The 56,352-nt window shown below is 69.3% G+C and carries 54 protein-coding genes (2 of these 54 running past the window's edge); 34 read left to right on the forward strand and 20 right to left on the reverse strand.

Going from position 1 to position 56,352, the window contains the following annotated elements:
* Positions 1–566: the 5' portion of a polysaccharide deacetylase family protein gene (locus tag ACYVIO_RS25960; RefSeq protein WP_460653482.1), read on the reverse strand. The gene continues 298 nt to the left of window position 1, outside the view; 566 of the gene's 864 nt are visible here — the first part of the coding sequence; the start codon lies at positions 564–566; the stop codon falls past the left edge of the window.
* A gap of 55 nt (positions 567–621) precedes the next feature.
* Between ACYVIO_RS25960 and ACYVIO_RS25965 the strand changes: the two genes are divergently transcribed.
* The gene (locus tag ACYVIO_RS25965) at positions 622–984 is read left to right on the forward strand and encodes a MerR family transcriptional regulator (RefSeq protein WP_460653483.1); all 363 of its coding nucleotides are present in this window, start codon (positions 622–624) and stop codon (positions 982–984) included.
* Between the two features lie 22 nt (positions 985–1,006).
* Here the strand turns inward: ACYVIO_RS25965 and ACYVIO_RS25970 are convergent, their stop codons facing one another.
* Positions 1,007–1,852 carry a PAC2 family protein gene (locus ACYVIO_RS25970; protein WP_460653484.1) on the reverse strand — a complete coding sequence of 282 codons (846 nt, stop codon included), beginning with the start codon at positions 1,850–1,852 and terminating at the stop codon, positions 1,007–1,009.
* A 172-nt stretch (positions 1,853–2,024) separates the two neighbouring features.
* On the opposite strand from ACYVIO_RS25970, the gene ACYVIO_RS25975 reads away from it, so the two are divergent.
* The 7 genes from ACYVIO_RS25975 (at position 2,025) to ACYVIO_RS26005 (ending at position 10,622) form a co-directional block, all read left to right on the forward strand.
* Positions 2,025–2,675 carry an HAD family hydrolase gene (locus ACYVIO_RS25975; RefSeq protein WP_460653485.1) on the forward strand — a complete coding sequence of 217 codons (651 nt, stop codon included), beginning with the start codon at positions 2,025–2,027 and terminating at the stop codon, positions 2,673–2,675.
* A 57-nt stretch (positions 2,676–2,732) separates the two neighbouring features.
* A complete protein-coding gene (locus ACYVIO_RS25980) occupies positions 2,733–4,304 on the forward strand; it encodes an ABC transporter substrate-binding protein (protein WP_460653486.1) in 1,572 nt (523 codons plus the stop codon).
* A gap of 214 nt (positions 4,305–4,518) precedes the next feature.
* On the forward strand, positions 4,519–5,511 hold the full coding sequence (locus ACYVIO_RS25985; RefSeq protein WP_460653487.1) for an ABC transporter permease: 993 nt from the start codon (positions 4,519–4,521) through the stop codon (positions 5,509–5,511).
* A 57-nt stretch (positions 5,512–5,568) separates the two neighbouring features.
* On the forward strand, positions 5,569–7,347 hold the full coding sequence (locus tag ACYVIO_RS25990) for an ABC transporter substrate-binding protein (RefSeq protein WP_460653488.1): 1,779 nt from the start codon (positions 5,569–5,571) through the stop codon (positions 7,345–7,347).
* A gap of 73 nt (positions 7,348–7,420) precedes the next feature.
* The gene (locus ACYVIO_RS25995; protein WP_460653489.1) at positions 7,421–8,461 is read left to right on the forward strand and encodes an ABC transporter permease; all 1,041 of its coding nucleotides are present in this window, start codon (positions 7,421–7,423) and stop codon (positions 8,459–8,461) included.
* A complete protein-coding gene (locus tag ACYVIO_RS26000; protein ID WP_460653490.1) occupies positions 8,458–9,516 on the forward strand; it encodes an ABC transporter ATP-binding protein in 1,059 nt (352 codons plus the stop codon). The genes ACYVIO_RS25995 and ACYVIO_RS26000 overlap by 4 nt, the downstream gene beginning before the upstream one ends.
* A 26-nt stretch (positions 9,517–9,542) precedes the next feature.
* Positions 9,543–10,622 (forward strand): ABC transporter ATP-binding protein, encoded by a 1,080-nt coding sequence (locus tag ACYVIO_RS26005; RefSeq protein ID WP_460653491.1) that lies wholly within the window; start codon positions 9,543–9,545, stop codon positions 10,620–10,622.
* Between the two features lie 84 nt (positions 10,623–10,706).
* On the opposite strand, the gene ACYVIO_RS26010 is transcribed toward ACYVIO_RS26005, so the two are convergent.
* The 3 genes from ACYVIO_RS26010 to ACYVIO_RS26020 form a co-directional block, all read right to left on the reverse strand.
* Positions 10,707–10,967, reverse strand: coding sequence for an RNA polymerase sigma factor (locus tag ACYVIO_RS26010; protein WP_460653492.1), 261 nt, complete (start codon positions 10,965–10,967; stop codon positions 10,707–10,709).
* 100 nt (positions 10,968–11,067) lie between these two features.
* Positions 11,068–12,186 carry a hypothetical protein gene (locus tag ACYVIO_RS26015; RefSeq protein ID WP_460653493.1) on the reverse strand — a complete coding sequence of 373 codons (1,119 nt, stop codon included), beginning with the start codon at positions 12,184–12,186 and terminating at the stop codon, positions 11,068–11,070.
* Positions 12,183–12,710, reverse strand: a complete 528-nt coding sequence (locus tag ACYVIO_RS26020) for a SigE family RNA polymerase sigma factor (RefSeq protein ID WP_460653494.1) — start codon at positions 12,708–12,710, stop codon at positions 12,183–12,185. The genes ACYVIO_RS26015 and ACYVIO_RS26020 overlap by 4 nt, the downstream gene beginning before the upstream one ends.
* Positions 12,711–12,918: 208 nt before the next feature.
* On the opposite strand from ACYVIO_RS26020, the gene ACYVIO_RS26025 reads away from it, so the two are divergent.
* The 3 genes from ACYVIO_RS26025 to ACYVIO_RS26035 are packed head-to-tail and all read left to right on the forward strand — an operon-like array spanning position 12,919 to position 17,074.
* Positions 12,919–13,755, forward strand: a complete 837-nt coding sequence (locus ACYVIO_RS26025) for an MIP/aquaporin family protein (protein ID WP_460653495.1) — start codon at positions 12,919–12,921, stop codon at positions 13,753–13,755.
* A gap of 33 nt (positions 13,756–13,788) precedes the next feature.
* Positions 13,789–15,306 (forward strand): glycerol kinase GlpK, encoded by a 1,518-nt coding sequence (gene glpK / locus ACYVIO_RS26030; RefSeq protein WP_460653496.1) that lies wholly within the window; start codon positions 13,789–13,791, stop codon positions 15,304–15,306.
* A 55-nt stretch (positions 15,307–15,361) separates the two neighbouring features.
* Complete coding sequence (locus tag ACYVIO_RS26035) at positions 15,362–17,074, forward strand: glycerol-3-phosphate dehydrogenase/oxidase (RefSeq protein WP_460653497.1); 1,713 nt, start codon at positions 15,362–15,364, stop codon at positions 17,072–17,074.
* Between the two features lie 50 nt (positions 17,075–17,124).
* Here the strand turns inward: ACYVIO_RS26035 and ACYVIO_RS26040 are convergent, their stop codons facing one another.
* Entirely contained in the window at positions 17,125–18,105 is a 981-nt protein-coding gene (locus ACYVIO_RS26040) for a Rossmann-fold NAD(P)-binding domain-containing protein (protein ID WP_460653498.1), read from the reverse strand.
* Between the two features lie 48 nt (positions 18,106–18,153).
* Here ACYVIO_RS26040 and ACYVIO_RS26045 point away from each other — a divergent pair, with 48 nt between their 5' ends.
* From ACYVIO_RS26045 to ACYVIO_RS26060, 4 genes are all read left to right on the forward strand, one after another.
* Complete coding sequence (locus tag ACYVIO_RS26045) at positions 18,154–18,696, forward strand: TetR/AcrR family transcriptional regulator (RefSeq protein ID WP_460653499.1); 543 nt, start codon at positions 18,154–18,156, stop codon at positions 18,694–18,696.
* Between the two features lie 57 nt (positions 18,697–18,753).
* Positions 18,754–19,224 carry a nuclear transport factor 2 family protein gene (locus tag ACYVIO_RS26050; RefSeq protein WP_460653500.1) on the forward strand — a complete coding sequence of 157 codons (471 nt, stop codon included), beginning with the start codon at positions 18,754–18,756 and terminating at the stop codon, positions 19,222–19,224.
* Positions 19,225–19,307: 83 nt separating this feature from the next.
* Positions 19,308–19,655 carry a GNAT family N-acetyltransferase gene (locus ACYVIO_RS26055; protein WP_460653501.1) on the forward strand — a complete coding sequence of 116 codons (348 nt, stop codon included), beginning with the start codon at positions 19,308–19,310 and terminating at the stop codon, positions 19,653–19,655.
* Between the two features lie 72 nt (positions 19,656–19,727).
* Positions 19,728–20,543: a GNAT family N-acetyltransferase gene (locus ACYVIO_RS26060; protein ID WP_460653502.1), complete on the forward strand. Its 816-nt coding sequence runs from the start codon at positions 19,728–19,730 to the stop codon at positions 20,541–20,543.
* Here the strand turns inward: ACYVIO_RS26060 and glpK (ACYVIO_RS26065) are convergent.
* The 5 genes from glpK (ACYVIO_RS26065) to ACYVIO_RS26085 all read right to left on the reverse strand — a co-directional run bounded on the left by glpK (ACYVIO_RS26065) (position 20,540) and on the right by ACYVIO_RS26085 (position 28,131).
* On the reverse strand, positions 20,540–22,063 hold the full coding sequence (gene glpK / locus ACYVIO_RS26065; RefSeq protein WP_460653503.1) for a glycerol kinase GlpK: 1,524 nt from the start codon (positions 22,061–22,063) through the stop codon (positions 20,540–20,542). The genes ACYVIO_RS26060 and glpK (ACYVIO_RS26065) overlap by 4 nt on opposite strands.
* Positions 22,064–22,196: 133 nt before the next feature.
* Positions 22,197–22,955 (reverse strand): IclR family transcriptional regulator, encoded by a 759-nt coding sequence (locus tag ACYVIO_RS26070; protein ID WP_344171275.1) that lies wholly within the window; start codon positions 22,953–22,955, stop codon positions 22,197–22,199.
* 46 nt (positions 22,956–23,001) lie between these two features.
* The gene (locus ACYVIO_RS26075; RefSeq protein WP_460653504.1) at positions 23,002–25,506 is read right to left on the reverse strand and encodes an ABC transporter permease; all 2,505 of its coding nucleotides are present in this window, start codon (positions 25,504–25,506) and stop codon (positions 23,002–23,004) included.
* Entirely contained in the window at positions 25,506–26,339 is an 834-nt protein-coding gene (locus ACYVIO_RS26080; RefSeq protein ID WP_460653505.1) for an ABC transporter ATP-binding protein, read from the reverse strand. The genes ACYVIO_RS26075 and ACYVIO_RS26080 overlap by 1 nt, the downstream gene beginning before the upstream one ends.
* A gap of 106 nt (positions 26,340–26,445) precedes the next feature.
* Entirely contained in the window at positions 26,446–28,131 is a 1,686-nt protein-coding gene (locus ACYVIO_RS26085; protein ID WP_460653506.1) for a ribonuclease J, read from the reverse strand.
* Positions 28,132–28,956: 825 nt separating this feature from the next.
* On the opposite strand from ACYVIO_RS26085, the gene ACYVIO_RS26090 reads away from it, so the two are divergent.
* The gene (locus ACYVIO_RS26090; RefSeq protein WP_460653507.1) at positions 28,957–30,132 is read left to right on the forward strand and encodes a VOC family protein; all 1,176 of its coding nucleotides are present in this window, start codon (positions 28,957–28,959) and stop codon (positions 30,130–30,132) included.
* 21 nt (positions 30,133–30,153) lie between these two features.
* Here ACYVIO_RS26090 and ACYVIO_RS26095 read toward each other — a convergent pair whose 3' ends face one another.
* The 3 genes from ACYVIO_RS26095 to ACYVIO_RS26105 form a co-directional block, all read right to left on the reverse strand.
* Positions 30,154–30,849, reverse strand: coding sequence for a vitamin K epoxide reductase family protein (locus tag ACYVIO_RS26095; RefSeq protein ID WP_460653508.1), 696 nt, complete (start codon positions 30,847–30,849; stop codon positions 30,154–30,156).
* Positions 30,833–31,495, reverse strand: coding sequence for a DsbA family protein (locus ACYVIO_RS26100; RefSeq protein ID WP_460653509.1), 663 nt, complete (start codon positions 31,493–31,495; stop codon positions 30,833–30,835). The genes ACYVIO_RS26095 and ACYVIO_RS26100 overlap by 17 nt, the downstream gene beginning before the upstream one ends.
* 289 nt (positions 31,496–31,784) lie before the next feature.
* Positions 31,785–32,183 carry a hypothetical protein gene (locus ACYVIO_RS26105; protein WP_460653510.1) on the reverse strand — a complete coding sequence of 133 codons (399 nt, stop codon included), beginning with the start codon at positions 32,181–32,183 and terminating at the stop codon, positions 31,785–31,787.
* Positions 32,184–32,262: 79 nt separating this feature from the next.
* Here ACYVIO_RS26105 and ACYVIO_RS26110 point away from each other — a divergent pair, with 79 nt between their 5' ends.
* The 3 genes from ACYVIO_RS26110 to ACYVIO_RS26120 are packed head-to-tail and all read left to right on the forward strand — an operon-like array spanning position 32,263 to position 34,162.
* Positions 32,263–32,661: an ArsR/SmtB family transcription factor gene (locus tag ACYVIO_RS26110; RefSeq protein ID WP_460653570.1), complete on the forward strand. Its 399-nt coding sequence runs from the start codon at positions 32,263–32,265 to the stop codon at positions 32,659–32,661.
* Positions 32,658–33,542, forward strand: coding sequence for a cation diffusion facilitator family transporter (locus ACYVIO_RS26115; RefSeq protein ID WP_460653511.1), 885 nt, complete (start codon positions 32,658–32,660; stop codon positions 33,540–33,542). Before ACYVIO_RS26110 ends, ACYVIO_RS26115 begins: the two co-directional genes overlap by 4 nt.
* Positions 33,543–33,556: 14 nt before the next feature.
* On the forward strand, positions 33,557–34,162 hold the full coding sequence (locus ACYVIO_RS26120) for a methyltransferase family protein (RefSeq protein ID WP_460653512.1): 606 nt from the start codon (positions 33,557–33,559) through the stop codon (positions 34,160–34,162).
* Between the two features lie 1,278 nt (positions 34,163–35,440).
* Here ACYVIO_RS26120 and ACYVIO_RS26125 read toward each other — a convergent pair.
* On the reverse strand, positions 35,441–36,331 hold the full coding sequence (locus ACYVIO_RS26125; RefSeq protein ID WP_460653513.1) for a RecB family exonuclease: 891 nt from the start codon (positions 36,329–36,331) through the stop codon (positions 35,441–35,443).
* Positions 36,332–36,557: 226 nt separating this feature from the next.
* On the opposite strand from ACYVIO_RS26125, the gene ACYVIO_RS26130 reads away from it, so the two are divergent.
* Both ACYVIO_RS26130 and ACYVIO_RS26135 read left to right on the forward strand, forming a co-directional pair.
* On the forward strand, positions 36,558–37,394 hold the full coding sequence (locus tag ACYVIO_RS26130; RefSeq protein ID WP_460653514.1) for an intradiol ring-cleavage dioxygenase: 837 nt from the start codon (positions 36,558–36,560) through the stop codon (positions 37,392–37,394).
* A 35-nt stretch (positions 37,395–37,429) separates the two neighbouring features.
* Entirely contained in the window at positions 37,430–38,587 is a 1,158-nt protein-coding gene (locus ACYVIO_RS26135) for a site-2 protease family protein (protein WP_460653515.1), read from the forward strand.
* A 41-nt stretch (positions 38,588–38,628) separates the two neighbouring features.
* Here the strand turns inward: ACYVIO_RS26135 and ACYVIO_RS26140 are convergent, their stop codons facing one another.
* Complete coding sequence (locus ACYVIO_RS26140) at positions 38,629–39,015, reverse strand: hypothetical protein (RefSeq protein ID WP_460653516.1); 387 nt, start codon at positions 39,013–39,015, stop codon at positions 38,629–38,631.
* A 171-nt stretch (positions 39,016–39,186) separates the two neighbouring features.
* Between ACYVIO_RS26140 and ACYVIO_RS26145 the strand changes: the two genes are divergently transcribed.
* The 3 genes from ACYVIO_RS26145 to ACYVIO_RS26155 all read left to right on the forward strand — a co-directional run bounded on the left by ACYVIO_RS26145 (position 39,187) and on the right by ACYVIO_RS26155 (position 42,548).
* Positions 39,187–40,113, forward strand: a complete 927-nt coding sequence (locus ACYVIO_RS26145; RefSeq protein ID WP_460653517.1) for a tRNA (adenine-N1)-methyltransferase — start codon at positions 39,187–39,189, stop codon at positions 40,111–40,113.
* A gap of 154 nt (positions 40,114–40,267) precedes the next feature.
* Positions 40,268–42,010, forward strand: a complete 1,743-nt coding sequence (arc, locus tag ACYVIO_RS26150) for a proteasome ATPase (protein WP_184794688.1) — start codon at positions 40,268–40,270, stop codon at positions 42,008–42,010.
* 184 nt (positions 42,011–42,194) lie between these two features.
* A complete protein-coding gene (locus tag ACYVIO_RS26155) occupies positions 42,195–42,548 on the forward strand; it encodes a hypothetical protein (protein WP_460653518.1) in 354 nt (117 codons plus the stop codon).
* A gap of 86 nt (positions 42,549–42,634) precedes the next feature.
* On the opposite strand, the gene ACYVIO_RS26160 is transcribed toward ACYVIO_RS26155, so the two are convergent.
* Genes ACYVIO_RS26160 through ACYVIO_RS26175 form a run of 4 tightly spaced genes read right to left on the reverse strand, consistent with a single transcriptional unit; the run spans position 42,635 to position 45,288 of the window.
* Positions 42,635–43,501 (reverse strand): hypothetical protein, encoded by an 867-nt coding sequence (locus ACYVIO_RS26160; RefSeq protein WP_460653519.1) that lies wholly within the window; start codon positions 43,499–43,501, stop codon positions 42,635–42,637.
* Entirely contained in the window at positions 43,498–44,121 is a 624-nt protein-coding gene (locus ACYVIO_RS26165; RefSeq protein WP_460653520.1) for an RNA polymerase sigma factor, read from the reverse strand. The genes ACYVIO_RS26160 and ACYVIO_RS26165 overlap by 4 nt, the downstream gene beginning before the upstream one ends.
* A 35-nt stretch (positions 44,122–44,156) precedes the next feature.
* Positions 44,157–44,654, reverse strand: coding sequence for an NUDIX hydrolase (locus ACYVIO_RS26170; protein ID WP_460653521.1), 498 nt, complete (start codon positions 44,652–44,654; stop codon positions 44,157–44,159).
* Between the two features lie 10 nt (positions 44,655–44,664).
* Positions 44,665–45,288 (reverse strand): SDR family NAD(P)-dependent oxidoreductase, encoded by a 624-nt coding sequence (locus tag ACYVIO_RS26175; protein ID WP_460653522.1) that lies wholly within the window; start codon positions 45,286–45,288, stop codon positions 44,665–44,667.
* 85 nt (positions 45,289–45,373) lie between these two features.
* Here ACYVIO_RS26175 and ACYVIO_RS26180 point away from each other — a divergent pair, with 85 nt between their 5' ends.
* From ACYVIO_RS26180 to ACYVIO_RS26225, 10 genes are all read left to right on the forward strand, one after another.
* Complete coding sequence (locus tag ACYVIO_RS26180; RefSeq protein ID WP_460653523.1) at positions 45,374–45,739, forward strand: MerR family transcriptional regulator; 366 nt, start codon at positions 45,374–45,376, stop codon at positions 45,737–45,739.
* Positions 45,740–45,796: 57 nt separating this feature from the next.
* A complete protein-coding gene (gene dop, locus ACYVIO_RS26185; RefSeq protein ID WP_460653524.1) occupies positions 45,797–47,317 on the forward strand; it encodes a depupylase/deamidase Dop in 1,521 nt (506 codons plus the stop codon).
* Between the two features lie 57 nt (positions 47,318–47,374).
* Positions 47,375–47,587: a ubiquitin-like protein Pup gene (locus tag ACYVIO_RS26190; protein WP_184794695.1), complete on the forward strand. Its 213-nt coding sequence runs from the start codon at positions 47,375–47,377 to the stop codon at positions 47,585–47,587.
* A gap of 8 nt (positions 47,588–47,595) precedes the next feature.
* A complete protein-coding gene (gene prcB, locus ACYVIO_RS26195; protein ID WP_460653525.1) occupies positions 47,596–48,435 on the forward strand; it encodes a proteasome subunit beta in 840 nt (279 codons plus the stop codon).
* Between the two features lie 26 nt (positions 48,436–48,461).
* On the forward strand, positions 48,462–49,310 hold the full coding sequence (gene prcA, locus ACYVIO_RS26200) for a proteasome subunit alpha (protein WP_460653526.1): 849 nt from the start codon (positions 48,462–48,464) through the stop codon (positions 49,308–49,310).
* Positions 49,307–49,984, forward strand: coding sequence for an NUDIX hydrolase (locus ACYVIO_RS26205; RefSeq protein ID WP_460653527.1), 678 nt, complete (start codon positions 49,307–49,309; stop codon positions 49,982–49,984). Before prcA ends, ACYVIO_RS26205 begins: the two co-directional genes overlap by 4 nt.
* A 60-nt stretch (positions 49,985–50,044) precedes the next feature.
* On the forward strand, positions 50,045–50,689 hold the full coding sequence (locus ACYVIO_RS26210; RefSeq protein WP_460653528.1) for a GNAT family N-acetyltransferase: 645 nt from the start codon (positions 50,045–50,047) through the stop codon (positions 50,687–50,689).
* 134 nt (positions 50,690–50,823) lie between these two features.
* The gene (locus tag ACYVIO_RS26215; protein WP_460653529.1) at positions 50,824–51,618 is read left to right on the forward strand and encodes an ABC transporter ATP-binding protein; all 795 of its coding nucleotides are present in this window, start codon (positions 50,824–50,826) and stop codon (positions 51,616–51,618) included.
* Positions 51,615–54,191, forward strand: coding sequence for an ABC transporter permease (locus ACYVIO_RS26220; RefSeq protein WP_460653530.1), 2,577 nt, complete (start codon positions 51,615–51,617; stop codon positions 54,189–54,191). The genes ACYVIO_RS26215 and ACYVIO_RS26220 overlap by 4 nt, the downstream gene beginning before the upstream one ends.
* A gap of 115 nt (positions 54,192–54,306) precedes the next feature.
* Positions 54,307–56,352: the 5' portion of a beta-N-acetylglucosaminidase domain-containing protein gene (locus ACYVIO_RS26225; RefSeq protein ID WP_460653531.1), read on the forward strand. 750 nt of this gene lie beyond the right edge of the window; 2,046 of the gene's 2,796 nt are visible here — the first part of the coding sequence; it begins with the start codon at positions 54,307–54,309; its stop codon lies beyond the right edge, outside the window.

Genomic DNA, 56,352 nt, shown 5'->3' on the forward strand with positions numbered 1-56,352 from the left:
ATGCCGGGGACGTTCAGCGCGTAGGGCTGGTCGTCGTTGGTCCAGTCGAGCACGTAGTCGTAGCCGAGCTCGGCGAGCAGCTTCGGGGTGTTCCAGGTCTCGGTGAGTGCGGGACCCATCCAGCCCTTCGGGCGTCTGCCGGTGGCCGCCTCGATCGTGTCGGTGATGCCGGTGAGGATCTCGCGCTCCTCGTCAGGCTCGTACGCCGTGTGCAGGATCGAGTTGGTCGAGCCGTGCGCCAGCCAGGCCCAGTCGCGTTCGACGCCGGCCTGGATGATCTGCGGGTTGTGCTCGACGACTGCCGAGTTGAGCAGCGTGCTCGCGCGCACCCCGTACCGGTCGAGGATGTCGATCGTGCGCCAGACACCGACCCGGGCGCCGTAGTCGCGCCAGCCGTAGTTGAGCGCGTCGGGCACGAGGTCGAGCGGCCAGATGCTGGTCGACGGGCGGTCGGGGAGGAAGTGCTCGACGTTCAGGCCGACGTAGAAGGCGACCTTCTTGCCGTCCGGCCAGTTGATCGCCGGGCGCTGCGTGATCGGGCTGTAGTCGAAGAGTTCGAGTGTCATACCGGCACGGTAAAATCTGACATCAGTGTCAGGTTCAAGTCCTTGCGGAGGTCAGATGCGGATCGGTGAACTCTCCCGGCGCACCGGCGTCAGCGAACGCTCCCTGCGGTACTACGAGACCCAGGGCCTGCTCGTCTCGGACCGCACGTCCGGCGGCCAGCGCACCTACCCCGAACGCGCGGTGGACCGCGTCATCCTCATCCAGGAGTTGTACGCCGCCGGCCTGCACAGCCCGAAGATCGCCGAGCTGCTTCCCTGCATGCGCGACCCCGACGGAGCCCCGAACGACCGCGCGACCCCCGCGCTCGTCACGTCGCTGACCGCCGAACGAGCCCGCATCAACAAACTCATCGCCGACCTCACCAGGTCGCGAGCAGTCCTCGACGACGTCATCGAAACCGCCGCGCGCGAGTTGTAGCCCGCGGCAACCGACCGCAGGCTCAGTCCGGGTGGTTCTTGTTGCGCCTTCTGAGGTAGCGCTCGAACTCGGCGGCGATCGCGTCGCCGGAAGCCTCGGGGAGGTCGGTGGTGTCGCGCTGCTCCTCGAGGGTCGCGACGTACTCGGCGACCTCGGGGTCTTCCTCGGAGAGCTCGTCGGCGCCGCGTTGCCAGGCGCGGGCCAACTCCGGGAGCTCGCCCTCGGGGATGGCGAGGTCGAGGAGGGCTTCGACCTTGCCGAGCAGCGCCAGCGACGCCTTCGGGCACGGCGTACCGGCGATGTAGTGGGGGATCGCGGACCAGATGGAGACCGCGGGGACGCCGAGCGCGCCGCAGAGGTCGGCGAAGACTCCGGAGATGCCGGTCGGACCCTCGTACGTCGACGGCTCGAGGCTCCACGACGCGGTCAGCTCCGGGTCGGAGGACGACGCGCTGACCGGGATCGGACGGGTGTGCGGGGAGTCGGCCAGCAGAGCACCCAGTACGACGACCAGCTGCGCGTTCGACTCGTCGACGAGGGCGAGCAGCTCGCGGCAGAAGGTGCGCCAGCGCATGTTCGGCTCGATGCCGCGGATCAGCAGCACGTCGCGGTCGGTGTCTTCCGGGCGGGCCAGGAAGACCCGCGTGGTCGGCCACGTCAGACGGCGTACGCCGTCGTCGTCGAAGCCGACGGTGGGACGGTTGACCTGGAAGTCGTAGTAGTCCTCGGGGTCGATCGCGGTGACCAGTTCGGCGTCCCACTCGTCGATCAGGTGGTCCACCGCCCCGGTGGCGGCGTCGGCGGCGTCGTTCCAGCCCTCGAACGCGGCGATCACGACCGGGTCCCTCAGATTCGCGAGGTCGACCACTCGCCACCCCCTGTCCTGCTCGTCTCCGGTACGGCGTTCGTACCGGACTGCCAGCCTACGTCTCCGGCCATCGCCGTGCGTCCGGTTTCACGCCCAGCGGAACGTGTCGGACCGGGCCTAGTAAAATTCCTACCGAACCGACCCCGCACGACGAAATCTGAGGAGCTTTCCCTTGACGCTGCGCGCGGTGCTGTGGGACATGGACGGCACGCTGGTCGACTCCGAGCCGGTCTGGGCCCGGGTGCAGATGGCCCTGCTCGCCGAGCTCGGGGCCGAGTGGTCGGAGGAGGACTGCGTCAGCCTGGTCGGCTCCGACCTGCGCGACGCGGTCGTCGCGTGGATGGCGCGGATCCCCGAAGGCGCGATCACGGCCGAGGAGCTGGCCGAGCGGATGTTCAGCCAGGTCGTGGAGACGCTCCGGCAGGAGGTCGAGTTCCGGCCGGGCGCGCTGGAGCTGCTGCAGGCCTGCGTGAAGGAAGAGATCCCGTGCGCGCTCGTCTCCGCGTCGTACCGGACGATGATCGACGCGGTGCTCGGGCACTTCCCGGACGGCCTGTTCGCGACGGTCGTCGCCGGTGACGAGGTCGTGAACGGCAAGCCGCACCCCGAGCCGTACCTGACCGCCGCCAAGGCACTCGGCGTCGACCCGGCCGACTGCGTCGTGATCGAGGACTCCCCGGGCGGCACCGAAGCCGGTACGGCGGCCGGCGCGTTCGTGGTCGCCGTTCCGCAGTGGGTGCCGATCGCGGACGCACCGCGCAGGCTGGTGCTGAAGTCGCTCGAGCCGCTGACCCCGGAGTCGCTGCGCGAGCTGCTCCGCTGAGGCAGTACCGTCTTTGGGGTGCCCGCGGGGGCGACTGGGGACGAGAGGGTGGATGTGGTGAAGGTGTACACGCGCCGGGTGGTGGCGGTGGCCGCCGCCGGCGTACTGGCGGGGTCGTTGGCGTCGTGCGGGGACAAGACCGGCAACTCGGCGCCGCAGCAGACCGGCGAGCCGCCGCGGCAGCTCACCTTCAAGGTCGCCACCACCGACACCGTCACCTCGCTCGACCCGGCCGGCCCGTACGAGGTGGGATCGCGCACCCTGCAGGCGAATCTCTTCCAGACCCTGCTCACGATCACCGGCGACCGGCCGACCCCGGTGCCGGACGCGGCAGACTGCCAGTTCGACGCACCGACGACGTACACGTGCAGCCTGAAGAAGGATCTGACCTTCCCGAACGGGCACGCGCTGACCTCGTCCGACGTGAAGTTCAGCTTCGACCGGATGCTCAAGCTCAAGACGCCCGGCGGGATCTCCGGCCTGTTCGGCTCGATCGCCACGATCAGTACGCCGGACGACCTGACGGCGGTGTTCACGCTGAAGAAGCCGGACGCCCGCATCCCGTACCTCTTGACCACGACGGCCGCCTCGATCGTCGACGAAGAGGTCTACCCGGCCAACAAGTTGATGCCGACGAAGGCGATCGGCAGCGGCCCGTACGAACTGACGGCGTACAAGCAAGGCGCGAGTGCTTCGCTGACGAAGTTCAAGGCCTACAAGGGCCCGCGGGCCGCGCAGAACGACGGCATCGACCTGACGCTGCTGCCGGACTCGGCCGCGTTGAGCAACGCGGTCACGACCGGCAAGGCCGATCTCGCCTTCCACGGCTTCGGCGCGACCGACCTCGACAAGCTTCGCTCCGGCGACCAGGTCCAGGTCGTCGAGGCGCCGTCGGCGGAGATCCGCTACTTCTCGTTCCACTTCAAGTCGGCGGTGTCGCGACGTCCCGCCGTACGGCGTGCGGTGGCGCAGCTGATCGACCGGAGCGCGATCGCGAAGAAGGCGTACGGCGACCAGGTGACGCCGTTGTACTCGGTCGTCCCGCCGGGAGCCGGTGGTCACGTCGAGGCGTTCCGTACGGAGTACAAGGAACCGAACAAGACGGCCGCGGCCGCGATCCTGCGCGAAGGCGGAATCACCACTCCGGTCCCGTTGACGCTCGGCTGGACGCCCACCCGGTACGGCGCCGGCGCGAAGGCCGAGGTCACCGAGCTGAAGCGCCAGCTCGACGCGTCCGGGCTGTTCCGGGTGACGTTGCGCAGCGTCGAGTGGCCGAGGTACCAGCAGCTCGCCCGCAGCGGCGCGTTCGACCTGTACCACTCGGGCTGGCTGCCGGACTACCCGGACCCGGACGACTACCTGGTGCCGTTCGTCCGTGATGGCGGGATCTACCAGAACGGCTACAAGTCCCAGACGGCCAACAAGTTGCTGGATCAGGAAGTCGCCGAGCAGAACCAGTTGAAGCGCGAGCAGGTGCTCGAGCAGGCGCAGGCCGTGATCGCGCACGACGCGCCGCTGGTGCCGAGCTGGCAGGGCCGGCTGACGGTGGTGGCCGGCAAGAACGTCGAGAACGTCTCCGGCACCCTCAACGCGCTCTCGTTCGTCACGTTCTCGGCCCTGAAGAAGTAACAGAACAGGTCACTGTCAGCGAGGCCTTCACAACGCCTGGTACGACGCCGTGGTACACAAAGAACTGTCCACGATACGGGACGATCTCCTCGGCATCACGATCGGGCAACGCCCTCTTTCCGCGTTTGACTCCGGCCGGTTCTGGCGGCAGGTTAAGGCGGCAGCCATGTCCGGTTTCGGTCGGTCACCACTACGAGGTAGGGGAACACAACGCGTGAGCACGCCACTCGAGGTCGAACCCGGATCGTCGTCGGCGCAGCCCGAAGCCGTCCTGGCCGGCATGAAGAAGATCGAGGGTCGCTCGCTGTGGCAGATCTCCTGGATGCGCCTCAAGCGTGACAAGGTCGCGATCGCCGGTGGCGTCATCGTGCTCATCCTGATCCTCGTCGCGATCTTCGCGCCGCTGATCTGCAAGATCGTCGGTGTCACCCCGGACGACTTCCACCAGGACCTGGTCGACCCCTCGCTGCAGACCCCGATCGGCAAGCTCGGCGGCATGAGCGCCGACCATCCGTTCGGGATCGAGCCGGTCAACGGCCGCGACATCTTCGCCCGGATCGTGTACGGCGCCCGGATCTCGCTGCTGATCGCCTTCCTGGCGACTCTGCTGTCGGTGGTGATCGGGGTCGCGATGGGCATCATGGCCGGCTACTTCGGTGGCTGGATCGACACCCTGATCAGCCGGCTGATGGACATCTTCCTGGCCTTCCCGCTGGTGCTGTTCGCGCTGGCCCTGGTCGGCGCGGTACCGGACTCGATCCTCGGCCTGCAGGGCGACGCGCTGCGGGTGGCGCTGATCGTGTTCATCATCGGCTTCTTCAGCTGGCCCTACATCGGCCGGATCATCCGCGGCCAGACGCTGTCGCTGCGCGAGCGCGAGTTCGTCGACGCCGCCCGCAGCCTCGGCGCGCGCCGGCCGTACATCCTGTTCACCGAGCTGCTGCCGAACCTGATCGCGCCGATCCTGGTCTACGCGACGCTGCTGATCCCGACCAACGTGCTGTTCGAGGCCGGCCTGTCCTACCTCGGCGTGGGTGTCCGCCCGCCGACCGCCAGCTGGGGCGACATGCTCTCGATCGCCGCGAACTGGTACCAGGTCAACCCGACGTACATGGTCTGGCCCGGCCTGTCGATCTTCGTCACGGTGCTGGCCTTCAACCTGTTCGGTGACGGGCTGCGAGACGCCCTGGACCCGCGCTCGCGCTGAGACTTCTCGCCACAACCAGGGAGCCTGGCTCTCACAAAAAAAGGGGTGCAAGAAAAGATGAGATGGAATCGCATCACGACGGCGACCGCCGTCAGTGCGGCCGTCGCCATGAGCCTGGTGGCTTGCGGTGGGGGACCCAAGGCCACTCCCGGAGGGTCCAACTCGGCGGGCGGAACGACCGCCGCGTTCGACGCGGCAGTCAACAAGGTGTTCAACCCGAGCGACAAAAAGGGTGGCACCTTGAGGATGGCGATCACCGAGAAGTGGGACTCGACCGACCCCGGTGACACCTACTACGGCCTGTCCTGGAACCTGATCCGCAACTACGTCCGGCCGCTGATGACCTTCAAGTCGGCACCGGGCGCCGAGGGTGCGAAGCCGGTTCCGGACCTGGCCGAGGCTCCGGGTGTGCCGAGCGACGACGCCAAGACCTGGACCTACAAGATCCGCAAGGGCGTGAAGTACGAGGACGGCACCGAGGTCACCTCGAAGGACGTCAAGTACGCCGTCGCGCGCTCGCTCGACAAGGCGACGCTGCCCAGCGGCCCGACGTACTTCAACGACTTCCTGCTGGACGTGCCCAAGGGCTACAGCGTCTACAAGGACCCGTCGCTGGCCGGGGTCGCCAAGGCGATCGAGACGCCGGACGCGAACACGATCGTGTTCCACCTGAACAAGTCGTTCGCCGGCTTCGACTACTTCGCGCAGCTGCCCTCGACCGCTCCGGTGCCGCAGGCCAAGGACACCGGCGCGAAGTACCAGGAGCACCCGATCGCGACCGGCCCGTACAAGTTCGAGAGCTTCGACGCGAACAAGGGCATCACCCTGACGCGCAACGACCAGTACGACCCGGCCACGGACCCGGACTCGGGCCGCAAGGCGCTGCCGGACAAGATCAACGTCGCGTTCAACGTGAACGGCACCGACATCGACAACCGGCTGATCGCCGGTGACCTCGACGTCGACATCGCCGGCACCGGTGTGCAGCCGGAGACCCAGGCGAAGATCCTGGCCGACCCGAAGCTCAAGGCGCACGCCGACAACGTCGCGGCGACCCGGCTGAACTTCACCGTGCTGAACACCGAGGTTCCGCCGCTGAACAACCTGGACTGCCGCAAGGCCGTCCTGTACGCCGCCGACCACGAGGGTTACCAGCGCGCGTACGGCGGTCCGATCGGTGGCGACATCGCCACCAACCTGATGCCGCCGCTGGTCGTCGGTGCGGAGAAGTTCGACGACTACGGCTTCGAGGCCGACAAGAACGGCAACGTCGAGAAGGCCAAGGAGTCGCTGAAGGCCTGCGGCCAGCCGAACGGCTTCAGCATCAACATCTCCTACCGGGCCGACCGGGCCAAGGAGAAGGCGGTCGCCGAGACCCTGCAGCAGTCGCTGAAGAAGGCCGGCATCATCCTCACCACCAAGCCGTACCCGACCGGTGACTACACCAAGCTGTACGCCGGCAAGCCGGACTTCGCGAAGGCGAACAAGCTCGGCCTGATCGTCTACAGCTGGGGTGCTGACTGGCCGGACGGCTTCGGCTTCCTGAGCCAGATCGTCGACAGCCGGACCATCCGCGCCACCGGTGGTAACACCAACCTGGGCATCCGGATCCCCGAGGTCGACGCGCTGATCGACAAGGCGCTGGCAACCACCGACGAGGCCGCGCGCAACAAGCTGTGGCTCGACGTCGACAAGAAGGTCATGGAGCAGGCCGGCGTACTGCCGGGCACCTGGGCCAAGGGCCTGCTGTACCGCCCGGACACCCTGGCCAACGTGTTCTCCAACGACGGCCAGAACATGTACGACTACGCCGGCATCGGGCTCGCCCAGAAGTAGCAGTCGGTTGCCCTGAACAACCATCATTCGCCAGCAGAGGTAGGTGAAGGCTGACGGTGGCCGGTGATCAGCGATGATCACCGGCCGCCACGCCGAGCACGTGTTCGCATATCTGGTCCGCCGGGTGATCGGAGCAGTGATCCTGCTCTTCATCGTCACGGCCGTGACATTCTCGATCTTCTTCCTCGTTCCCAAGCTCGGCGGCGCGACCGCTGACGACCTGGCCTCGCGCTACGTCGGCAAGAGCGCGGGTCAGGAGCAGATCCACCAGACGGCGGAGCGACTCGGCTTCACCGACCCGCTCTACGTGCAGTACGGCGGTTTCGTGAAGGGCCTGTTCGTCGGCAAGGAGTACAACTACGGCCCGTCGACCGAGCACTGCCCGGCGCCGTGCTTCGGGTACTCCTTCCTGACCCAGCAGCCGGTGTGGCCGGACCTGGTCGCGCGAATACCGGTCACCGCCTCGCTGGCGGGTGGTGCGGCCTTCATCTGGCTCATCACCGGGGTCGGCACCGGCATCGTGTCGGCGCTGCGACGGGGTTCGGCCCTGGACCGGGGAATGATGTCGGTCGCGCTGGCCGGCGTCTCGCTCCCGATCTTCTTCACCGGCCTGCTGTCACTGTCGATCTTCAGTTACAACCTGGGCTGGACCGCGCAGGGCGGGACGAACCCGCTCGACGAGACCAACCCGATCTGGTGGGCCTACGACCTGATCCTGCCCTGGGTCACGCTGGCCTTCCTGTACGCCGCGGCGTACGCACGACTCACCCGGGCCGGCATGCTCGAGACGATGAACGAGGACTTCGTCCGGACCGCGCGGGCCAAGGGCCTGACCGAGCGGACGGTCGTGGTCAAGCACGGCCTGCGCTCGGCGCTGACGCCGATCCTGACCATCTTCGGCCTTGACCTCGGCCTGCTGATGGGTGGCGCGATCCTCACCGAGACGACCTTCTCGCTGCCCGGCATCGGCCAGTACGCCGTGATCGCGCTGCGCGCCAACGACCTGCCGAAGGTGCTCGGGGTGACGCTGGTCGCCGCGTTCTTCATCGTGCTGGCGAACCTGATCGTCGATCTCCTGTACGCCGTCGTCGACCCGAGGGTGCGAATCTCGTGACCGAACCTCAAGACACCGTCCAGCGGGTCGAGCGCGGCGAGGCCTTTCTCGACGTCCGCGACCTGAAGGTGCACTTCCCGACCGACGACGGCGTGGTCAAGTCCGTCGACGGTCTGTCGTTCAAGCTGGAGCGCGGCAAGACGCTCGGCATCGTCGGCGAGTCCGGCTCCGGCAAGAGCGTCACCAGCCTGTCGATCATGGGCCTGCACAAGGCCGGTACGGCGAAGATCAGCGGCGAGGTGTTCCTGGACGGCCAGGACCTGGTCTCCAGCAGCGCCGAGGAGGTGCGGCTGCTGCGCGGCAAGCGGATGGCGATGATCTTCCAGGACCCGCTGTCGGCGATGCACCCCTTCTACACGGTCGGCAAGCAGATCGTCGAGGCGTACCGGGTGCACAACCACGTGACCAAGGCGGTCGCCCGCAAGCACGCGATCGACATGCTCGACCGGGTCGGCATCCCGCAGCCGGACAAGCGTGTGGACGCCTACCCGCACCAGTTCTCCGGCGGCATGCGGCAGCGCGCGATGATCGCGATGGCGCTGTCCTGCGACCCCGACCTGCTGATCGCCGACGAGCCGACCACCGCGCTGGACGTCACCGTGCAGGCCCAGATCCTGGACCTGATCCGCGACCTGCAGCGCGAGTTCAACTCCGCCGTCATCATCATCACCCACGACCTCGGCGTGGTCGCCGAGCTCGCCGACGACATCCAGGTGATGTACGCCGGCCGCGCGATCGAGTACGGCACCGCGGACGACATCTTCGAGCGGCCGCAGCACCCCTACACCTGGGGCCTGCTCGGCTCGATGCCGCGGATCGACCGGGAGCGGACCGAGCGGCTGATCCCGATCAAGGGCAGCCCGCCCAGCCTGATCAACGTCCCGACCGGCTGCGCCTTCAACCCGCGCTGCAACTACGCGCACCTGAACGGCGGGGCCAGTGAGACCGACCGTCCCGACCTGCTGGACGTCGGGGCCGGCCACCAGGTGGCCTGCCACCTGACCGGCGCGGACCGGGAGCGGATCTGGACCGAAGAGATCAAGCCGAAACTGTGACGGATCCTGGGAACGACGGAGCCATTGTGACCACTGCCGAAACCGAAGCCGTCAAGGCCGATCCCGCCAACGGCGAGCCCTTGCTGTCGACAACGAACCTGACGAAGCACTTCCCGATCCGCAAGGGTCTGCTGCAGCGCCAGACCGGCGCCGTACAGGCCGTGGACGGGCTGACCTTCAGCGTGATGAAGGGCGAGACGCTGTCGCTGGTGGGGGAGTCGGGCTGCGGCAAGACCACCACCGGTCGGCTGCTGACCCGGCTGCTGGAGCCGACCGACGGCCAGATCATCTTCGAGGGCCACGACATCAGCCACGTCGGTGACGGCAAGATGCGGCCGCTGCGGCGCGACATCCAGATGATCTTCCAGGACCCGTACGGCTCGCTGAACCCGCGCCACACGGTCGGCAAGATCGTCGGCGCGCCGTACAGGCTGCAGGGCGTGAAGCCCGAGGGTGGCGTCAAGCGGACCGTCCAGGAGCTGCTCGAGCTGGTCGGGCTGAGCCCGGAGCACTACAACCGGTACCCGCACGAGTTCTCCGGCGGCCAGCGGCAGCGGATCGGGATCGCCCGGACGCTCGCCCTGCGGCCGAAGCTGATCGTGGCCGACGAGCCGGTGTCCGCGCTGGACGTGTCGATCCAGGCCCAGGTGGTGAACCTGCTGGAGGACCTCCAGAAGGAGTTCGACCTCACCTACGTGATGATCGCGCACGACCTGTCGGTCGTCCGGCACGTGTCGGACCGGGTCGCGGTGATGTACCTGGGCAAGATCGTCGAGCTGGCCGACCGGGTCAGCCTGTACGAGAAGCCGATGCACCCGTACACGCTGGCGCTGCTGTCGGCCGTGCCGATCCCGGACACCAAGCGCAAGACCAAGCGCGAGCGGATCCGGCTCGAGGGCGACGTCCCGAGCCCGATCAACCCGCCGCCGGCCTGCCGCTTCCACACCCGTTGCTGGAAGGCGCAGGACATCTGCAAGACGGTCGAGCCGCCGCTGCTGCAGATCGCGCCGGGTCATCAGAGCGCGTGCCACTTCCCGGAGAACGCCACCGAGGAGCAGGCCGCCATGGCGCTGAAGGCTGTCGAGGGCGCGGCGTCCCAGGTTTAGTTGCGCGCCGCAACCAATCACGGCATGTGAAACGGCCGGGAACCCTCGTCGAGGGATTCCCGGCCGTTCGTCGTACGGCGTAGGTCAGCGGGCGACGCGCTGCAGGAGCAGGATGGCGTCGGGGCCCAGGTGGGAGCTGAGCCGGCGCAGGCCGTGGCTGGTCCGGCGCTTCACGGCCGGGACCGAGCAACCGAGGATGCCGGCCGCTTCGGTCTCGGTGCGTGATTCGTAGAACCGCAGGACCAGCGCGTCCCGCTGCCGGGCCGGCAGGTTCTGCAGCCCGATCTCGAGCCAGCCGCGGGCCGTGACGTCCTCGCGGTGCGCGGTCGTGACGTGCTGATTCACCTGAGATTCCCCCTTCGTGCTTTTGTCTCCCAGTAACCTGACGCTCTGGCCCCTACGATCGGTTGCATCCGGTCGGTAGATTTCTTCCGGAGTTTCCCGTTCAGTCGAGAACGAAGCCCACCGGGAGCTGGAAACCGACCGTCTCCGAGGGACTCGGCGCGAACCGGGCGAGCTCGACCTCGCAGGTCAGCTCGGAGGTCGAGCACTTGAGCAGGTCGACCGGGGCCTTCTCGTCCTTGGTGAACCCGACCGCGTAGAAGCTGCCGTCGCCCTGCCACTGCGTCGGCACGATCAGCGTGTACCCGGGGAACTTCAGCGGGAGCTGCTGACCGGTCCGCAGGTCGAACAGCCGGACCTCGTCGGCCATGTCGGTCATCAGGTACCGGGCACTGGGGGAGACGTTGCTGGTCCACCCGTCGTAGACCTTCGCCGGCGGCCTGCGGAGATCGGTGCCGACGGCAATTTGCTGGGTCTGGTTGGGAGCCTGGAGGACCTCCCAGGTGAACTGGCCCGCGTCCACGCCCTGCAGCTTCTCCGGGCCGGCCTTGGGGTCGATCAGGCTGTTGGCGCCGGTGGCGAGGTTCCAGCGGTAGACGCCGGTGCCGGTGGAGAAGTAGGCGAAGCCGTCGTCGATCGCGGACACCCGAGGCGCCTTGCCCTCGGCAGGGTTCGCGACCGTGCCCTGCGCCGTCCGGACGACCTCGCGGCGCGCGGCCACGTCGTACACGACGAACTCGGGGCGCTGGGCGCCGCTGTCCACCCAGCCGACCAGGGTGCCGGCGTCGTCGACGGTGAGGCGCTTGAGGGTGTTGCCGGCGCCGATCTGGGTGATCCGGCGGCCGTCGGCGGCCTTCACGGTGCCGGTGGGGGTGACGTAGACGAAGCCGGCGTCGGTCTGGGCGAAGGTGGCGATCTCGTCCTTGCCGACCTCGATCGTCTCGGAGCCGAAGTGGATCTTGCTGTCCATCGAGTACGTCGGGCGCCGCTCGGTGAAGTTCCCCGGCTGCCCGGCCGGCGGTGCCGAGTTGTCGACCACCCGTACGGCGGTGATCCCGCCGGCCACCACGGCCACGGCGGCCGCGGCGACGGTCAGCCGGGTCGCGACCTTGCGGCGCTTGATCCGGCGGTCGCCCGTCCGCATCACGGCGTCCAGGTCCAGGGCCGGCTCGGTGACGGCGTCGGCGTGCTCGGTCAGGGTTTCCTTGATCAGGCCGGTCACTGGGCCACCACCAATTCGATCGTCAGTTCCGCGTCGGGGCCCAGCCGGGCCCGCAGCTTCTTCAGGGCGTGCGACGTCTGGCTCTTCACCGTGCCGACGGTGCAGCCGAGGACCCGTGCGGTCTCCACCTCGGACAGGTCCTCGTAGTACCGCAGGACGAGCGCGGCCCGCTGCCGTGGTGGCAGCTGGGAAAGCTCTTGCCAGAGCCACAGCCGCGCCGTCACGTCGTCGTCCTTGCCGCGCGAAGGCAGTTCGGGCACGTCGTCCCGCGGCCGTTCGGCGTTCCATGACTTCCGCCGGTACCAGCTGATCGCCGTACTGGTGATCGCTTTCCGGGTGTAGGCCTCGGCGTTCGCCGAGTCCCGCAGCCGGTGCCAGCCGACGTACGTCTTGGTCAGCGCCTCCTGCACCAGGTCCTCGGCCAGCCCCCGCTCACCCACCAGCAGGTAGGCGTACCGGAACAACGCCCGATGCCGACTCACCGCGAACTCCGCGAACTCCCCGGTACTCCGTCCGGTCCCCATCAGGTCCCTTTCCCGCCCGCCGCCCCGTGCGCCGGGCCTCCTCTGCCCGCCCTGACGTGATCAACCCGGGAAAAGGTTGTACGAGTGTCGCAGTGGTCTGGGCCACTGCGGCGTTCGACAATGTCGAACGTACGGCGTTGTGCCGCCTCGCAAACGCTCCTACATTCCAGACCTCCGTGGTCGTCACGGGGTGGAAGGGAGACAGAGCATGGCTACGACTGAAGCCGTCAAGGCTAAGACCCTTCTGGGGGAGTGCTCGGCCGAGCTGGCCGGTACGTTCATCCTGATCCTGTTCGGGTGTGGTGTGGTGGCGCAGGTGGTCGCCGCGGGGATCGGGGATCACGACTCCATCGCGTGGGCCTGGGGGCTCGGGGTGACCCTGGGTATCTACGTCGCGGGGCGGATGACCGGCGCTCATCTGAATCCGGCGGTGACGATCGCCCTGGCGGCGTTCCGCGGGTTCTCCTGGAAGAAGGTGCTGCCGTACTCGGTGGCCCAGTTCCTCGGCGCGTTTCTGGCGGCTCTGGTGGTCCGCTGGAACTACACCGAGGCGCTGAACAAGTTCGACCCCGGGCTGACGATCAAGAGCCAGGGCGTGTTCTCCACCCTGCCGGGCAACGGCAGCCTGGATCTCGGTGTCGGGATGTGGGGCGGCTTCCGCGACCAGATCATCGGCACGGCGATCCTGATGCTCGTCATCCTGGCGATCACGGATCTTCGCAACACGTCCCCGGGCGTCAACCTGGCGCCGTTCATCGTCGGCCTGCTGGTGGTCGGCATCGGGATGGCGTGGGGCACCAACGCCGGGTACGCGATCAACCCGGCCCGTGACTTCGGCCCCCGGCTGGCGTCGTTCTTCACCGGGTACGGCGGAGCGTTCAAGGATCAGTTCGGGGACATCTATTTCTGGGTGCCGATCGTGGCACCGATCATCGGCGCCCTGCTCGGTGCGTTCCTGTACGACCTGCTGGTCGGACGCAACCTGCCGATCGCCGACGAGGACGAGGAACCCGGCCGCATCCCCGAGGACAAGACCGCCGCATGAGCAGGCAAACAGCGTGTGAGGAGAGGACTTTCCATGGCTGACTTCGTCGGTGCCGTCGACCAGGGCACCACGAGCACCCGTTTCATGATCTTCGACCACTCCGGCAACGAGGTGGGCAAGCACCAGCTGGAGCACTCCCAGATCCTGCCGCAGGCGGGCTGGGTGGAGCACAACCCGGTGGAGATCTGGGAGCGGACCAGTTCGGTGATCAGGACCGCGCTGAACGCGAACAACCTGCAGGCGAGCGACCTCGCGGCGCTCGGTATCACCAACCAGCGCGAGACCGCGGTGGTCTGGAACCGTAAGACCGGGCGGCCGTACTACAACGCGATCGTCTGGCAGGACACCCGGACCGACCGGATCGCCTCGGCCCTCGAGCGTGAGGGCAAGGGCGACGTGATCCGGCAGAAGGCCGGGCTGCCGCCGGCGACGTACTTCTCGGCCGGCAAGGTGCAGTGGATCCTGGAGAACGTCGACGGGGTCCGCGAGGCCGCGGAGGCCGGTGACGCCGTCTTCGGCAACACCGACACCTGGCTGCTGTGGCACCTGACGGGTGGCGTCGACGGCGGGGTGCACATCACCGACGTGACGAACGCCAGCCGCACGATGCTGATGAACCTGGAGACGCTCGACTGGGACGACGAGCTGATCTCGTTCTTCAACATCCCCCGGCAGATGCTGCCGGAGATCCGTCCGTCGTCGGACCCGAACAAGTACGGCGAGACGCTGGCGAACGGCCCGCTCGGCGGCGTCGTACCGCTGACGGGTGACCTCGGGGACCAGCAGGCCGCGACGGTCGGTCAGGTCTGCTTCAACCCGGGCGAGGCCAAGAACACCTACGGCACCGGCAACTTCATGCTGCTGAACACCGGCACCGAGCTGGTCCGCTCCAAGGCGGGCCTGCTGAGCACGATGGCGTACAAGTTCGGCGACGACGCGCCGGTCTACGCGCTGGAGGGCTCGATCGCGGTGACCGGGTCGGCGGTGCAGTGGCTGCGTGACCAGCTCGGCATCATCTCGGGTGCGAGCGAGACGGAGACGCTGGCCCGGCAGGTCGAGGACAACGGCGGCGTGTACTTCGTCCCGGCGTTCTCCGGGCTGTTCGCGCCGTACTGGCGCTCCGACGCCCGGGGCGCGATCGTCGGCCTGTCGCGGTTCAACACCAACGCTCACCTGGCCCGAGCAACACTGGAAGCGATCTGCTACCAGAGCAAGGACGTGGCCGACGCGATGGAGAAGGACTCGGGCGTGAAGCTCGAGGTGCTCAAGGTCGACGGCGGTGTCACGGCCAACGAGCTCTGCATGCAGATGCAGGCCGACATCCTCGGCGTACCGGTGAGCAAGCCGGTCGTCGCGGAGACCACGGCACTCGGCGCGGCGTACGCGGCCGGGCTGGCGGTCGGGTTCTGGAACAACACCGACGAACTGGTGCAGAACTGGAACGAGGACAAGCGCTGGAGCCCGGAGTGGAACGACGAGCAGCGTGCGGCCGGGTACAAGGGCTGGGAGAAGGCGGTCCAGCGGACGCTCGACTGGGTCGACGTCGACTAGCAGCACGACAGCGGTACGGCAGTAAGCAGTAGCGACAACCGGAAGGAACAGCACAGTGGCTGTAGTGGCTCTGTCCCCGCAAGCGAGGTCGGAGGCCATCGACGCGATGGCGGACGGCCGCGAACTGGACGTCCTGGTGATCGGCGGCGGGGTGGTCGGCACCGGGTCGGCCCTGGACGCCGCGACCCGGGGTCTGACCACCGGGCTGCTGGAGGCCCGCGACTACGCGAGCGGGACCTCCAGCCGGTCCAGCAAGCTGATGCACGGTGGCTTGCGGTACCTGGAGATGCTCGACTTCCGGCTGGTGCACGAGGCGTTGCAGGAGCGCGGCCTGCTCCTGCAACGCCTGGCACCGCACCTGGTCAAGCCGGTGCCCTTCCTCTACCCGCTCCAGCATCGCTGGTGGGAGAGGTTCTACGCGGGCGCCGGCGTGGCCTTGTACGACGCGATGGCGGTCAGCTCGGGCAACGGCGCCGGGCTCCCGATGCATCGGCACCTGACCCGGCGCGGCGCGATGCGTCTGGTGCCGAGCCTGAAGAAGTCGGCGCTGGTCGGCGCGTTGCAGTACTACGACGCGCAGGTCGACGACGCCCGCCACACGATGGAGCTGGCCCGCACGGCGGCGTCGTACGGCGCGCACGTCGCGAACCGGGTGAAGGTGACCGGGTTCCTGCGCCAGGGCGAGCGCGTGACCGGCGTCCAGGCGAAGGACCTGGAGAGCGGCCGCGAGTTCGAGGTCCGCGCCAAGCAGGTCATCAACGCGACCGGGGTGTGGACCGACGACACCCAGGCAATGGTCGGCGAGCGCGGGCAGTACCACGTGCGCGCGTCGAAGGGCATCCACCTCGTCGTACCGAAGGACCGGATCCAGTCCAGCACCGGGATGATCCTGCGGACCGAGAAGTCGGTGCTGTTCATCATCCCGTGGGGCCGGCACTGGCTGATCGGCACCACCGACACCGACTGGAACCTGGACAAGGCCCACCCGGCCGCGACCAGCAAGGACATCGAGTACCTGCTCGACCACGTGAACGCGGTGCTGAACACGCCGCTGACCCGTGAGGACGTCGAGGGCGTGTACGCCGGGCTCCGGCCGCTGCTGGCGGGGGAGTCGGAGAGCACCTCCAAGCTGTCCCGTGAGCACGTCGTCGCGCACGCGGCGCCCGGGCTCGTGGTGGTTGCCGGCGGCAAGTACACGACGTACCGGGTGATGGCCAAGGACGCGGTCGACGCGGTCGCGAACGCGCTCGACGGCCGGGTCCCGAAGTGCACCACCAAGACGATCCCGCTGGTCGGCGCCGACGGGTACCCGGCGCTGTGGAACCAGCGGCACCTGATCGCCCAGAACTCCGGGCTGCACGTCGCCCGGATCGAGCACCTGCTCAACCGGTACGGCGCACTGATCAACGAGGTGCTCGCCCTGGTGAAGGCGGACCCGTCGCTCGGTGAGCAGCTGCCCGGGACGCAGGACTACCTGAAGGCCGAGGTCGTCTACGCGGCCCGGTCCGAGGGCGCCCGGCACCTGGACGACGTACTGGCCCGGCGGACCCGGATCTCGATCGAGGCCTGGGACCGTGGAGCCGGTGCGGCGGATGCCGCGGCGCGGCTGATGGCGCCGGAGCTCGGCTGGGACGACGAAACGATCGAGCGCGAGGTGTCGTTCTACCAGCGCCGGGTCCAGTCCGAGCGGGACTCGCAGGACCAGCCCGACGACGAGTCGGCCGACAAGGTCCGCCTGGAAGCGCCGGACATCGTCTCGCCGGCCTGAGAAATACTTGCCCGGAGCACCTTCGTGGGGGGTGCTCCGGGTTGAGATCGTCAGAAGGACGCGCCGAGTTCCAGCAGACGCTGTACGGCGTACGCCGGGTCGATGAGTGACTCGGGTGTGTGCAGACCCGGGCTGAGCGGGGCATCGGCGATGAGTCCCAGCAGGCTTTCCAGGCCGAGGGTGATGCCGAGCGCGGTCAGCGGGCGCTGGCCTTCGGGGTGGATCAGGTAGCGGATGCTGCTGAGTGGATTGCCCTGGTGGTCGGTGCCTTCCAGGTCGATGCGGACCTCGACCGACGCCTGGCCGCCCGTACGACGTCCGGCCGATTCGCCGACGGCCATGTCGAAGCGGACGTTCGCGGCTCCGGTCGCGAGGGCCAGGCTGGTGACGTCGAGGATCGCGAGACTCTGCGCGGGATGCACGCTGCCGTCGTTGGCGACCATCTCCGTGTCGACGTCGGTGATCCACTGGAACGCGCCGTCGCGTCGTACGAGACCCGCGGTGGTCGCGGTGGTCCAGCGTTCCAGGTCGGCGGCGCCGGCCGGACCGCCGATGTCCAGCTCGTCCAGCAGCGCCTGCACCCGAATGCTGTCGACCGCGGCGAAGTCGCTCGCCGCCACGAGGGTCGCCAGTACGGCGATGCCCGCGCACCAATGGCTCGCGACCAGGATCGGCGCGGTGGCCGGCCGCTGGGCGGCGGCGACGAGCTCGGGTGAGGTGTCGACGAGCGCGCTGGAGATGCTGAGGTACGGGAGACCGTGGTCCTGGGCGTAGTGCAGGCCGTTGTGATGGGAGTCCCACAAGGTGGCGATGACGGCCGAGTAGGTCTGGCTGTCGGGTAGTCCGAGGTCGCGGCGGCGTAGGTCGATCGTCGCCGCCGTGGCGGCGCCGAGTTCGTTGGCGATCTTCTGCGCGCGGCCGAGGTCGCGGCCGGCGATGGTGATCGGCAGGTCCGGGTGCCGCTTGCGGAGCTGCCGGGCGGTGTCGGAGCCGGCCTGGCCGGTGCCACCGAGGATGAGTACCGAGTGCATGATCGCCCCTTGCTACATTTTGTAGGTTACATCTTGTAGGATAGGCACATGACGGTGCGGTTGAGCAAGCAGGCACGGCGCGAGCAGCTGCTCGAGGCCGCGGTGTCCCTCGTCCGGACGCGGGGTGCCGACGGGCTGACGCTGGTCACGCTGGCGGAGGCGGCGGGGGTGAGCCGGCCAATCGTGTACGACCATTTCGGGACCCGGTCGGGGCTGCTGACCGAGCTGTACCGGCGGCTGGACGTGCGGCACAAGTCCGCGATCGAGAGCGCGGTGCGGGACGCGGAGCCGGAGGTTGGTGACATCGCTCGGGTGATCAGTGCGGCGTACTTCGCCTGTGTCCGTGAAATGCCGGAACTGGCGGCGGTGTCGGCCGCGGTGAAGGGGACTCCGGAGATGGAGGCCGTGCAGCGAGAGTTGCTGGGCGGGTACGTCGATCTGATGGCCGCCGCGCTGGCGCCGTACTCGAAGCTCGCGGCGGCCGAGTTGAGGTTGCGCTGCGTCGGCATGCTGGGAGCAGCCGAAGCGTTGGCTCGCGAAGCTGATGGTGAAGCAGCGTTGACGGCGCTGATCGTCGGAGGGGTCCAGTGAGCGGTTGGTGAGCCGGCTTTCGTAGGTTGGAGAAGACCGACTGACGGGAGAAGGCTGATGTACCACCGGTTCGTGGCGGCGCAGGTGCGGAAGGCGTTTGCGGAGATCACCGCCGGCAACTGGGAAGCGATGGTGCGGGGAATGGCGCCGGAGTTCACCTACCGCTTCTACGGCGACCACGCGTTGTCGGGGGAGCGGCACACGCACGAGGCGTTGCGGGAGTGGTGGCGGCGGGCGTTCCGGTTGATGCCCGAGACGCGGTTCACGGTGAACGATGTGCTCGTCGCGGGATGGCCTTGGGACACGCGCGTTGCGACGGCGGTGACCGTCGACGTCGGCCTGGTCGACGGTACGACGTACCAGAACGTCGTGCACCAGTTCCTGCGGATGAAGTGGGGCAAGATCACCGAGGTCCGGACGCTGGAGGACACCGCGGTGCTCGAGCGGGCGCTCGACCGGCTGGCGATCGCCGGGTACGAGGAGGCGCACGCGGCGCCGATCACCGACGAGGTTCCGGCCGGGCGCTGAGTTGGCGAGTTCTTGCCAACAGGGTGCCGAGGGCAACGAGTTTCGTCACTTGGTGTTTCCCTGTACGGGCTAGGCTTTCCGGCATGGACATGGTTGCGCTGGCGGAGGCCGCCGAGGGGAATCTGACCCGGGGACCGACGCTGGTCAAGCTGCAGCGCGACAACAGCCCGGTCGCGACCGGTGTGCTGTACGTCGACGGTGAGGCCGGCGAGCTGGTCAGCGGCGCGACGCGACCGGAGTACCGGGGGCGCGGAGCTCAGTCGGCGCTGGTCGCCCGTCGTACGCAGGACGCGCTCGCGGCAGGGTGCCGCTGGGTGTTCTCGGAGACCGGCAAGCCGGGCCCGGGCGAGCAGAAACCCTCGCTGGACAACCTGGGACGCGCCGGTCTCCAGGTGATCTACGACCGTCCGATCTGGGTCTGGAAGGCCTGACCCGGAGGGTTTGCGCGACCGGCATAGTGTCGGGTCGGAACATCGTCACGGGGATGTGGTCTGGAGGAATGAATGGATCGGATCGCCGAGCTGATCGAGGCAGCTGAGGCGGAAGCGGTGTGGGGCTACGAGAGCTCTGCCTCACCCGCGGTGGCGGAGTCGCTGGGACTGGCGAGCCGCCGGATCGGTGGTGGCGTCGTACTGGCGATGCCCGACGACGTGACGAACTACTGGAGCAAGGCGCTCGGCTTTGGCTTCGGGTCGCCGGTGACGCTCGACCTGGTCGAGGAGATCATCGCGTTCTACCGCACGCACGACGTGCGCCTGGCGACGCTGCAGTTCGCGCCGTCGGTGCTGCCGCGGGACTGGGACACGATCGTGGCGAAGACCGGGCTGACCGCCGGCGGGACCTGGCTGAAGCTGGCGCGGCTGGCCGGGCTGGTGGAGTCCGCCGACACCGACCTGCGGATCGGGGAGGTCCCGGCGGAGCAGGCCGAGGAGTGGGCGGCGACGTTGATGCGCGGCTTCGGGATGCCGACCGACAAGCTGGTGCCGATGATCTCGGCCGTGGTCGGTCGTCCCGGCTTCACGCCGTACGGCGCCTGGGACGGCGACACGATGGTCGGCGCGGCGTCGCTGGCGATCCATGACCAGGTCGCGTCGTTCGCGGGCGCGGCCGTACTTCCGTCGTACCGGGGACGTGGTGCGCAGTCGGCGCTCCTCGCGGCACGCGCCCGGCAGGCCTCGGCCGAGGGCGCGAAGTGGCTGAGCGCGGAGACCGGCAAGCCCAGTGACGGCGAGCAGAACTCCTCGCTGAACAACATGCTCCGGACCGGCTTCGAGATCCGCTACGCCCGGCAGAACTGGATCTGGCGCGCCGAGGACTAGCTGTTGCTCTCCTGCTGCTCTGGGCGGATCCAGCCGAACGTGCGTTGGACCGCTGCCTTCCAGTTGGCGTACTCGGTGGCTCGCCGGTCGGGATCCATGTCCGGCAGCCACTGTCCGGCGCGGTGCCAGTTGCTGCGCAGGCCTTCGAGGTCCGGCCAGTAGCCGACCGCCAGGCCGGCCGCGTACGCCGCACCGAGGGAGACGGTCTCGGTCACCATCGGCCGGACCACCCGGACGTCGAGCAGGTCGGCGAGGAACTGCATCAGCAGGTTGTTCGCGGTCATCCCGCCGTCGACCTTGAGTGCCTTGAGCGCGATGCCGGAGTCGGCGTTCATCGCGTCGACCACCTCGAGGGTCTGGAAGCCGGTCGCCTCCAGGACCGCCCGGGCCAGATGGCCCTTGGTGATGTACGACGTGAGCCCGGCGATCACGCCGCGCGCCTCGCTGCGCCAGTGCGGCGCGAACAGACCGGAGAACGCGGGCACGATGTACGCGCCGCCGTTGTCCTCGACGGTCCTGGCCAGCGTCTCGATCTCGGCGGCCGTGTGGATCAGCCCGAGCCCGTCGCGGAACCACTGCACCAGCGAACCGGTGACGGCCATCGAGCCTTCGAGCGCGTACGCCGCCGGTTGGTCGCCGATCTGGTACGCGACGGTGGTCAGCATGCCGTGCGTCGACCGGACGATCTCCTTGCCGGTGTTGAGCAGCAGGAACGAGCCGGTGCCGTACGTGCACTTCGCCTCACCCGGACTGAAGCACGTCTGGCCGAACAGCGCGGCCTGCTGGTCACCGAGCGCCGCGCCGATCCGTACGCCGGGAAGCACGGTCGTCGCCGTACCGAAGACTCCGGAGGACGGGCGGATCTCGGGGAGGACTGACCTCGGCACGTTGAACGCTTCGAGGAGCTTGTCGTCCCACTCGAGGGTCTCGATGTTCATCAGCATCGTGCGGCTGGCGTTCGTCACGTCGGTGACGTGCAGGCCGCCGTCGGGTCCGCCGGTGAAGTTCCAGATCAGCCAGGACTCCATCGTGCCGAACAGGACGTCGCCCGCTTCGGCGCGGGCGCGCAGGCCGAGGGTGTGGTCGAGCATCCAGCGCAGGCGGGGCGCGGAGAAGTACGTGGTGAGGGGGAGACCGCAGAGGTCGACGAAGCGGTCGGGGCCTTCGTCGCCGGCCAGCTCGGTGATCAGGCGGTCGGTCCGAGTGTCCTGCCAGACGACGGCGTGGCCGACCGGCTGACCGGTCCGACGGTCCCAGAGCAGGCTGGTCTCACGCTGGTTGGTGATGCCGATGGCAACGATCTGGGACGGCGCCGCGCCGATCTGCCGGACGGCGGCCGGTACGACGCGGGTGACGTTGCGCCAGATCTCGGCCGCGTCGTGCTCGACCCAACCGGGACGCGGGAAGTACTGCTTGTGCTCGCGCTGGGCGACCGAGACGAGCCGTCCCCGGCGGTCGAACAGGATGCACCGGGTGGAGTTGGTCCCTTGGTCGACCGCCGCGACGTACTGCTCTGCCATCAGCGAGCACCCTGCGGACGGGTGAGGGACGGCCGAGGCGATCGGGGGCGGCTAGTGGAGGGCGGGGCCGCGCGGCGACGGGTGAGGGATGGCGCAGCCGGCCGGGGGCGGGCCGCGCGCAGCAGCTTCCCCATCAGCCGTCGTCTCGGAGGTCGCGGCCGATGGCTTCGGCGGTGGCTCGGACCATGGTGACCAGGTCAGTGCGGTGGCGCAGGCGGGAGTCGCAGATGCGCTCGATCCGGCCGGTGAGGCCGACGGCGCCGACGACGAGACCGCCCAGGCCACGGATCGGCGCGGCGATGCCGGCCAGTTCGACGGTGTGCTCCTCGAACTCGCCGGCCCAGCCCTTGGCACGGACCGCGGCGAGTTCGTCGGCGAGCCGGGCGGGCTCGAGGATCGTGCGGGTGGTGAACGCTTCCAGGGTCTTCGGCTTGGCCGCGCCGCTGGTGTCGAACGCGAGCACCGCCTTGCCGAGCGCGGTCGCGTGCGGCGGCAACGTCGTACCGACGTCCAGGTCCTGGTCGCTGTCGTCGGGCCGGAAGACGTGGTGCACGACGACCACCTTGCCCTCGACGAGCCGCCCGACGCGAACCACCTCGCCGCTGCGGGAAGCCAGCGAGTCGGCCCAGTTGATCGCGCGGCTGCGGAGCTCGTTCGGATCGAGGTAGGTCTCGCCCAGCCGGCCGAAGGCGTCGCTCAGCCGGTAGTGCGCGCCGGACCGGTCCTGCTCGACGAAGCCGACCTGGTGCAGCGTGCGAACGATCCCGTGGACGGTTGCCTTCGCCAGTCCCAGCGCGTTGCCGAGATCCGCGACACCCAGTCCGTTCGGCGCGGCCGCGAGCAGGCGCAGCACTGCGGCAGCACGCTCGATCGACTGGACGCTGCCCGGCACACCGGCAGGCTACCGGTGATTAACTCCCAGCGGAGGAGTTCAGCTGCTACTCGGTTGCGATCGCGCGCAGGACGTCCAGTCGCGCTGCACGGCGTGACGGCCAGATCGCAGCCAGTACGCCGACCACCGCCGCGACCAGGAGAGCTGCGACGAGTTGCAGCACCGGTACGTCGAGCACGCCGAGCCCGTCGTCGACCATCACGTGCTGCACCGCGGCGCCGGCGAACACGCCGATCACCAACCCGAGGATCGCGCCGAACAACGCGATCGCGACCGCTTCGACCTGCAGCATCCGCCGGACCTGCGGGCGGTCCATCCCGATCGCGCGCAGCAGGCCGAGTTCACGGGTCCGCTCCACCACGCCGAGGGCGAGCGTGTTGACGACCCCGAGCAGCGCGATCAGGACGGCGAACCCGAGCAGCGCGCCGACGATGCCGAGGATCCCGTTGATCGGACCGCGCTCGGCCGCGGCGTACGCCTGCTGGTCGCGGACGACGACCGACGGGTAGTCCTGGATCGCCTGGGTGACCGCCTGCCGGACGGCCGCCGGATCGGTGCCCTCGGCAACTTCGAGGTAGACGGTGGCGTCGATCTCGCCACCGCCCAGCTCGGTGAACGTCGGCAGGCTGGTGATGACGGCGTCGACCTGGTGGTTCGGGGCGATGATCGCGCCGACGGTCAGCTGGTGCTTGCCGGTGGTCGTGGTGAGGGTGAACGTCTGGCCGACCGCGAGATCGAGCTGGTTCGCGAGGTTGCGGGGGAGGGCCGCCTGGCCTTTGCCGAGGCTGTCGAGTGATCCGGTGGTCGTGGTGACCGTGATCGGGCCGTCGAGCGTGCCGTCGGAGACGCCGGCCAGGGTGATCGGCCGGTCGTTGACCTCGCCGGTCGACCGCCGTACGCGGTGCACGCCCGAGATGCCTTGCACCTTGGCCATCGCGTCGCCGACCGCCGTACTGAACGGGCGGTCGCCGGTCACGACCAGCTCGGAGCTGCCGATCGCGTCGGCGATTCCCTTGTCGACCGAGGCCTTGGCCGACGCGGCGATCACGAAGAGCCCGCTGACGAGGGCGAGCGAGATCATCAGCGCCGACGCCGTGGCCGCCGTACGACGGGGGTTGCGCTCGGCGTTGCGGCGGCCGAGGACGACGGCGGCTTGGCGGCCGAGGGGGAGCATGAGGCCGCGTACGGCGTACCGGCTGATCAGGGGGAGCGTCATGACCAGGCCGAGCAGGACCAGCGCGGTGGTGAGGCCGACCAGGATCGCGCCGGGTAGGCCGTTGGCCGTGAGCGAAACGAGGAGCAGGACGATCGCCATCAGCAGGAGGAAGCCGCCGAGTACGACGCGGACGACCAGGCTGCGCTCGGGGATGGTCGTGTCGGCGCGCAGGGCGACGACCGGCGGGAGCTTGCCGGCTCTGCGCGCGGCGGGGTAGGCCGCGGCTGTAGTGATCCCGATGCCGAGGACGTACGACGCGATGATCGTGGCGGGGCTGACCTGAAGAGCCGCCGACGGGATCGCGAGGTCGAGGCGTTGGTACATGTACTGGATCGCTGCTGCGACGCCGATCCCGAGCAGGAGTCCTAGCGTCGAGCCGATGACGCCGATCACGAGCGCCTCGGCGAGGACCGTGCCGGTGACCTGGCCGCCGGAAGCGCCGACTGCGCGGAGGAGGGCGAGTTCGCGGCTGCGTTGGGCGACGACCATCGCGAAGGTGTTGACGATCAGGAACGTGCTGACGAACAAGGCCAAGCCGGCGAACAGCAGGAGGGCTGCGGTCAGACCGCCGAAGGTGTCGTCGAGGGCGCTCTCGCCGTCGGCGGAGACCTGGGCTGCCGTGCGGACCTCGACGGTGTTGCCGATTGCGTCCTGGATCGCGCTGCGGACGGTGCCGGGGTCCTGGCCGGGCTGCAGGGCGATGCCGATCGAGGTCCAGCCGGGTTTGCCGAGGAGCAGGAGCTGGGCGGTGGCGCTGTCGAACGCGACGAGGGGTGCGCCGGCCGACGTACCGGACAGGCCTGGGGTGGTGAAGCCGGTCAGCGTCGCGGTGACGGCGCGGGCTGGGGTGACGACCTTGACCTTCTGGCCGAGCTCGTAGCCCTCGCGGTCGGCGGTGTTGCGGTCGAGGGTGAGCTGCTCGGTGCCCCACGGCGCGGTGCCCTGGACGAGTTTGAACGGCGCGGTTCGCTCGTCGTGCGGCCAGCTCGCGCCGAAGGTCGCGAGGCTGTAGGTGTCGATCGGTTGGCCGTCCTTCGCCAGGATCTCGACGTCGGCGACGAGGAGCTGGGCGTCGGTCGCTGCGACGCCTGGCACGGCGGCGATGCGGTCGGCGATCTCGATCGAGAGGGTCGGCGTACCGGTGTTCAGCGGGGAGACCGGGGTGACGGTGAGGTCGGCGGTCGCGCCGGCGAAGTTCTTCTTGAGGGCGGCCGACAGGGTGTCGCTGAAGACCATCGCGCCACTGACGAACCCGATGCCGAGCAGCACGGCGATCGTGCACAGGACGAACCGCAGCCGGTGCGCGAGCACCGACCGGAGGCCGAGCTTGAGCATCAGCCGGCCTGGGCCTGGGGGTCTGGGGTGGTGTCGTCGCTCGCCTGGCTCGGCCTGCCTGCGCTCGCGGTCGCCTGGGCGGTGCCGGGGGTTTCCAGGCGTTTCATCGTGTCGAGGACGGACTCGGCGGTCGGGTCGACGAGCTCCTCGCGCAGGCGGCCGTCGGCCAGGAACAGCACGCGGTCGGCGTACGCGGCGGCCGTCGGGTCGTGCGTCACCATCACCACGGTCTGGCCGAACTCGCGGACCGAGCGATGCAGGAAGGCGAGTACGTCGGCCGAGGCGCGGGAGTCGAGGTTGCCGGTCGGTTCGTCGGCGAAGACCACGTGCGGGCGGGAGGCCAGCGCGCGAGCACAGGCGACGCGCTGCTGCTGGCCGCCGGACAGTTCGCTGGGCTTGTGGTGCAGGCGGTCCTTCAGCCCGACGGTCTCGACGATCAGGTCGAGCCAGGCCTGGTCCGGCTTGCGGTTGGCGAGGGTGAGCGGGAGCGTGATGTTCTCGAGCGCGGTCAGCGTGGGGATCAGGTTGAACGCCTGGAAGACGAACCCGACGCGGTCTCGTCGGAGATGCGTCAGGGCCTTCTCGGTGAGCCTGGTCAGGTCGATCTCGCCGAGGAAGACCTGCCCGCTGGTCGGCCGGTCGAGCCCCGCCAGGCAGTGCAGCAGCGTGGACTTGCCCGACCCCGACGGGCCCATGATCGCGGTGAACCGGCCCTGCCCGAACTGCACGCTGACGTCGGCCAGCGCGTCGATCCGGGTCTCACCTGAGCCGTAGCTCCGGCCGAGCCCTGAGGTGGTGATCGCAGCAGCCTGCGCGACGGTTTCCGCGGTCATGGGGGAACGCTAACGTGCGAAGGTTCCTCACCGGCGCCGAACCCCGTCGTACGACAAAGCGCCCCGCACTCGATCGAGTGCGGGGCGCTCTGGAACGTTCTTCGACTCAGGCGTCGATGACCACCGGGATGACGACCGGACGGCGGCGCCAGTGGCGGTACGTCCAGTTGCCGACGGCGCGGCCGACCAGCTGCTCGAGCTGGCTCGCGTCGCCGATCGCCTCGGAGGCCGCCCGCGCGAGCGCCTCCTCGATCACCGGGATGACCGGCTTGAACGTCGTGTCGTCGTGGACGAATCCACGCGCCAGGAAGTCCGGCGGCTCCGCCAGCTTGCCGGTGTGTGCGTCGACCAGCAGGACGACGGTGACGACGCCCTCCTCGCCGAGCGTCCGGCGGTCCTTCAGGTTCGCCTCGGTCACGCCGCCGACCGTCATCGCGTCGACGTACACGTACCCGGCCTCGACCTTGCCGGTGATCTTCGCGCGCCCCTGGTGCAGGTCCACGACCACGCCGTCCTCGGCGATGATCACCCGATCGGCCGGTACGCCGGTGCTGACCGCGAGCGCCGCGTTCGCCTTCAGGTGCCGGAACTCGCCGTGCACCGGCAGCACGTTGCGCGGCTCGACCAGGTTGTAGCAGTAGACGAGCTCGCCGGCGCTCGCGTGACCCGAGACGTGCACCTTCGCGTTGCCCTTGTGCACGACGTTCGCGCCCCAGCGGATCAGGCCGTTGATCAGCCCGTAGATCGCGTTCTCGTTGCCCGGGATCAGCGAGCTGGCCATCAGGACGGTGTCGCCGTCGCCGATCCGGATCACGTGGTCACGGTTGGCCATCCGGGCCAGCGCGGCCATCGGCTCGCCCTGCGACCCGGTGCAGACCAGCGTGACCTTGCGGTCCGGGAGCTGCTCGAGCTCCTTCAGGTCGACGATCAGGCCCTTCGGCACGTTCAGGTAGCCGAGATCGCGCGCGATGCCCATGTTGCGCACCATCGAACGGCCGACGAACGCGACCTTCCGGCCGCCCGCCTTCGCCGCGTCCAGCACCTGCTGGATCCGGTGCACGTGGCTGGCGAAGCTCGACACGATGATCCGGCCGGGCGCCGTACGGAAGACCTGGTCGATCGCCGGGCCGAGATCCTTCTCGGCGGTGGTGAAGCCCGGGACGTCGGCGTTCGTCGAGTCCGTCATGAACAGGTCGACGCCCTCCTCACCGAGCCGGGCGAACCCGCGCAGGTCGGTGAGCCGGCGGTCCAGCGGGAACTGGTCCATCTTGAAGTCGCCGGTGTGCAGCACCAGGCCGGCCTTCGTCCGGATCGCGACCGCCAGGCCGTCCGGGATCGAGTGGTTCACCGCGAGGAACTCACACTCGAACGGACCGAACTGGCGCTTCTCGTCCTCCTTCACCTCCACCGTCACCGGCTTGATCCGGTGCTCCTTGAGCTTGGAGGTGATGAACGCCAGCGTCAGCTTCGAGCCGACCACCGGGATGTCGCCGCGCTCCTTCAACAGGTACGGCACACCGCCGATGTGGTCCTCGTGCCCGTGGGTGAGGACGATCGCCTCGATCTTGTCCAGGCGGTCCCGGATCCACCCGAAATCGGGCAGGATCACGTCGACGCCGGGCTGGTGCTCCTCGGGGAACAACACACCGCAGTCGACCACCAGCAACTTGCCCCGGTGCTCGAACACGGTCATGTTCCGGCCGATCTCACCCAGACCGCCCAGAGCGACCACGCGCAGGGCGTCATCGGGAAGGCGGGGCGGCTGACCAAGATCGGGATGCGGATGACTCATAGCCCGGACGTTATCCGAGCCCCCCGTCACCCCGTGGCACCGACCTCACTTCCACGCGTGTGACCAGCACCTCAGAACAAACTTTTCTTGGTACGCGGGGGTGGTGGTTCTGGGGGATTTGGGTGGCCCCCACCCCCTCTGGGGAGCAGGTGGTCGAGCCCGCCCGCCCACCTCTGTGGGAGGTGGTGGGTGCGTTGGCGGGTGTGGTTTGGGGTGCAGGGCGGATTGGTGTTTGCCCAGCTCCGGGCGGTGGTGCAGGTCATCCGGCCCACCCGCCCACTTCTGTGGACAGTGGGAGATGTGCTGGCGGGGGAGCGCCGGGGGTGCGGCCGACGGCGGCCTGTCGCCGAGCTGCAGGTGGTGAACTCCGTCTCCGTGGGGAGCGGTGGATGCGTTGGCGGCTGGGGGCCAGGGGCGATCGGCGTCTGCCCACCTCGGGCGGTGGTGCAGGTGGTCTCGCCCACCCGCCCACTCTGTGAGCGGTGGGAGATGCGCTGGCGGGAGGGCGCCGGGGGGGGGGTGCCTGTCGCCGCGCGCGCGATCAGATCGGGTTCGCCGACGGCGCTGCAGGTGGTGCTCTCCGCCAGCGGTGGACGCGCCGGCGGTGGAGTGCGGTGCGAGCGCGATCGCTGGAGCCGTGGTGCGGGGCTAGGCCAGGGCCGCTCAAGTGCGGCCGACCCCAGGCGTGGTCTGGCCCACCCACGTCTGCGGAGAGTGAGAGATGCGTTGACGCAGGTGCGGCGAGTGCATGGCGGCGCGTAGGCCCAAGCCGGTGGAGCGCTCAGCGGAAGGCGATCGTCCGGGATGGGCTCTACAGTGCCGGGCATGGCAGAGATCGGAACGGACTGGCGGATCGTCGACGGTATTGCGACGGCATGGTTCGACGCGCCTTCGCTGACCGCGGGGGCTGCGCTGGCGGCCCGCGTTCTGGAGCTGGACGCCGAGAGCGCGGTCGACCTGCGCGCGACCGGCCTGCGGGTGCGCCTCGACTCGGGCGAGCACACCGACGCGGTGTCGGCGGCCGCGCGAGAGCTCGGCCTGGCCGCGGACCCCGCCGTACCGCAGCACCTGAGCGTCGTCTTCGAATCCGCGAACCCGTCTGAGCTGGCGCAGTACTGGCAGCGCGTCCTCGACTACACCCCGGGGGAGGACGGCGGCTTGGCGGACCCGTTGCGGCGCGACCCCGCCGTACGGATCCGGCAGTCGAACGAGTCGCGCCCGTTGCGTCACCGCATCCATCTCGACGTCGTACGGCCGAGCGCGGCGGTAGAGCAGGTGGGTCTTGGCGAGGCATCGGGACCGTACGGCGTCTGTCACGCCGACCCCGACGGCAACGAGGTCGACCTGGTGCCGGCTGATGCGCTCGGCGAGACGGCTGCGACAGCCGACTGGCAGGCGGTGTTCAGCGCGGTGGCCTGCTACCGCCTCACCTCGCCGACCCAGCAGCGCGACCTGGCCGCCACCGCAGCGGCGCTGGCGGACGACGCCGGCTTCCCGCTGCTGATCGACCTGCGCCCTGGTCTCGTGATCCTCGACAGCGGCAAGGATCGGTGGGAGGCCGACGCCCACGGCCTCGACCTCGACTTCACCGAGCTCGCCGGAGCCATCCAATCCGCCGCTCACAAGCTCGGCGCCACGGCGGATCCAGGGCTGCCGCGCTTCGTTCAGCTGTTCCTCGACGCCTCCGACGTCGACGCGGTGCGCGCGTTCTGGCTCGCCGTACTCGGATATGCCCCCGACCGGCGAACCGGGCTCAGCGACATCCACGACCCGCGGTGGCTGACCCCGGTGCTCCTGTTCCAGGAGCTCGACGCCTCGGACACGGAACGCCGCCGGCAACGCAACCGCATCCACTTCGAGCTCGCCGTACCGCCGGACCTCGCGCAGGCGCGCCTTGCCACAGCCCTCGCAGCCGGCGGCCGCCTCCTCGACGAGTCGAAGAATCACTGGCGCGTCGCCGACCCCGAAGGCAACGAGTTGGTGATCGTCACCGGCGTCTGAGCCAGGTCCGAGCAGCGGGACTCAGGGGAGGGTTCGCCAGTACGGCCAGAACTGTTCGCCGATCAGCGTGAGCAGCACCACCGCCCAGATCGTCAGCGGCACCGTGTGGAACCGGCTGACCACCGCCACGCCCCGCCGAACGCTCGCGGGCACAGGCAGGTGACCGAGGTTGTGCAGCGTGACGTACCAGAAGATCGGCACCGTCACCGCCCACACCGCCATGCAGTACGGGCACAGCGCCTGAATCCGGTACAGGCTCTGAAAGATCAGCCAGTGCACGAACACGACCCCGAACGTCGCACCCACCTGCAGCCCGACCCAGAACCACCGCCGAAACGACGCACCGGCCAGCAGCGCCGCACCGACCGTCATCACGACAGCGAACCCAGCAATCCCCAGCAACGGATTGGGGAACCCGAAAGCCTCGGCCTGCGGCTTGGTCATCACCGATCCGCACGACAGGATCGGACTGATGCTGCACGACGGCACGTACGCCGGATCGCGCAGCAGCGCGATCTTCTCGACAGTCAGCACGAGCGCCGCGGTCAGGCCGATAGCCCCGCCAACCAGCAGTAGCCACGGCAGCAACTTCGCGTACGGCGTACTGCCGCCGACCGGCACGACGACCGACCCACCGGCGACCGGCGTACCGGCATCCGACGAGTCATCCGACGTACCGGCGCCCAACGCGTCGGACCGCCTACTTGAGCGCGGCATCGATGCTCGCCGTCAGGTCCTGCGCCGACTCAGGCTCCAGCCGCTCGCCGTTCAGGAAGAACGTCGGCGTACCAGTCACCCCAAGCGCTTCGCCATCGGCCACATCGCGCTTGATCCGCTCGAGCGTCGCCGGTTCGGCGTACGCCTTCTCCCAAGCCGCCACATCGAGCCCGAGCTCCTCGGCAAACCCCCGGAACCGACCATCGGCCGGCACCTGCTGCTCGCCCCACTCGCTCTGCGTCTCGTACATCTTCCGGTACATCTCCTCGAACTTGCCCTGCTGCGCAGCAGCCTCGACAGCGCGCGCGGCGCGTTCGGCGTTGAAGTGCCCGGGCAGCGGGAAGTACCGCACGACGAACGTCACCTTGCCGGCGTACGTCTTCCGCAGCTCCTCGACCGCCGGGAACGCGGCCCGGCACGACTCGCACTCGAAGTCGAGGAACTCCACGAAGGTCGCCTTGCCGTCAGCCGCGACGTCGAGTTTGTGACTGTCGGCCCGGACCAGCTGCTCGTGCCGATCCGTGCCGGTGGTGCTGGAGGAGGCGGTGCTGTCGGAGCCGTTGCCGGCATTGACGGCCAGCAAGATGCCGGCCACCACAACGAAGGCGGCAGCGATGCCGATCGAGATACGGGCGTTGGTACTCATGGGTGGTCCTCGATTCAGATGATTCGGAGAGGTCAGTTCGTACGCCGGCCAACGGGCGCGGCGCATGACGAAGCGCGCAGAGACGACCGCGACGGCTAGGTCGCCGAGCGGCGAGGTCGCCGTACGGCGAACAGCAGCGGCCGCGGCGGGGGCAGCGGCAGGTCGTCGCCCGCAGCCCAAGCTGCTGCGGCTCAGCGATCAGCAGCGGGCGCGGTGCACAGAATCCGGCGCCACGCTCGGCCGCCGTACAGAGCCAGAACGGGCAGGCGAGGCCTTCAGCCGAACGGGCCTACGTCCGCGAGATGCGCAGCTGGATCAGCGACGGAGTCGCCGGCCACGGCGGTTCAGGCGGGCCGAATCCCCACCCGGCGTCCATGGAGTCCCGCTGCGAACGCACGGCCACAACCCGCCGTACCCGCGCAACCAACCCGAGCAGCAGCAGCGACACCGACAACCCGACCAACCAGGCCACGGCAAGGTGCGCATGACCCTCATCCGACGGCGAGGTCCCGGGCACATCAGCCAGATCGACATGCAACGGCCCGACCAACTCCACCGCAGCCGCGACCGCAGCGGTCGGCTGCTCACTCGGCTCCGACGAACTGTGGAACGCACACACAGCCACCAGCGCCGCGACCAGCATCAGGCCACGCGCGACGAGCCGCTGCAACGATCCGGAACCGTCCATGTCGCGGCCCAGCGTAGCCAGGCGTTCTCCCTCGCACTTCCCAAGTCGGACATCTTGTCGATAACATCGCCGAATGGCGATGAAGACACCGGTTGACGTTGAATTGCGGACCAGGCCCAGCGAGATCGACGAAACGGCCGCCCTGTCGGTCGCGGCCTGCCTGTTCAACGGCTTCAGCGACGCCTCCCGGCTCGCAATCGTGCGTCACCTGGCACTGGGGGAGCACCGCGTCGTCGACCTGACCGAGCACCTCGGCCTGGCGCAGTCCACCGTCTCCAAGCACCTCGCCTGCCTGCGCGACTGTGGCCTGGTCGAGTCCCGCCCGGTCGGCCGCGCGTCGATGTTCACGCTGACGCACCCCGAAGCCACGCTCGACCTGCTCTCAGCCGCCGAGCGCCTTCTCGCCCTGACCGGTGACGCAGTAGCCCTCTGCCCGAACTACGGCCAGGCCGCCCAGCAGGCGGAGGCAACAGCATGAGCACCCCCGACCAGGCTTCAGGCCTCCGTCCAGAAGCCGGTACGTCGACGCCCGCTGCCGTGCCGGAGGGCGGCGTACCTGCGCCGGGCTCTCGCTTGGAGCTCACGCTGCAGCCGGTGCAGCTCCCGCCCGCCGCCAGCACTTGGACCACCGACCCAGAGCTCCGCCGCAAGCTCAGCCGCCGCGCGCAGCTGCTCGCCGGCGCCTCGGTCACGTACAACGTCATCGAAGCCGTCATCGCCATCACCGCCGGGCTCGTCGCGGGCTCCGTCGCGCTGGTCGGGTTCGGCTTGGACTCGGTCGTCGAGGTTTCCAGCGGCCTGATCATCCTGTGGCAGTTCCGCCACCGCCTGCCCGAGACCCGCGAGAAGCAGGCGCTGCGCCTGCTCGCGTTCTCCTTCTTCGGCCTGGCGGCGTACGTCGGCTTCGAATCGGTCCGAACCCTGATCACCGGCGCCAACCCCGAGACCTCACCGGTCGGCATCGGCCTGGCGATCGCGTCCCTGATCGTGATGCCGTTCCTGTCCTGGGCCCAACGCCGTACGGGCAAAGCCCTGGGCTCCAACGCCGTCGTCGCGGACTCCACCCAAACCCTGCTCTGCACGTACCTGTCCGCCGTCTTGCTGATCGGCCTCCTCCTCAACGCAACCCTCGGCTGGGGCTGGGCGGACCCCATCGCCGGCCTGATCGTCGCCGCCGTAGCAATCCGCGAAGGCCGAGAAGCCTGGCGAGGCGAAGGCTGCTGCTCACCTATCGCAGGCAACGCCGGTGCCGGCAGCGCCAGCGCGGGGAGCACCACCGTGGGCGGCATCGCGGCCGGAGGTGCCACAGCCGCCTGCGGCTGCAGCGGCAGCACCTGCGCCGACGGGTGCTGCAACTGAGCCGGGCCGTGCTGATGGCTGTCTTGGCGCTGGTCCTGTTCGGGATCTACTTCGGCGTCGCCTTCGTGCTCCGTACGGCGCTGCTGGTACGCCGTACCGGCGACCACGGATTCCGCGGCCTCTCCGGGCGACCCGGCAGCGCGCGCTGGTGGGCAGGAGTCCTGTTCGCCCTGGCGTTGCTCGCCGGCCTAGCCGGCCCCATCGCAGCCCTAGCCGGCCTCGACCCAATCGGCGTCCTCGACTCCCCAGCGATCGCCACCGCCGGAGCCGCCGCCGCAGTGGCCGGGATCGCCGCCACCGTCATCACCCAGTACGCCATGGGCACCAGTTGGCGCATCGGCGTCGACGCCGCCGAAACCACGACGCTGGTCACCACCGGCCCGTTCGCCCTGGTCCGCAACCCCGTCTTCACCGCGATGGCCATCACCGGCCTCGGCCTCACCCTGATCACCCCGAACCCCATCGCCCTCGCCGGCGCAGTGACGCTGCTGATCGCACTGCAACTACAAGTCCGAGTCGTCGAAGAGCCCTACCTGCTGACCGCCCACGGCACCACCTACCGCCAGTACGCCGCAACAACCGGCCGCTTCGTGCCCGGCTTCGGACGACTCTCAAGCTGAACGCGAGAGCCACATCGGCTCACGCCAACTCGCTCCATGCACCAACCCGCGGTCTCCACTCGCAGGCCTGATGAGAAGCCATGGGGTGTGGTCCACCAGCCGGTAGCCCCTGCGGTGGTCGCCGATCTCACGAGCATCACCTCCCGGGTGTGGGCGAACCCAACGGCCGAGCACCCCGCACCCGTCGTCGCCGCACGCACGACCCCTCCACAGAGGTAGGCGGGGGGACGACTCCGACGCCACCACCAACCGGGTATGGGCGAAAGCCAATCGGCCATGCACCCGGGTGCGGCTCCGCCAACGCGCGCACCGGCGCTCCACAGTGGTGGGCGAGCGAATCCACCGGTACCACTAGCGGGTGTAGGTGCAGGCCAGTCGGCTGTGCCGCCCCACGCCCCGCCGATGCATGCACTAGCTCCAACGGACGCGGCAGGTGGCGAGACCAACGCAACCACCAGCCAGACGACACCCCGGCCAACCGGCCGCTTCGTCGGCACGCCCCGCCGACGCGTCCTCCCCGGTCCCCGGAGGTGGCGACCATGATCCGCGTCGCACCGCGTGCGATCGCGGGCCTGCGCTGGCCGGGTGGAGGAGCCACGAGCACCACCAACCGGGTGAGGGTGAAACCCATCGGCCGAGCACTCATTCGCCCCCGTCAACGCGTGCAGCGGCTGTCCACAGAGGTGGACGGGTGGGCGAATCCACCGGCACCACCAACCGGGTGTGGGCGAAAGCTAGCGACCGCGCACCCCCGCACGCCCCGTCAACGCGTGCAGCGGCTGTCCACAGAAGTGGGTGGGTGGGCGAGCCCACGGCAACCACCGACCGGGTGTGGGCGAAGCCCAGCGGCCGAGCGCCCCTCCCGCCTCGTCGGCGCGTGCTCCAGCTGTCCACAGAGGTGGGCGGGTGGCGAGTCCACGGCAACTACCGATCGGGTGGGGCGAAGCCCAACGGCCGTGCGCTCCTCCCGCCCCGCCAACGCGTGCTCCAGCTCTCCACAGAGGTGGGCGGGTGGGCGAGCCCACGAGCACCATCAACCGGGTGTGGGCGAGAGCCAACGGCCGTGCAGTCCGCAGGCCCGTCAACGCGTGCACCAACTGTCCACAGAAGCGGGCGGGTGGGCGAGTCCACGGCAACCACCCACCGGGAGAGGGCCCAGCCCAACGGCCGTGCGCTCCTCCCGCCTCGTCGACGCGTGCTCCAGCTCTCCACAGAGGTGGGCGGGTGGGCGAGCCCACGAGCACCACCGACCGGGTGAGGGCAAAACCAATCGGCCGGTCAGCCGTCGATGCCGACCAGGTCTACTCCGGCGGACTCTTCTGCGACCTCTTCCACCGAGCGGGTGGGCAGCGGGGGCGGGGTGCCGCCCCACGCTGGGCAGAGTGCTTTGTGGTCGCACCATTCGCACAAGGGCCCGGGGCTGGGGCGCCAGTCGCCGGATTCGAGGGCTCTGGTGATGGCCTCCCAGAGGGCGGCGACTTTGCGTTCGCAGGCTCGGAGGTCGTCTTCGTCGGGCTCGTAGCGGACGATCTCGCCGTTGCCGAGGTAGACGAGTTGGAGCATCGTCGGGACGACGCCGCGGAGGCGCCACAGGACCAGCGCGTAGAACTTCATCTGGAAGAGGGCCTTGGCCTCGAAGAACTCCGAGGGGGAGCGGCCGGTCTTGTAGTCGACCACGCGGATCTCGCCCGTGGGCGCGACGTCCAGGCGGTCGACGTACCCGCGCAGTGTCAGACCCGACTCCAGCTCGGTCTCCACGTACAGCTCGCGCTCAGCGGGCTCCAGCGCGTTCGGGTCCTCGAGGGTGAAGTACTTGCCGAGCAGCTTGTGCGCCTCGGCCAACCATTTGGCCAGCTGCTCGCCCTCGGCGTCGTCCGCGAACAGCTCGGCGACCTCGGGCTCGGCTTCGAGGATGCGCTGCCACTCGGGCTCCAGCATCCCGACGGCTTGCTCCAAAGTCCGCTGGCCGCGCGGCAGGTCGTACAGACGCTCCAGTACGGCGTGCACGACCGTCCCTCGTACAGCGGCCGACGACGGCTTCTCCGGTAGGCGGTCGACGACGCGGAAGCGGTACTTCAGCGGGCAGCTCATGAAATCGGCAGCGCGGGACGGGGACAGCGCACCGTTCGGGTGGCTGCCGCTGTGCACGACTGCTGCTGCGACGCTCATACCAAAACCCTAGGCGCTGCCACCGACATCCCGCGCACGCACCGCGACGAGCTGTGGACAAGAGGCGAGCCGTCGACGCACACACCGCGACGACCTGTGGACAACTACCCCCAGAGCAACCACGGCCGGAGCAACCACGTTCACAGCAACCTCCCAGCAGACTTTCGGCGAACCATCGGCTCCACTCGGCACGCTGGAGACCTCAAGCGACGGCAAGGGGCACACGATGACACCGCACGAACACGATCTGGGACTGGTCCACGACCTCGGCACACTGCGCCGCCGCAACGTCCTCCGCCTGCTGGCCGGCGCCGGCCTCGCCGTCGTCACCGGCTGCGCGACCGACGACAGCAGCACCGGTACGACGACCACCAGCACCGCCCCAACGGCCTCCAGCCCATCCACAAGCACCAGCAGCCCAACCACCACAGCAGACTGCGTAGACGAGATCCCCGAGGAAACCGCCGGCCCCTACCCAGGCGACGGTTCCAACGGCCCGAACGTCCTCACCGAGTCCGGCATCGTCCGCAGCGACCTCACCAAGTCCTTCGGCTCGTCCACAGGCGTCGCCACCGGCGTACCGCTGACTGTCGAGCTCACCATCCAGGACGCCGACCAGTGCGCCCCGCTCGCAGGCGCCGCTGTCTACCTCTGGCACTGCGACGCCCAGGGCCGCTACTCGCTCTACTCCGACGGTGCCGAGAACGAGAACTACTGCCGCGGCGTCCAGGCCGCCGACGCGAACGGCAAGGTCACCTTCACCACGATCTTCCCCGCGGCGTACGACGGACGCTGGCCGCACATCCACTTCGAGGTGTACGCGTCGCTGACCGAGGCGACGGCGGCCGGCAAGATCAGCGCGACCTCCCAGCTGGCCCTGCCGGAGGACGCCTGCACCGCGGTCTACGCGACCAGCGGGTACGACGGAAGCACCCAGAACATGTCCCGTACGTCGCTTCAGAACGACAACGTGTTCCGCGACGACGGCGCCGAGCACCAGCTCGCGACGGTCAGCGGAAGCGTCGACGCGGGCTACCGGGCGCGGCTCACCGTGGGCGTGTAGCGCGGAGTTACCGGTCGCCCAGTAGGTTTATGCCGATGTCAGAGCCGCGTGAACCTCAGAACCCCGCCCAGCCGGCCGGTGCGCCGCCGCCCGGTACGTGGGTGCTCGGTCGTGTCCGAGGGATCCAGCTGACCATGCGGTTCACCTGGCTTCCGGTGGCGATCCTGCTGGCGCTGGGGTTCTCGGCGATCATCGCGCAGCAGTTCCCGTACCTGTCCGGCGGCTGGCGGTACTTCGCGTCGTTCGCCTTCGTGGTCGCGTTCACGTTGTCGGTGCTGCTGCACGAGCTCGCGCACGCGCTGATGGCGTTGCGGTTCAAGATCTCGGTGACCGAGATCAACCTGGGCTTCTTCGCGGCCGGCACGCACATCGAGGGCGAGCGCAAGTCGCCGCTGGAGGAGTTCGCGATCTCGGTCGTCGGGCCGATCGCCTCGCTGCTGGTCGGCGGTCTCGCGTACGCCGGTTCGCGCGCGCTCGACGAGGGCGTCGCGTACGCCGTCGTGATGCAGCTCGCGGTCGCGAACCTGATCGTGGGTGTCACCAACCTTCTGCCGGGGCTGCCGCTGGACGGCGGCTGGGTCGTTCGGGCTGCGGTCTGGAAGGCGACCGGGAACATGCACACCGGCACGATCGTGGCCGCGTGGGCCGGCCGGGTCATCGCGATCGGAGTACTGGCCGCGCCGGTGATCCTGGAAGAAGTCTTCGACCGGAATCCGACGTTGATCGACTTCGTGATCGCGCTGGCGGTCGGGTTCTTCCTGTGGATGGGTTCGACCGCGTCGCTGATGCAGGCGCGGCTCAAGCAGAAGCTGCCCGCGCTGCAGGTGCGTTCGTTGGCACGCCGCGCGATCGCGGTCCACGCCAGTACGCCGATCTCCGAGGCCGTCCGACTCGCTGCGCAGGGCCAGGCCGGTGCCGTCGTGGTCATGGACGGCGACGGCAAGCCGCACGCGCTGGTCCAGGAGGCCGCCGTCACCGCGGTCGCCCCCAACCAGCGCCCGTGGACCACGATCGGCGAGGTTGCCACCCGGATCGGCGCGGGCCACATCATCGGCGTCAACGACACCGGCGAGGAGATCCTCGCCACCCTCCGCAAGAACCCCGCCTCGGAGTACCTCGTCCTGGACACCCACGGCCAGGTCTACGGCGTCCTTGCGACGGCCGACGTAGAACGAGCCTTCCGCCGCCGCTGAGCGCGGGCGGGCGCGTACGCCGGCCGAACGGCTCTAAGCCGTCACCAGATCAGCACCCCGCCGCCGACCGCCAGCGCTCGCTCGGCGGCGCGGCGGATGTTGGCCAGCCGAGCGGCGACGACCTCGGTCGTTTGCGCCCGGCTGTCGCCCGGCCGGCTCGGATTCGGGTGGGGCACCACCTGGTCGAGGTGATCGCGCAGCAGGTCGCACTCGACCAGGAACGCCGGTACGTCGGCCGGCTCGACCGTCAGGTCGCCGCCGTCGAGCTGCGGGAAGAAGCGGGCACCGAGCGCCCGGGCGCCGTCGCCGCCCCACACCGTCCGCCGCCAGTTCTCGAACCCGGCGAGGTCAGAACCGTCCTCGGCGTCGTCCAGCAACTCGTGGTTGCCGTCGCCGCCACGGAGGAAGGTGTGCACGAGCAGGCTCACGCCGTCATCCCACCACGGTTCCGGCCGTCTGCCCGTACGCCGTACCGCCGATCCGTGCGTACGCCGTACGGCCGGCACCCGAGGACTCGGCCGCCGACCTGCGCGTACGCCGTACGCGCTGACCCCCACGATTCGGGGAGCGGCGACCCGCCGAAGTAAGGTGTGCGCCTTATGTCTGATCTGCGTGATTTTCCTGATGCGGCGTTTTCCGGGGTTCATCATGGGCCGTTGCAGCCGGGGGAGTGGATCACGTTGTCCGACTCCAAGGGGCGGCGGCACTCGGTGTTCCTGGAGCGCGGGAAGACGTTCCACACCACCAAGGGCGGGATCGAGCACGACACGCTGATCGACGGCCCGGACGCGGTGACGATCCGGTCCAAGGGCGGCGTCGAGTACCTCGCGCTGCGGCCGCTGATGGCCGACTACTCGGTGTCGATGCCGCGCGGCGCGCAGGTGATCTACCCGAAGGACACCGCGCAGATCGTGACGATGGCCGACATCTTCCCGGGCGCGAAGGTGGTCGAGGCGGGCGCCGGGTCCGGCGCGCTGACGACCGCGCTGCTGCGGGCGGTCGGGATCCACGGCGAGGTGATCTCGTTCGAACGGCGCGAGGACTTCGCCGAGGTCGCCCGCAAGAACGTCACCGGCTTCTTCGGCGCCGAGCACCCGGCCTGGCGGCTCGAGGTCGGCGACCTGGTCGAGAAGCTCGACGAGACCGACGTTGACCGCGTCGTACTGGACATGCTGGCCCCCTGGGAGTGCGTTGACGCCGTGGCGGGCGCCCTGGCCCCGGGCGGGGTGTTCTGCGCGTACGTCGCCACCACGACCCAGCTGAGCCGCTTCGTCGAGACGCTGCGGGCGCACGGCGAGTTCACCGAGCCGCGGGCCTGGGAGTCGCTGGTCCGCGACTGGCACGTCGAGGGACTCGCGGTCCGGCCCGGTCACCGGATGCAGGGACACACCGCGTTCCTGGTCACCGCGCGGCGGATGGCGCCCGGCGTACAGGCCCCGATGAAGAAGCGCCGGCCGGCGCCGGGCGCGTACGGCGACGACTATTCCGGACCGCGTAGATCCGAATCGGCGCAGGACACGCCCTGACGTCGCGCCAAACTGTCCGCGCCGTGCTGTATTAATGCGCAACAGGCTCGACCAGGCAACGGTTCTATCCGCAACCGACACGTGATGGGATTCAGCTTGCCCGGCGAGGTTTTCTGGGTAAGGTCCATAGGGTCGAGCCCCACATGGTGAGGTGATGATCGTGGCTGGAGACGAGAGTCCTACCGCGGCAGAGCTGCGTAACCAGGTCCGTTACCTGGAGGCCGAGGTCGCAGCGTTGCGGCGTCGGTTGCTGGAGCACCCGGCTGACAGCCGGTCGCTCGAGAGCAGGCTGTCCGAAACCCAGGCGTCCTTGGCGAGCGTGACCGCGCAGAACGAGCGGTTGGCGGACACGCTGCGCGAGGCCCGAGAGAAGATCATCGCTTTGAAGGAGGAGGTCGACCGGCTGGCGCAACCGCCGTCCGGTTTCGGGACCTTCCTCGGCCGCAACGACGACGACACGCTGGACGTGTTCACCGGAGGCCGTAAGCTCCGGGTCGCGGCGAGCCCGTCGGTTGACCTGGACGCGCTCAAGCTCGGCCAGGAACTGATGCTGAACGAGGCGCTGAACGTGGTCGAGGCCTGCGACTTCGAGGTCGTCGGCGACGTGGTGATGCTGAAGGAGCTGCTGGCCGACGGCGAGCGGGCGCTGGTGATCGCGCAGGCCGACGAGGAACGGATCGTCCGGCTCGCGTCGCCGCTGCTCGACCAGCCGTTGCGGGCCGGCGACTCCCTGCTGCTGGAGCCCCGCTCCGGCTACGTGTACGAGAAGATCCCGAAGTCCGAGGTCGAGGAGCTGGTGCTCGAAGAGGTCCCGGACATCGACTACACGCAGATCGGCGGCCTGTTCGGCCAGATCGAGCAGATCCGGGACGCGGTCGAGATGCCGTACCTGCACAAGGACCTGTTCCTGGAGCACGAGCTCAAGCCGCCGAAGGGCGTACTGCTGTACGGCCCGCCCGGCTGCGGCAAGACGCTGATCGCCAAGGCGGTCGCGAACTCGTTGGCCAAGAAGGTGGCCGAGCGGACCGGTGTCGAGGGCAGGTCGTTCTTCCTCAACATCAAGGGTCCCGAGCTGCTCAACAAGTACGTCGGTGAGACCGAGCGGCACATCCGCCTGGTCTTCCAGCGTGCTCGCGAGAAGGCCTCCGAGGGCATGCCCGTGATCGTGTTCTTCGACGAGATGGACTCGCTGTTCCGCACCCGTGGATCGGGGGTGTCCTCCGACGTGGAGAACACCATCGTCCCGCAGCTGCTGAGCGAGATCGACGGCGTCGAGGGCCTCGAGAACGTGCTGGTCATCGGCGCCTCGAACCGTGAGGACATGATCGACCCGGCGATCCTGCGGCCGGGCCGGCTGGACGTGAAGATCAAGATCGAGCGTCCGGACGCCGAGGCGGCCCGGGACATCTTCTCGAAGTACCTGACCACCACGCTGCCGCTGCACCCCGAGGACCTGAGCGAGTTCGGCGGCGACCGGGGCGAGTGCGTGAGCGGGATGATCCAGCGCACGGTCGAGCGGATGTACACCGAGGCCGACGAGAACCGGTTCCTGGAAGTCACCTACGCCAACGGTGACAAGGAGGTCCTGTACTTCAAGGACTTCAACTCCGGCGCGATGATCCAGAACATCGTCGACCGGGCCAAGAAGATGGCCATCAAGGCGTTCCTCGACGACCAGCAGAAGGGTCTGCGCGTGCAGCACCTGCTGCAGGCCTGCGTCGACGAGTTCAAGGAGAACGAGGACCTGCCGAACACGACCAACCCGGACGACTGGGCCCGCATCTCCGGCAAGAAGGGCGAGCGGATCGTCTACATCCGCACGCTCATCTCCGGCAAGCAGGGCACCGAGCCGGGCCGATCGATCGACACGGCCACGAACACCGGTCAGTACCTGTAGGAAGCGTTGCGCGAACCGCCTCGAAGCCCAGTGGGTTCCGGGGCGGTTCGCCATTGTGGGGGACCTGCACCGTTCCGGTTCTGGCGCAAGGGACCTGGCACTACCTGAGCCCCTGGTCGTCGCAAGGGGTGGACAGGGGTTTCCCCCGATTCCCGGTCGGGGTCGGCCGCCGTACCGTCGGCGTATGGCGACGGACGAGATGCGCAAGGACCTGCGGGCAGCGGTGGCGGCGCGGCAGGATCTGGGGGCGGAGTACGAACCCGAGATCATCGACGGGTTCCTGGACAAGCTCGAGCAGCAGACCGTCGCCCGGTACGGGCAGGCGCCGCAGCCGCCCGTTCATCAGTCGCGGCCCGCGTCCGGCAAGGGCGAGAACGACCCCGGTGGGCTCGCGCTGGCGATCGTGTCGGTGGTGGCCGGCATCCCGATCACCGCGATCGCGGCCAACCAGGAAGGCACGATCGCGGTGATCATCTGCTGGGGTGGGTTGGTTGGTGTCAACCTGGCTCGTGCGGTTGCTCGGTTCACCAACCGCTGATCTGTACGGCGTACGCGAAGCCCCGCCTCTCCAGGGGAGGACGGGGCTTCGGTGGGGACTACTTGGGTGGTGGCCGACGCGAGCGGCTAGGGGTTGATCGGGACCGGCTTGCCGGCGGCGTCGTACGCGCGGTACTGCTGGTCGAGGTCGCTCTTGCCGTCCGGCTTGGGCTGGTATTGACCGGGCGGGATGAGCGCGGTGCTGTGCGTGTAAGCGAACCCGCCGGCGACCACGCCCTGGGTCCACTTGCCCTGGCCCTTGGCCCAGACGTAGCGGGACTCGATCCGGGCGATTCGCGGGTGGACCCGAAAGATGTTCTCGTAGCTCGCGTAGGCCGACTTCTCATCGCCGGAGCCGCCGACCTGTCCCATGCCGCTGAGGGCGATGGCCGGATTGCTCGGCGACGGCTGCTTCTTCCACTCCGTGTCGTGAACGGCCGCACCGGCGCCACCGGCGAAGCAGGTGAAGATGCCGAGGTCGTACGTCCCGCCAGGCTGGCCGGGAGTGCTCTTCGTCAGCACCACCACTCCGGACTTGGGGCCGGTGGTCCCCGGGATGGCCACCCGACGGCTCCAGAGTGCGTCGATCTTCGTCGCGCCGGGCAGCTTGCAGGCGTCGGCGGCGCGTGCGGCCTCAGCCGCACTGACCGGGCCCAGGTCGACCTTCGGCAAGTAGTCCTTCGCCACCTTCACGATCTTGGTCTTGTCGATCGTCGGACTGGGGGAGGCTGCGACCTGCGGAGCAGGCAGTACCTCGTCCGTCCGGCCGGCGACCGCGACGCTGCCGGCGACGACCGCGCCGACGGCTGTCACAGCCACAGCTGGAGCGACCCAGCGGCGGCGTGTCTGCGGCTGGTCGGTTCGCGCGGCCTGGTCGAGCACGCGGTTGCGCAGCTGGGTACGGCGGTCAGGGGTGAGCGGCGGGACCTTCGGGGGTTCGAGCTGGGTGTTCACGAGAGCTCCTCGTTCAGGGCGACCCGGGAGAGCAGGTCGGGGAAGCGGCGGCGGGTGCGGTGGAGGCGGGCCTTCACGGTGCCTTCGGGGACGCCGAGGGCTGCTGCGGTCTCGGCGATGGTGAGGCCTGCCCAGACGACGAGCTCGAGCGTCTCCTGCTCGTGGCGGGGGAGCTTGGCGAGCGCACGGCGTACGGCGGACATCTGGCGCTCGTCGTCGAGTCGCTTGGCGACGGAGGCCGCGTGGTCCGGCTGGTTCAGCGGATCGGGCAGCCGCTCGACCAGGCCGCGGAGCCGGCGGGCTGTGCGGTGCAGCGTCCGGCATTCGTTCGCGGCGACGACCAGCAGCCAGCCGCGGGCCGACGGCGCTGTCAGCGGGCCAGGTGGATTCCGTTCGAAGCGTCGCCAGGTGCTGAGGAACGTCGTCTGCACCACGTCCTCAGCGGCCGCCCACGACGCCGTACGCCGGAAGGCGAACGCGTGCACGTCGTCGGCGTACCGGTCGAACAGCAGGCCGAGCGCTTCCCGGTCGCCGTCGCGCAGCCGGTCCCAGAGCGTGCTGTCGCCAGGTGGCCCGGCCGCCATCGAGTACTCCGTCTCGTCGGTCAGGATGATCTTCACACCGGCTAATGACCGCCCGGCCCGGAAAAGGTTGCCTACAACGTCCGCAGGTAGTCGCCGAGCAGTGCGGTCGTGTCCGGGACGAAGGGCCACGCCGGGTCGTCCAGCCGGGCGATCAGCTCGGGCAGCGGCATCCAGGCTCCCCAGTCGACCTCCTCCGGCTGGTGCTGGACCGGTCCGTCCCAGCGGCACGCGTAGAGGTAGGCGCGGTAGTTGGTGAAGTCGTCGGCGTAGTCACCCTCGGGCAGCTTCTCCAGCTCGACCCCACTGATCCCGAGCTCCTCGGCCAGCTCGCGCACCACCGCGTCGTACGGGTCCTCGCCGGCCGCGACGACCCCGCCGGCCATGAAGTCGTAGCGGGCCGGGTAGACGTCCTTGGTCGGCGTACGGCGGTGCACATAGACGTCACCGGCCGCGTTGCGGACCAGTACGCCGGTCGCGGAGTGCCGCAGGTTGTCGCGACGCATCACCGACCGCGGCGCGGTCCCGCAGACCACGCCGTCGGCGTCCACCAGGGCAACGAGTTCGTCCATGCCCGCATCCTCACACGGCGCCGGTGTAGTCCAGTTCGTGGATCCACTCGTCCCGCGGCTGCGCGTGGAGCGCCCAGTACTCGTCGGCGATGGCATCCGGGTCGAACGCCGTACCGGGTGCGACAGAGCCGTAGACGGTCACTGTGGCGGCGTGGAGACCTCCTGCGCCGTACGTCTGGTCCAGCAGGCTCACCAGCGCCCTGACCCCGGCCTTGCCGAGCGAGAGGCTCGCGTAGTCGGGCTTGGTCTCCGGCATCCCACCGGTGATCAGGAACGAGCCGCCACCGTTCGCGACCATCGCCGGAGCGAGCTGCGCGGCCGCGGTGATCGCACCGCCGACGTTGACCGCCCAGGCTTCCTGGTGCTCGCGCAACGACAGGTCGCCGATCCGGTCTGCTGCGATCTTCGCTGCGTTGTAAACCACCACGTCAGGCGTCCCGTGCTCGGCAACAACCTTGTCCAGCGCGGACGTCAACGCGGTTTCGTCGGTGCTGTCAGCGGCCAAGGCCAGCACGCCTTCCACGTCAACCAGCCGCCGGGAGATCAACGCCACCGGCAGTCCCTCCCGCGCGAACCGGCGTCCGACCGCCTGCCCGATCCCCGGTCCCGCCCCGATCACCACAACGCCCGGCATGTCTGCTCCCTCACCCGTGTTGTCATCTGTCATCAGGACCGTAGGCCGTGACACCGGTGTGAAGGTCAAGACGAGAGGGGCCCAGATGCTGATCGGTGAACTGTCGAGCCGGACCGGCGTGAGCCGCAGGATGATCCGGTACTACGAACAGCAGGGCCTGCTCGAGTCGGATCGCACCACCAACGGCTATCGCCAGTACGACGACCAGGCGCCCGCCGTCGTCGGCCACATCAAGAACCTGCTGGCCGCGGGCCTCCCGACCGCGACGATCGCCGGCCTGTTGCAGTGCGTGCACGGCGATCCCGCCCGGCCGGTACTGTCCAGCTGCCCCGGCATGGTCAACGGGCTGCAGGCCGAACGAGCCCGCGTCGCGGCCGAGATCAGCCGGCTGAACACGTCGCAGGAAGTGCTCGACATCCTGCTGGAAGCGGCCGTTCACGGACCCGAGTGACGCGAGCACCGGCTCGTACGGCGGCTTTGGTCGGCTGAACCGCGTAGGCTCGTGAACATGAGTGTGCGGCGGATCATGGGGACCGAGACCGAGTTCGGGATCTCGGTGCCAGGACAGCCCGGGGCCAACCCGATGCTGACCTCGAGCCAGGTGGTGAACGGCTACGCGCAGACGCAGCCGTTGGCGCGCAAGACACGGTGGGACTTCGACGAGGAGCACCCGCTGCGGGACGCGCGCGGCTTCGACCTGAGCCGGGAGGTGGCCGACTCCAGCCAGCTCACCGACGAGGAGACCGGCCTGGCCAACGTCATCCTCACCAACGGCGCCCGGCTGTACGTCGACCACGCCCACCCGGAGTACTCCGCGCCGGAGTGCACCAACCCGCGCGACGTCGTGGTGTGGGACAAGGCGGGCGAGCTGGTGATCATGGAGGGCGCGCGGCAGGCCCGCCAGATCCCGGGGGCGCCGCCGCTGAACCTCTACAAGAACAACACCGACAACAAGGGCGCGTCGTACGGGTCGCACGAGAACTACCTGATGCGCCGGTCGACGCCGTTCGCGTCGATCGTGCGGCACCTGACGCCGTTCTTCGTGAGCCGTCAGGTGGTCACCGGCGCGGGCCGCGTCGGGATCGGCCAGGACGGCGCCGGGCACGGCTTCCAGATCAGCCAGCGGGCCGACTACTTCGAGGTCGAGGTCGGCCTGGAGACGACGCTGAAGCGGCCGATCATCAACACCCGCGACGAGCCGCACGCGAACCCGGACCGGTACCGGCGGCTGCACGTGATCATCGGCGACGCGAACCTGTCCGAGATCTCGACGTACCTGAAGGTCGGGACGACGTCGCTGGTGCTGTCGATGATCGAGGACGGCTGGCTGACCGACGACCTCAGCGTCGACCGCCCGGTGACCGCGCTGCACGAGATCAGCCACGACCCGACCTGCACGCACCTGATGACGCTCAAGGACGGTCGCAAGCTGACCGCCGTCCAGCTGCAGACGGAGTACCTGGAGCAGGCCCGCAAGTACGTCGAGGACAAGTACGGCGACGACGCGGACCGGCAGACCAAGGACGTGCTGTACCGCTGGGAGCAGGTGCTCGACCAGCTCGCGATCGACCCGATGCGGCTGGCCGACCAGCTCGACTGGGTCGCCAAGCTCAAGCTGCTGCAGTCGTACCGCGACCGCGACGACCTGGCCTGGGACGACTCCAAGCTCGCCCTGGTCGACCTGCAGTACGCCGATCTACGTCCGGACAAGGGTCTGTACTTCAAGCTCGTCAAGGCCGGCCGGATGCAGCGCCTCGTCACCGACGAGGAGATCCGGATGGCCGTCTCGCACCCGCCGACGGACACGCGCGCGTACTTCCGCGGCCGCTGCATGCAGCAGTACGCCGGGCAGGTCGCGGCGGCGTCGTGGGACTCGGTGATCTTCGATCTTCCGGGCAAGGAGTCGCTCCAGCGGATCCCGACCCTGGATCCCTTGCGCGGCACGAAAGCGCACGTCGGAGCGCTTCTCGATCAGTGCGACACCGCGAGTGACCTGGTTCGCACCATTACTGGGGGCGCAGGCGGGTAGGGTCGTCGTAGGAAGGTCGGTTGGGCGGCTTTCCGACGCGGTTCTAGGAGGTGTGCCATGGCGAAAGACGGCGGTGGGCAGCAGCACAAGCAGCCCAAGCGTTCGACCACCGAGGAAGAGGTCGAGCAGGTCGAGGCGTCGGAGGACGTCGCCGAGCGCAAGGAACGGCTCGACGAGGACGTCGACTCGATCCTCGACGAGATCGACGAGGTGCTCGAGGAGAACGCGGAGGAATTCGTCCGCGGCTTCGTGCAAAAGGGTGGGGAGTGAACCGCTAGATGACATTCGATGCCTCCGGCCGGTTGCCGGAAGCCTTCCTGACCCCAGGTGGCTCGTCGTTCATGGACTTCCTGGCCGGGCACGCGCCCGACCTGCTGCCCGGACGGCGGTCCCTGGGGACAGGTGACCTGTCCAAAGACGTCCCGCACGGTACGACGATCGTCGCGGCCACCTTCGACGGTGGTGTCGTGATGGCCGGCGACCGGCGCGCCACGATGGGCAACATCATCGCCCAGCGTGACATCGAGAAGGTGTTCCCCGCCGACGAGTACTCGTGCGTGGGCATCGCTGGCTCGGCGGGCCTCGCGATCGAGATGGTGCGGCTGTTCCAGGTCGAGCTCGAGCACTACGAGAAGCTCGAGGGCACCACACTGTCGCTCGACGGCAAGGCGAACCGGCTCAGCGCGCTGATCCGCGGCAACCTGCCGATGGCGATGCAGGGCCTGGCCGTCGTCCCGCTGTTCGCGGGCTACGACCACGACATCTCCGGCGGGCGGATCTTCTCCTACGACCCGACCGGTGGCCGGTACGAGGAGCAGGCCTTCCACAGCGTCGGCTCGGGCTCGCTGTTCGCCCGCGGCTCGCTGAAGAAGCTCTACCGGGAGGGCATGACGGCGACCGAGTGCGTCACGGCGACCATCCAGGCGCTGTACGACGCGGCCGACGACGACTCCGCGACCGGTGGGCCGGACATGGCCCGGCGGATCTTCCCGGTGATCGGCGTGGTCACGGCCGACGGCTACCAGCGGCTGCCCGAGGCGGAGGTCGGCGAGATCGTCGACACCGTGGTCGGTGCCCGGCTGCAGCGTCCCGACGGCCCCGCCGCTCCGCTCTCCTGAGCCCGGTCGACGAGTAGAGGATCACGATGAGCACTCCGTTCTACGTCTCACCCGAGCAGCTGATGCGGGACCGGGCGGACTTCGCCCGCAAGGGCATCGCCAAGGGCCGCAGCGCGATCGCGCTGCAGTACGCCGACGGCATCCTGTTCGTGGCCGAGAACCGGTCGCCCGCCCTGCACAAGGTGGCCGAGATCTACGACCGGATGGCCTTCGCGGCCGTCGGGCGGTACAACGAGTTCGAGAACCTGCGGATCGCCGGCGTGCGCCTGGCCGACATGCGCGGGTACTCCTACGACCGCCGCGACGTCACCGGCCGCGCGCTGGCCAACGCGTACGCGCAGACGCTCGGCGCGATCTTCTCCTCCGGCGGTGAGAAGCCGCTCGAGGTGGAGATCCTGGTCGCCGAGGTCGGCACCACGTCCGCCGAGGACCAGATCTACCGGCTCACCTACGACGGCTCGATCGCCGACGTCCGGGGGTACGCCGTGATGGGTGGTCCGGCCGAGCAGGTCGCCGAGTACGTCGGCGAGCACTACTCCGACGGCATCTCGCTGGCCGGCGCCCTGCGGCTCGCCGTGGACGCGCTCGGGCACGACTCCAGCGAGGTCCGCCAGCTGGAGCCGGACCAGATCGAGGTCGCCATCCTGGACCGGACCCGCACCCAGGTCCGCAAGTTCAAGCGCATCTCGGAGGAGACCCTGGCCCGGATCCTGTCCGAGTCGCGGCCCGACACCGCACCGTCCGAGCCGTCGGCCCACACCGAAGGTGCGGAGACGGTCAACGGCGGCACGTACGAGAGCAGCACGGACGACGCCGGCGACGACGACGCCCCGATCGCGCCGCCCGAGGACCCGGAAGACACCAAGCCGCTGTGAGCGAGCAGCACCCGACCCCGTCCGCCGCCGGAGATGTTCCGGCGGCGGACGTCGGTCCGGGCGGCGTGGCGCCGGCCTCCGGCTCGGCTTCGCCGGGCTCGGCCCCGCTCCCTCCTCGGCCGGGGGACCCCGCGGCGTGGGAGCTTCTGGACGAGAAGAACGTCTACGACGGCTTCCTGACCGTGAACGTTCGCCGGTACCGGTTGCCCGACGGCCGGGAAGCCGACTGGGACGTCTTCGGTCCTCGCCAAACTGCCGGTGTGACAGGCGGGATCACCGTGCTGCCGTTGACGCCCGACGGGCGGGTCGTTGCCATCCGCCTCTTTCGCGCCGGTCCCGACCAGGTCGTCACGAATCTCCCTGGTGGGTTGATCGACCCAGGCGAGGACCCCGCCGACGCCGGTCGGCGTGAACTGCAGGAAGAGACCGGCTATACGTGCGGCTCGATCGAGGTGGTCGGCTGGATGTGGTCCGCCGCCTCCTCGACGTACCCGAAGTTCGTTGCCGTCGCCCGCGACTGCCGCCCGACGAGCACCCAGGCACTCGACGACTTCGAGGACATCGTCCCCATCGAGCTCACCGTCGACGAGCTCCGCCGAGAACTCCGCACCCCCGGTGCCATGACCGGCACCGACGCGGCGTACCTGGCTCTGGACCACGCCGGCCTGCTCTGAACTGTTGAGCCTGCTCAAAATTGTTTGCGCAGGTGACGCACTCCGCGCAGGATGACGGGCGTGCTGACCACCATCTGGCCTTTGCGGAATCTTCGGCTGACGACCGAGCGGCTCGTGCTGCGTCCTCCGAGCGACGAGGAACTGGCGGCGATCGCCGAGGTGGCCGCCGGTGGGATCAGCCGGCCGGGGGAGCATCCGTTCCTGATGGCGTGGCCCGACGAGCCGCTCGAGCGGGCGCGGCGCGTGATGCAGCAGCACTGGAGTCACCTCGGGTCGTGGACTCCGGACGAGTGGGATCTGGAGCTCGGGGTCTTCCGTGACGGCACCCCGCTGGGTCTGGTCGGACTGATGGGCAGCGAGTTCCGTGTACTGCGCGAGGTGAAGACCTGGTCGTGGCTGGGCCTCGAGCATCAGCGGCACGGGTACGGGACCGAGGCGCGGACCGCTTTGCTGCACCTCGCCTTCGAGGGGTTGGAGGCCGTGGCGGCGCGCACGGAGGTCTTCGAGGACAACACCGGCTCCCAGGGCGTCTCCCGCAAGCTCGGCTACCAGCCGGACGGGATCTCGCGCGATGTCCTGAACGGCGAGCCCATCGTCTCGGACCGTCTCCGGCTCAGCCGCGCGGACTGGCAGGCCGTCGAGCGCCCGAAGGTCGAGATCACCGGGCTCGACGAGTGCCGGGACTGGTTCGTCGGCCCGAACTGAGGGCCACCGAAAGACCCGGTGGTAGAGCTGGCTGCACCCCGAAGCCGGGTTCTGGCTGGACTGTGTTCGCGGCCCGATCTTTCTAGCGTGAGAGGCGTCCTGGTACGTCTCGCACGGTTCGGAAGGTTGGTCACATGTTCAAGGCACGCAGAGGGCGCGACAGGCAGACCGGCGGCACCGCCGTCCTGGTCGCGGACGCCCCGGCGTACGCGGTCACGCTGGACTCGGTGACGAAGACCTACCAGACCGGGACGACCCGGGTGCAGGCGCTCGACGGCGTCTCGCTCGGCCTGCGGCGGGGGAGTTTCACGGCGGTGATGGGACCGTCGGGCTCGGGCAAGAGCACGTTCCTGCACTGCGCCGCCGGCCTCGACCAGCCGACGTCCGGCACCGTTTGGCTCGGCGACACCGAGCTGACCCGGCTCGACGAGAAGCAGTTGACCGTGCAGCGCCGGACCCGGATCGGGTTCGTCTTCCAGGCCTACAACCTGATCCCGTCGCTGTCGGTCCGCGACAACATCACCTTGCCGCTGCGCTTCTCCGACGTACCGGTGGACGAGGCGTGGCTGACCCAGGTCGTCCAGGAGGTCGGCCTGACCGACCGGCTGACGCACCGGCCCAGCGAACTGTCCGGTGGTCAGCAGCAGCGGGTCGCGATCGCGCGGGCGCTGATCACCCGGCCGGAGGCGGTGTTCGCCGACGAGCCGACCGGAGCGCTCGACTCGCGAACCGGCAAGCAGGTGCTGCAGCTGATGCGTTCGCTGGTCGACTCGCTCGGCCAGACGATCCTGATGGTGACGCACGACCCGATCGCGGCGTCGTGGGCCGATCGGGTGGTGTTCCTGGCCGACGGCAGGCTGGCCGGCGAGCTCACCGACCCGACCGCCGACACCGTCGCCGCGCACCTGACCCACCTCGGGGAGTGGTGATCGTGGTCACCTTCGCCTGGAGCACGGTCAAGTCCCGCTGGCCCGGTTTCGCCGGCGCCTTCATCGCCCTGTTCTGCGGTGCCGCGCTGCTGTCCGCGTGCGGCTTCCTGCTGCAGTCCGGCCTACTCGCCGGCATCAGTCCCGAGCGGTACGCCGGCGCGTCGGTGGTCGTCGCGGCCAACCAGAAGCTCGCCGTCGCCGAATCGCCCGACAGCGACTTCGGCGACCACGTCCCGCTGGACGCGAACCGGCTCGCCGAGATCGCGGCCGTCCCCGGCGTCGCCCAGGCCGTGCCTGACTACTCGTTCCGCCTCAACTTAGCCGGCAAGTCCGGCGCTCTGGTCCGCGGCGAGGAGGGCGGTACGCCGTCCGGCCACGGCCGCAGTTCCGTTGCCTTCGGCCCCTTGTCTGTCCGGGACGGCGCGCTGCCCACCGGCCGGTACGACGTCGCGCTCGACCGCGACGCCGCGGCGGCCGGCGGCTACGCGATCGGTGACCAGATCAGAGTCGCGGTGGGGTCGCGGCCGGCGTCGTACCGGCTGACGGGCATCGTCGACCCGCCGAGCGGTTCCTTCCGGGAACCGGTGGTCCTGTTCACCGACGAGGTGGCCAGGCAACTGTCCGGCAAGCCCGACCACCTCTACGCCGTGGGCGTGCTGGCCGCGCCGGGCGTCGACCGGGCGGACCTGGCCGACGCGATCGAGCAGCGCCTGGGCGACTCGGTGACCACGGCAACCGGCGACGACCGGGGCAAGCTGGAGTTCCAGGACTCCTCGGCTGCTTCCGGCCTGCTGATGGTGGTGGCGGGCTCGTTCGGTGGCATCGCGACGATCGTCGCGATGTTCGTGGTGGCCGGCACGCTCGGGTTGTCGATCCAGCAGCGGCGGCGTGAGCTCGCGCTGCTCCGCGCGGTCGCCGCGACGCCCCGGCAGGTGCACCGGATGATCGGTGCCGAGATCCTGATCGTGGCGCTTGCCGCATCGCTGCCCGGTGCTCTGCTCGGCTACGGACTCGTGTGGTTGCTGCGTGCGGCCTTCGTGAGGATCGGCGTGATCCCGGCCGACTACGGCCTCTCGTTGCTGCCCGTCCCGATTCTGGTCGCGGTGCTGCTGTCGGTGTTGACGGCCCAGCTGGCCGGCTGGATGTCGGCTCGCCGCGCGGTCAAGATCCGCCCGGTCGAGGCGCTGGGGGAGTCGAGCGTGGAGACGCCGCAGCTCGGCCCGGTCCGGACGCTGATCGGGCTCGGCCTCCTGGCCGGCGGCCTGGTGATGTGCGCGGTCCCGGTTGTCGTCGCCGGTGAGGTCGGCACGATCGTCGCGGCGACGTCGTCGCTCGTCCTGGTGATCGCCGTGGCGCTGCTCGGGCCGCGCATCGTTCAGGGCGCACTCACGTTCGTCGGTCCGGTCCTGCGGCGTTCCGGCGGTGCGTCGGGCTACCTGGCCGCGGCCAATCTCACCCAGAACTCACGTCGGGTCGCCGCTGCCGTCGTACCGCTCGTGCTGGCGATCACGATCATGATCGTCCAGGTCTCGGTCGGTGCCGCGCAGGTGAAGGAGGCCGGCCGGCAGGCCGACCAGGGCGTGGTGGCCGATGTCGTGGTGGCCGGCTCGGGCGCCGGACTCTCGCCCGACCTGGTCGACGAGATCCGCGCAGTGCCCGGCGTACGGACTGCGACGGCGGTGACCAGGGGGCCCGCGACGATCAGGTACACCGACCTCGGTGACGATTCGGCGCAGTCCGTCCTCGGCTTCCCGGCGCAGGGCGTGGATGCGACGGATCTGGCGAGCACGCTCGACCTGGATGTTCGCAAAGGCGACCTCGAACGGCTCGAGGGGCCGGGGACCGTCGCGCTGAGCGAGTCCGCGGCGCAGCAGACCCGGACCGGGCTGGGGCGTCAGGTGGAGGTGTTCCTCGGGGACGGTACGCGGCTGACGCCTGAGGTGGTGGCGATTTATCACAATGGCATGGGCTTCGGTGACGTGACTCTGCCGCGCGACGTACTGCTTGACCACCTGTCCACCCGGCTGGACGACTCGGTGCTCGTCCGGGCCGATTCCGGCGTCGACGCGAGCGCATTGGCTTCGGCTCTCACCCAGCGGTTCGCGGGTGACGTCGGGGTGGAGCTCGCGGATCGCCAGACGATGGCGGAGGCGCAGCAGGTCGGCCTGGACCTCAACCGGTGGACGAATCTGATCCTGCTCGCCGCGCTCTTCGGGTACGTCGCGATCAACGTCGCCAACAGCCTGGTGATGAGTACGACGGCCCGGCGGCGGGAGTTCGCGCTGCTCCGGCTGGTCGGCATCGGCAAGCGGCAGGTCCGCCGGATGATGCTGGTCGAGGCGGCCGTGGTGATCGGTGTCGCGCTCGTGGTCAGTGCGCTGCTGTGCCTGCCGCCGATGGTCGGCGTCACGGTCGGGCTGAGCGAGGGGGCGACGGTGATCCCGGCGTTCTCGCCGGTGACGACCGCGCTCACCGCGGGCGGAGTGGTGCTGCTCGGGCTGCTCTCGATCATGCTGCCCACCCGCCGGGTGCTGCGCCATCGACCGGTGGACGCCATCGGCGTCGGCGAGTGAGCGGGCCGGCGTACTGCCCTTGAAGTGTCCGGATCTGGGCAGTCCGGGCTCTTGACGAGCAGTTGCGCGCAATGAATGACTGACAGGGCACACCTTCCGCCCCGAGGAGTTGCTCATGCGCCGATTCGGCCCAGCCGTGGCACTTGCCGCCGCACTCGCTCTCGCCGTCCAGCCCTTCGCCCTCTCCGCCCAAGCGTCACGCAGTACGGCGGGGACCACCGCCGCGCGGGATGCTGCGGATCGAGTCGTGAATCCCGAGCCTCAGCAGACCGTCCCGCGCCGGGACGGGTTCGAGCTCGGGCGGACCGTCGGTCTGGTGCGCGGACCGACGACCGACGCCGACGCCGAGCGCGTCGTCCGGTCGACGCTCCAGCGGGCCGGTGTTCGGACGATCCGCACCACCGACGGCGTCGATCCGCGGACCGACGTCACCGTCTGGCTGGGCGGCAACGACCGCGCCCTGGCGGACCTGGACGTCGCGTCGCCTGCCGGTCTGCCGGCCGAGGGGTATGTGGTTGCTGTGGGCACCCATCGCGGGCGGCACCACGTCGTCCTGGCCGGTGTGGACACGGACGGGACGTACTACGCCGCGCGCACCCTCGATCAACTGGTGTCCGGTCAGCGCGCCGAAGGACTCGACCAGGCCGCGCGCAGTCGGCGACTTGCCGGGACCGAGATCAGGGACTGGCCGACGATGCGGTACCGGGGTTCGATCGAAGGGTTCTACGGGACGCCGTGGTCGCACGCCGATCGGCTCGATCACCTCGACTACCTCGGGGCGCACCGGATGAACACCTACGAGTACGCGCCGAAGGACGACCCGTACCACCGCGAGCAGTGGCGTGACGCGTACCCGGCGGACAAGCTCGCCGAGCTGGGCGAGCTGGTGAACCGGGCCCGAGGCAACAAGGTCGACTTCACGTTCGCGCTCTCGCCGGGGTTGTCGATCTGCTACACCGCCGATGCGGACTACCAGGCGTTGATCGCGAAGTTCGAGGCGCTGTACGCGCTGGGCGCCCGGTCGTTCAACGTGCCGCTCGACGACATCGACTACAACACCTGGCACTGCGACGCCGACCGCGCCAAGTACGGCACGGGTGGTGGCGCGGCCGGGCAGGCGCAGAGCGAACTGCTCAACCGCATCCAGCGCGAGTGGGTGGCGACGAAGCCGGGCGTGGCGCCGCTCCAGATGGTGCCGACGGAGTACTACAACGTCTCCGAGACGCCGTACAAGAAGGCGTTGCGCGAGCAGTTGGACGTGGCCGTCGTCGTGCACTGGACGGGGATCGGTGTGGTGCCGAAGACGATCACCGCTGCGCAGGCCGCTCAGGCGAAGGCCGTGTTCGGCCACGACATCCTGATCTGGGACAACTATCCGGTCAACGACTACGCCGCCGGCCGGCTGCTGCTGGCCGACTACAGCGGGCGCGAACGCGGGATCGCCGATCACGTCGTCGGCGTGATCTCGAACCCGATGAACCAGGCCGCCGTCAGCAAGATCGCGCTCTCCGCGTTCGCCGAGCTGGGCTGGAAGCCGTCGACGTACGACGAGCGAGCCGCCTGGGAGCGCGCTCTGTCGGAACGGGCCGGCGGGGATCGGCGGACGATCGAGGCGCTGAGGGTGTTCGCGGACCTGAACACGTACGACACGACGCTGCACCCGGAGTCAGCACCGGAACTCGCGGCTCGGATCGACGCGTTCTGGACGACGTACGACGGTGGAGGCCGCGCGGTGAGTGCGCCGGCGGGGAGCGCGGCCCGCGCGGAGCAGACGGGCCGGGTGGACGGGGCGATTCGCGCGCTGCGGCCGTACTTCCAGGCGGTGACTCGGGCTCCTTCGCAGATCCGGGCTGGGGTGGTCGATCCGGCATTCAGCGACGAGGCGAAGGCTTGGCTGGATGCCACCGTCCTGTGGGGGCAGGCGCTCGAGGAGTCGCTCGGACTGCTGGACGCACTCGACCGCGGCGACGGCGCGACCGCTTGGCTGAAGCGTCAGCAAGTCGACAAGTTGACTGGTCAGGCGAAGGCGATTCGGGACGTCCGGGAACCGCACTCCGGGACCTACCCGCGGATCGGCGAGGGCGTGGTGGACACGTTCCTCGCGCGCGTCGGGCAGGTGCACGACGAGTGGATGGGGCTGTTGCCGCGGCGTACGGCGACG

It is taken from the genome of Kribbella endophytica (assembly GCF_054781295.1).

Bases quoted from the DNA above. Each gene is read 5' to 3' on its own strand.
- ACYVIO_RS26110 (WP_460653570.1), top strand. From the start codon at position 32,263: ATGAAGACACCGGTTGACGTTGAATTGCGGACCAGGCCCAGCGAGATC.
- dop (WP_460653524.1), top strand. From the start codon at position 45,797: ATGAGTGTGCGGCGGATCATGGGGACCGAGACCGAGTTCGGGATCTCG.
- ACYVIO_RS26125 (WP_460653513.1), bottom strand. From the start codon at position 36,331: ATGAGCGTCGCAGCAGCAGTCGTGCACAGCGGCAGCCACCCGAACGGT.
- ACYVIO_RS26075 (WP_460653504.1), bottom strand. From the start codon at position 25,506: ATGCTCAAGCTCGGCCTCCGGTCGGTGCTCGCGCACCGGCTGCGGTTC.
- ACYVIO_RS26120 (WP_460653512.1), top strand. From the start codon at position 33,557: ATGGCTGTCTTGGCGCTGGTCCTGTTCGGGATCTACTTCGGCGTCGCC.
- ACYVIO_RS26090 (WP_460653507.1), top strand. From the start codon at position 28,957: ATGGCAGAGATCGGAACGGACTGGCGGATCGTCGACGGTATTGCGACG.
- ACYVIO_RS26135 (WP_460653515.1), top strand. From the start codon at position 37,430: ATGTCAGAGCCGCGTGAACCTCAGAACCCCGCCCAGCCGGCCGGTGCG.
- ACYVIO_RS26130 (WP_460653514.1), top strand. From the start codon at position 36,558: ATGACACCGCACGAACACGATCTGGGACTGGTCCACGACCTCGGCACA.
- ACYVIO_RS26060 (WP_460653502.1), top strand. From the start codon at position 19,728: ATGGATCGGATCGCCGAGCTGATCGAGGCAGCTGAGGCGGAAGCGGTG.
- prcB (WP_460653525.1), top strand. From the start codon at position 47,596: ATGACATTCGATGCCTCCGGCCGGTTGCCGGAAGCCTTCCTGACCCCA.
- ACYVIO_RS25995 (WP_460653489.1), top strand. From the start codon at position 7,421: ATGATCACCGGCCGCCACGCCGAGCACGTGTTCGCATATCTGGTCCGC.
- ACYVIO_RS26025 (WP_460653495.1), top strand. From the start codon at position 12,919: ATGGCTACGACTGAAGCCGTCAAGGCTAAGACCCTTCTGGGGGAGTGC.
- ACYVIO_RS25965 (WP_460653483.1), top strand. From the start codon at position 622: ATGCGGATCGGTGAACTCTCCCGGCGCACCGGCGTCAGCGAACGCTCC.
- ACYVIO_RS26145 (WP_460653517.1), top strand. From the start codon at position 39,187: ATGTCTGATCTGCGTGATTTTCCTGATGCGGCGTTTTCCGGGGTTCAT.
- ACYVIO_RS26100 (WP_460653509.1), bottom strand. From the start codon at position 31,495: ATGAGTACCAACGCCCGTATCTCGATCGGCATCGCTGCCGCCTTCGTT.
- ACYVIO_RS26170 (WP_460653521.1), bottom strand. From the start codon at position 44,654: ATGGACGAACTCGTTGCCCTGGTGGACGCCGACGGCGTGGTCTGCGGG.
- ACYVIO_RS26115 (WP_460653511.1), top strand. From the start codon at position 32,658: ATGAGCACCCCCGACCAGGCTTCAGGCCTCCGTCCAGAAGCCGGTACG.
- ACYVIO_RS26155 (WP_460653518.1), top strand. From the start codon at position 42,195: ATGGCGACGGACGAGATGCGCAAGGACCTGCGGGCAGCGGTGGCGGCG.
- ACYVIO_RS26085 (WP_460653506.1), bottom strand. From the start codon at position 28,131: ATGAGTCATCCGCATCCCGATCTTGGTCAGCCGCCCCGCCTTCCCGAT.
- glpK (WP_460653503.1), bottom strand. From the start codon at position 22,063: ATGGCAGAGCAGTACGTCGCGGCGGTCGACCAAGGGACCAACTCCACC.
- ACYVIO_RS26050 (WP_460653500.1), top strand. From the start codon at position 18,754: ATGTACCACCGGTTCGTGGCGGCGCAGGTGCGGAAGGCGTTTGCGGAG.
- ACYVIO_RS26175 (WP_460653522.1), bottom strand. From the start codon at position 45,288: ATGCCGGGCGTTGTGGTGATCGGGGCGGGACCGGGGATCGGGCAGGCG.
- ACYVIO_RS26190 (WP_184794695.1), top strand. From the start codon at position 47,375: ATGGCGAAAGACGGCGGTGGGCAGCAGCACAAGCAGCCCAAGCGTTCG.
- ACYVIO_RS26095 (WP_460653508.1), bottom strand. From the start codon at position 30,849: ATGCCGCGCTCAAGTAGGCGGTCCGACGCGTTGGGCGCCGGTACGTCG.
- ACYVIO_RS26045 (WP_460653499.1), top strand. From the start codon at position 18,154: ATGACGGTGCGGTTGAGCAAGCAGGCACGGCGCGAGCAGCTGCTCGAG.
- prcA (WP_460653526.1), top strand. From the start codon at position 48,462: ATGAGCACTCCGTTCTACGTCTCACCCGAGCAGCTGATGCGGGACCGG.
- ACYVIO_RS26055 (WP_460653501.1), top strand. From the start codon at position 19,308: ATGGACATGGTTGCGCTGGCGGAGGCCGCCGAGGGGAATCTGACCCGG.
- glpK (WP_460653496.1), top strand. From the start codon at position 13,789: ATGGCTGACTTCGTCGGTGCCGTCGACCAGGGCACCACGAGCACCCGT.
- ACYVIO_RS26105 (WP_460653510.1), bottom strand. From the start codon at position 32,183: ATGGACGGTTCCGGATCGTTGCAGCGGCTCGTCGCGCGTGGCCTGATG.
- ACYVIO_RS25990 (WP_460653488.1), top strand. From the start codon at position 5,569: ATGAGATGGAATCGCATCACGACGGCGACCGCCGTCAGTGCGGCCGTC.
- ACYVIO_RS26080 (WP_460653505.1), bottom strand. From the start codon at position 26,339: ATGACCGCGGAAACCGTCGCGCAGGCTGCTGCGATCACCACCTCAGGG.
- arc (WP_184794688.1), top strand. From the start codon at position 40,268: ATGATCGTGGCTGGAGACGAGAGTCCTACCGCGGCAGAGCTGCGTAAC.
- ACYVIO_RS26020 (WP_460653494.1), bottom strand. From the start codon at position 12,710: ATGGGGACCGGACGGAGTACCGGGGAGTTCGCGGAGTTCGCGGTGAGT.
- ACYVIO_RS26180 (WP_460653523.1), top strand. From the start codon at position 45,374: ATGCTGATCGGTGAACTGTCGAGCCGGACCGGCGTGAGCCGCAGGATG.
- ACYVIO_RS26215 (WP_460653529.1), top strand. From the start codon at position 50,824: ATGTTCAAGGCACGCAGAGGGCGCGACAGGCAGACCGGCGGCACCGCC.
- ACYVIO_RS26040 (WP_460653498.1), bottom strand. From the start codon at position 18,105: ATGCACTCGGTACTCATCCTCGGTGGCACCGGCCAGGCCGGCTCCGAC.